General features: G+C 73.6%; 51 protein-coding genes and 1 riboswitch (2 of these 52 cut by a window edge). Of the genes, 17 read left to right on the forward strand and 34 right to left on the reverse strand.

Annotated features, from left to right (window positions below; all coding sequences use genetic code 11):
* From AB0424_RS02260 to AB0424_RS02275, 4 genes are all read right to left on the reverse strand, one after another.
* Window positions 1-812: the 5' portion of a LacI family DNA-binding transcriptional regulator gene (locus AB0424_RS02260; RefSeq protein WP_366301498.1), read on the reverse strand. Its footprint begins 229 nt before the window's first position; only the first 812 of its 1041 coding nucleotides appear in the window; the start codon lies at window positions 810-812; the stop codon falls past the left edge of the window.
* A 219-nt stretch (window positions 813-1031) separates the two neighbouring features.
* Window positions 1032-3500 (reverse strand): glycoside hydrolase family 3 C-terminal domain-containing protein, encoded by a 2469-nt coding sequence (locus tag AB0424_RS02265; protein ID WP_366301499.1) that lies wholly within the window; start codon window positions 3498-3500, stop codon window positions 1032-1034.
* A gap of 94 nt (window positions 3501-3594) precedes the next feature.
* Window positions 3595-4677, reverse strand: coding sequence for a DUF1996 domain-containing protein (locus tag AB0424_RS02270; protein ID WP_366301501.1), 1083 nt, complete (start codon window positions 4675-4677; stop codon window positions 3595-3597).
* Window positions 4678-4846: 169 nt separating this feature from the next.
* Window positions 4847-6937, reverse strand: a complete 2091-nt coding sequence (locus tag AB0424_RS02275; RefSeq protein ID WP_366301860.1) for a discoidin domain-containing protein — start codon at window positions 6935-6937, stop codon at window positions 4847-4849.
* Between the two features lie 287 nt (window positions 6938-7224).
* On the opposite strand from AB0424_RS02275, the gene AB0424_RS02280 reads away from it, so the two are divergent.
* Complete coding sequence (locus AB0424_RS02280) at window positions 7225-8136, forward strand: substrate-binding domain-containing protein (protein ID WP_366301503.1); 912 nt, start codon at window positions 7225-7227, stop codon at window positions 8134-8136.
* 90 nt (window positions 8137-8226) lie between these two features.
* Here the strand turns inward: AB0424_RS02280 and AB0424_RS02285 are convergent, their stop codons facing one another.
* The 8 genes from AB0424_RS02285 to AB0424_RS02320 form a co-directional block, all read right to left on the reverse strand.
* Window positions 8227-9624 (reverse strand): extracellular solute-binding protein, encoded by a 1398-nt coding sequence (locus tag AB0424_RS02285; RefSeq protein ID WP_366301504.1) that lies wholly within the window; start codon window positions 9622-9624, stop codon window positions 8227-8229.
* A gap of 248 nt (window positions 9625-9872) precedes the next feature.
* Window positions 9873-10871, reverse strand: coding sequence for a type I glyceraldehyde-3-phosphate dehydrogenase (gene gap / locus AB0424_RS02290; RefSeq protein ID WP_366301506.1), 999 nt, complete (start codon window positions 10869-10871; stop codon window positions 9873-9875).
* A gap of 129 nt (window positions 10872-11000) precedes the next feature.
* Window positions 11001-11957, reverse strand: coding sequence for a helix-turn-helix domain-containing protein (locus AB0424_RS02295; RefSeq protein ID WP_366301508.1), 957 nt, complete (start codon window positions 11955-11957; stop codon window positions 11001-11003).
* Between the two features lie 114 nt (window positions 11958-12071).
* The gene (locus AB0424_RS02300) at window positions 12072-12446 is read right to left on the reverse strand and encodes a VOC family protein (protein WP_366301509.1); all 375 of its coding nucleotides are present in this window, start codon (window positions 12444-12446) and stop codon (window positions 12072-12074) included.
* A gap of 247 nt (window positions 12447-12693) precedes the next feature.
* Window positions 12694-15765: a tetratricopeptide repeat protein gene (locus tag AB0424_RS02305; RefSeq protein ID WP_366301510.1), complete on the reverse strand. Its 3072-nt coding sequence runs from the start codon at window positions 15763-15765 to the stop codon at window positions 12694-12696.
* Window positions 15762-17627, reverse strand: a complete 1866-nt coding sequence (locus AB0424_RS02310; RefSeq protein ID WP_366301512.1) for an HSP90 family protein — start codon at window positions 17625-17627, stop codon at window positions 15762-15764. Before AB0424_RS02310 ends, AB0424_RS02305 begins: the two co-directional genes overlap by 4 nt.
* 127 nt (window positions 17628-17754) lie before the next feature.
* On the reverse strand, window positions 17755-18819 hold the full coding sequence (locus AB0424_RS02315; RefSeq protein WP_366301514.1) for an AI-2E family transporter: 1065 nt from the start codon (window positions 18817-18819) through the stop codon (window positions 17755-17757).
* Window positions 18820-18947: 128 nt separating this feature from the next.
* A complete protein-coding gene (locus AB0424_RS02320; protein WP_366301516.1) occupies window positions 18948-19817 on the reverse strand; it encodes an acetylxylan esterase in 870 nt (289 codons plus the stop codon).
* Between the two features lie 291 nt (window positions 19818-20108).
* Here AB0424_RS02320 and AB0424_RS02325 point away from each other — a divergent pair, with 291 nt between their 5' ends.
* Window positions 20109-21380 (forward strand): serine hydrolase domain-containing protein, encoded by a 1272-nt coding sequence (locus tag AB0424_RS02325; RefSeq protein ID WP_366301518.1) that lies wholly within the window; start codon window positions 20109-20111, stop codon window positions 21378-21380.
* Window positions 21381-21437: 57 nt separating this feature from the next.
* Here AB0424_RS02325 and AB0424_RS02330 read toward each other — a convergent pair whose 3' ends face one another.
* The 3 genes from AB0424_RS02330 to AB0424_RS02340 all read right to left on the reverse strand — a co-directional run bounded on the left by AB0424_RS02330 (window position 21438) and on the right by AB0424_RS02340 (window position 23324).
* Entirely contained in the window at window positions 21438-21971 is a 534-nt protein-coding gene (locus AB0424_RS02330) for a GNAT family N-acetyltransferase (protein ID WP_366301519.1), read from the reverse strand.
* Between the two features lie 64 nt (window positions 21972-22035).
* Complete coding sequence (locus AB0424_RS02335) at window positions 22036-22464, reverse strand: nucleoside deaminase (RefSeq protein ID WP_366301520.1); 429 nt, start codon at window positions 22462-22464, stop codon at window positions 22036-22038.
* Window positions 22461-23324, reverse strand: coding sequence for an LLM class flavin-dependent oxidoreductase (locus AB0424_RS02340; RefSeq protein WP_366301521.1), 864 nt, complete (start codon window positions 23322-23324; stop codon window positions 22461-22463). Before AB0424_RS02340 ends, AB0424_RS02335 begins: the two co-directional genes overlap by 4 nt.
* Window positions 23325-23419: 95 nt before the next feature.
* Between AB0424_RS02340 and AB0424_RS02345 the strand changes: the two genes are divergently transcribed.
* Window positions 23420-23890: an Lrp/AsnC family transcriptional regulator gene (locus AB0424_RS02345; RefSeq protein WP_366301522.1), complete on the forward strand. Its 471-nt coding sequence runs from the start codon at window positions 23420-23422 to the stop codon at window positions 23888-23890.
* Between the two features lie 127 nt (window positions 23891-24017).
* On the opposite strand, the gene AB0424_RS02350 is transcribed toward AB0424_RS02345, so the two are convergent.
* Together AB0424_RS02350 and AB0424_RS02355 are read right to left on the reverse strand one after the other, a co-directional pair.
* Window positions 24018-24989, reverse strand: coding sequence for a threonine/serine dehydratase (locus AB0424_RS02350; protein ID WP_366301524.1), 972 nt, complete (start codon window positions 24987-24989; stop codon window positions 24018-24020).
* A 47-nt stretch (window positions 24990-25036) separates the two neighbouring features.
* Window positions 25037-25843 (reverse strand): alpha/beta hydrolase, encoded by an 807-nt coding sequence (locus AB0424_RS02355; protein ID WP_366301525.1) that lies wholly within the window; start codon window positions 25841-25843, stop codon window positions 25037-25039.
* 210 nt (window positions 25844-26053) lie between these two features.
* Here AB0424_RS02355 and AB0424_RS02360 point away from each other — a divergent pair, with 210 nt between their 5' ends.
* Window positions 26054-26491, forward strand: coding sequence for a nitroreductase family deazaflavin-dependent oxidoreductase (locus AB0424_RS02360; RefSeq protein ID WP_366301526.1), 438 nt, complete (start codon window positions 26054-26056; stop codon window positions 26489-26491).
* 82 nt (window positions 26492-26573) lie between these two features.
* Here the strand turns inward: AB0424_RS02360 and AB0424_RS02365 are convergent, their stop codons facing one another.
* On the reverse strand, window positions 26574-27494 hold the full coding sequence (locus AB0424_RS02365) for a DMT family transporter (protein WP_366301527.1): 921 nt from the start codon (window positions 27492-27494) through the stop codon (window positions 26574-26576).
* 71 nt (window positions 27495-27565) lie between these two features.
* Between AB0424_RS02365 and AB0424_RS02370 the strand changes: the two genes are divergently transcribed.
* Window positions 27566-28447 (forward strand): LysR substrate-binding domain-containing protein, encoded by an 882-nt coding sequence (locus AB0424_RS02370; RefSeq protein ID WP_366301529.1) that lies wholly within the window; start codon window positions 27566-27568, stop codon window positions 28445-28447.
* Window positions 28448-28526: 79 nt separating this feature from the next.
* Here AB0424_RS02370 and AB0424_RS02375 read toward each other — a convergent pair whose 3' ends face one another.
* Together AB0424_RS02375 and AB0424_RS02380 are read right to left on the reverse strand one after the other, a co-directional pair.
* A complete protein-coding gene (locus AB0424_RS02375; protein WP_366301530.1) occupies window positions 28527-29363 on the reverse strand; it encodes a class II fructose-bisphosphate aldolase in 837 nt (278 codons plus the stop codon).
* A gap of 39 nt (window positions 29364-29402) precedes the next feature.
* A complete protein-coding gene (locus AB0424_RS02380) occupies window positions 29403-30326 on the reverse strand; it encodes a sugar isomerase (protein ID WP_366301531.1) in 924 nt (307 codons plus the stop codon).
* Window positions 30327-30718: 392 nt separating this feature from the next.
* On the opposite strand from AB0424_RS02380, the gene AB0424_RS02385 reads away from it, so the two are divergent.
* Complete coding sequence (locus tag AB0424_RS02385; RefSeq protein WP_366301532.1) at window positions 30719-32743, forward strand: phosphocholine-specific phospholipase C; 2025 nt, start codon at window positions 30719-30721, stop codon at window positions 32741-32743.
* 49 nt (window positions 32744-32792) lie between these two features.
* Here AB0424_RS02385 and AB0424_RS02390 read toward each other — a convergent pair whose 3' ends face one another.
* Window positions 32793-33422 (reverse strand): hypothetical protein, encoded by a 630-nt coding sequence (locus AB0424_RS02390; protein WP_366301534.1) that lies wholly within the window; start codon window positions 33420-33422, stop codon window positions 32793-32795.
* A gap of 340 nt (window positions 33423-33762) precedes the next feature.
* Window positions 33763-33947: riboswitch (cyclic di-AMP (ydaO/yuaA leader) on the forward strand.
* 5 nt (window positions 33948-33952) lie between these two features.
* Between AB0424_RS02390 and AB0424_RS02395 the strand changes: the two genes are divergently transcribed.
* On the forward strand, window positions 33953-34822 hold the full coding sequence (locus AB0424_RS02395) for a LysM peptidoglycan-binding domain-containing protein (protein WP_366301536.1): 870 nt from the start codon (window positions 33953-33955) through the stop codon (window positions 34820-34822).
* On the opposite strand, the gene AB0424_RS02400 is transcribed toward AB0424_RS02395, so the two are convergent.
* The 3 genes from AB0424_RS02400 to AB0424_RS02410 form a co-directional block, all read right to left on the reverse strand.
* Window positions 34816-36105 carry a phosphoribosyltransferase family protein gene (locus tag AB0424_RS02400; protein ID WP_366301537.1) on the reverse strand — a complete coding sequence of 430 codons (1290 nt, stop codon included), beginning with the start codon at window positions 36103-36105 and terminating at the stop codon, window positions 34816-34818. The genes AB0424_RS02395 and AB0424_RS02400 overlap by 7 nt on opposite strands.
* A 120-nt stretch (window positions 36106-36225) precedes the next feature.
* A complete protein-coding gene (locus AB0424_RS02405; RefSeq protein WP_366301538.1) occupies window positions 36226-36822 on the reverse strand; it encodes a hypothetical protein in 597 nt (198 codons plus the stop codon).
* A 208-nt stretch (window positions 36823-37030) separates the two neighbouring features.
* A complete protein-coding gene (locus AB0424_RS02410; protein WP_366301539.1) occupies window positions 37031-37795 on the reverse strand; it encodes an alpha/beta hydrolase in 765 nt (254 codons plus the stop codon).
* A gap of 158 nt (window positions 37796-37953) precedes the next feature.
* Between AB0424_RS02410 and AB0424_RS02415 the strand changes: the two genes are divergently transcribed.
* The 3 genes from AB0424_RS02415 to AB0424_RS02425 all read left to right on the forward strand — a co-directional run bounded on the left by AB0424_RS02415 (window position 37954) and on the right by AB0424_RS02425 (window position 41895).
* Window positions 37954-40563 (forward strand): SpoIIE family protein phosphatase, encoded by a 2610-nt coding sequence (locus AB0424_RS02415; RefSeq protein WP_366301540.1) that lies wholly within the window; start codon window positions 37954-37956, stop codon window positions 40561-40563.
* A 129-nt stretch (window positions 40564-40692) separates the two neighbouring features.
* Window positions 40693-40941 carry a type B 50S ribosomal protein L31 gene (locus AB0424_RS02420; protein ID WP_366301541.1) on the forward strand — a complete coding sequence of 83 codons (249 nt, stop codon included), beginning with the start codon at window positions 40693-40695 and terminating at the stop codon, window positions 40939-40941.
* Between the two features lie 117 nt (window positions 40942-41058).
* Window positions 41059-41895, forward strand: a complete 837-nt coding sequence (locus AB0424_RS02425) for an NAD(P)H-binding protein (RefSeq protein ID WP_366301861.1) — start codon at window positions 41059-41061, stop codon at window positions 41893-41895.
* 164 nt (window positions 41896-42059) lie between these two features.
* Here the strand turns inward: AB0424_RS02425 and AB0424_RS02430 are convergent, their stop codons facing one another.
* The 3 genes from AB0424_RS02430 to AB0424_RS02440 form a co-directional block, all read right to left on the reverse strand.
* Window positions 42060-42557 carry a peptidylprolyl isomerase gene (locus AB0424_RS02430; protein ID WP_366301542.1) on the reverse strand — a complete coding sequence of 166 codons (498 nt, stop codon included), beginning with the start codon at window positions 42555-42557 and terminating at the stop codon, window positions 42060-42062.
* Between the two features lie 136 nt (window positions 42558-42693).
* Window positions 42694-42906, reverse strand: a complete 213-nt coding sequence (locus tag AB0424_RS02435; protein WP_366301544.1) for a hypothetical protein — start codon at window positions 42904-42906, stop codon at window positions 42694-42696.
* Window positions 42903-43550 carry a DUF6629 family protein gene (locus AB0424_RS02440; protein ID WP_366301545.1) on the reverse strand — a complete coding sequence of 216 codons (648 nt, stop codon included), beginning with the start codon at window positions 43548-43550 and terminating at the stop codon, window positions 42903-42905. Before AB0424_RS02440 ends, AB0424_RS02435 begins: the two co-directional genes overlap by 4 nt.
* 99 nt (window positions 43551-43649) lie before the next feature.
* Between AB0424_RS02440 and AB0424_RS02445 the strand changes: the two genes are divergently transcribed.
* Complete coding sequence (locus AB0424_RS02445; protein WP_366301546.1) at window positions 43650-44171, forward strand: hypothetical protein; 522 nt, start codon at window positions 43650-43652, stop codon at window positions 44169-44171.
* A gap of 65 nt (window positions 44172-44236) precedes the next feature.
* On the opposite strand, the gene AB0424_RS02450 is transcribed toward AB0424_RS02445, so the two are convergent.
* On the reverse strand, window positions 44237-44914 hold the full coding sequence (locus AB0424_RS02450; RefSeq protein ID WP_366301547.1) for a response regulator transcription factor: 678 nt from the start codon (window positions 44912-44914) through the stop codon (window positions 44237-44239).
* The gene (locus AB0424_RS02455) at window positions 44911-46179 is read right to left on the reverse strand and encodes a sensor histidine kinase (protein ID WP_366301550.1); all 1269 of its coding nucleotides are present in this window, start codon (window positions 46177-46179) and stop codon (window positions 44911-44913) included. Before AB0424_RS02455 ends, AB0424_RS02450 begins: the two co-directional genes overlap by 4 nt.
* A 133-nt stretch (window positions 46180-46312) precedes the next feature.
* Between AB0424_RS02455 and AB0424_RS02460 the strand changes: the two genes are divergently transcribed.
* Window positions 46313-47221, forward strand: coding sequence for an ATP-binding cassette domain-containing protein (locus tag AB0424_RS02460; protein WP_366301551.1), 909 nt, complete (start codon window positions 46313-46315; stop codon window positions 47219-47221).
* On the forward strand, window positions 47218-48060 hold the full coding sequence (locus tag AB0424_RS02465; RefSeq protein WP_366301553.1) for an ABC transporter permease: 843 nt from the start codon (window positions 47218-47220) through the stop codon (window positions 48058-48060). Before AB0424_RS02460 ends, AB0424_RS02465 begins: the two co-directional genes overlap by 4 nt.
* 3 nt (window positions 48061-48063) lie before the next feature.
* Here AB0424_RS02465 and AB0424_RS02470 read toward each other — a convergent pair whose 3' ends face one another.
* Both AB0424_RS02470 and AB0424_RS02475 read right to left on the reverse strand, forming a co-directional pair.
* Window positions 48064-48921: a YhjD/YihY/BrkB family envelope integrity protein gene (locus tag AB0424_RS02470; protein ID WP_366301554.1), complete on the reverse strand. Its 858-nt coding sequence runs from the start codon at window positions 48919-48921 to the stop codon at window positions 48064-48066.
* A gap of 118 nt (window positions 48922-49039) precedes the next feature.
* A complete protein-coding gene (locus tag AB0424_RS02475; protein WP_366301555.1) occupies window positions 49040-49513 on the reverse strand; it encodes a helix-turn-helix domain-containing protein in 474 nt (157 codons plus the stop codon).
* A 101-nt stretch (window positions 49514-49614) separates the two neighbouring features.
* Between AB0424_RS02475 and AB0424_RS02480 the strand changes: the two genes are divergently transcribed.
* Window positions 49615-50127: a PaaI family thioesterase gene (locus AB0424_RS02480; RefSeq protein ID WP_366301557.1), complete on the forward strand. Its 513-nt coding sequence runs from the start codon at window positions 49615-49617 to the stop codon at window positions 50125-50127.
* Window positions 50128-50233: 106 nt separating this feature from the next.
* On the opposite strand, the gene AB0424_RS02485 is transcribed toward AB0424_RS02480, so the two are convergent.
* Both AB0424_RS02485 and AB0424_RS02490 read right to left on the reverse strand, forming a co-directional pair.
* Complete coding sequence (locus AB0424_RS02485) at window positions 50234-50599, reverse strand: luciferase family protein (RefSeq protein WP_366301558.1); 366 nt, start codon at window positions 50597-50599, stop codon at window positions 50234-50236.
* 136 nt (window positions 50600-50735) lie between these two features.
* On the reverse strand, window positions 50736-51971 hold the full coding sequence (locus AB0424_RS02490) for a SpoIIE family protein phosphatase (RefSeq protein WP_366301560.1): 1236 nt from the start codon (window positions 51969-51971) through the stop codon (window positions 50736-50738).
* Window positions 51972-52153: 182 nt separating this feature from the next.
* Here AB0424_RS02490 and AB0424_RS02495 point away from each other — a divergent pair, with 182 nt between their 5' ends.
* The 3 genes from AB0424_RS02495 to AB0424_RS02505 all read left to right on the forward strand — a co-directional run bounded on the left by AB0424_RS02495 (window position 52154) and on the right by AB0424_RS02505 (window position 55159).
* Window positions 52154-53035 (forward strand): MoxR family ATPase, encoded by an 882-nt coding sequence (locus AB0424_RS02495; RefSeq protein WP_366301561.1) that lies wholly within the window; start codon window positions 52154-52156, stop codon window positions 53033-53035.
* Window positions 53032-54417, forward strand: a complete 1386-nt coding sequence (locus AB0424_RS02500; protein ID WP_366301563.1) for a VWA domain-containing protein — start codon at window positions 53032-53034, stop codon at window positions 54415-54417. The genes AB0424_RS02495 and AB0424_RS02500 overlap by 4 nt, the downstream gene beginning before the upstream one ends.
* Before the next feature lie 157 nt (window positions 54418-54574).
* Window positions 54575-55159: a nucleosidase gene (locus tag AB0424_RS02505; protein WP_366301564.1), complete on the forward strand. Its 585-nt coding sequence runs from the start codon at window positions 54575-54577 to the stop codon at window positions 55157-55159.
* A 36-nt stretch (window positions 55160-55195) separates the two neighbouring features.
* Here AB0424_RS02505 and AB0424_RS02510 read toward each other — a convergent pair whose 3' ends face one another.
* Window positions 55196-55788, reverse strand: partial view of an alpha/beta hydrolase gene (locus AB0424_RS02510; RefSeq protein WP_366301565.1) — the 3' portion only. Its footprint extends 604 nt past the window's final position; the window shows 593 of its 1197 coding nt (coding positions 605-1197); its start codon lies beyond the right edge, outside the window — the gene reads right to left on this strand; its stop codon occupies window positions 55196-55198.

Consider the following 55788-nt stretch of genomic DNA (forward strand, 5'->3'; position numbering starts at 1 on the left):
TCGCACGCCCCCTGGGCCATCAGGTCGTTCGCGGCGAAGACGCCGTCCACCCGCGGGTGCTCGTCGAGGATCCGGCGCATCGCCGCCGCCCCGCTGTCGACCGTGAAGCCGCCCTCCACCACCGGCGGTGCGGCCCGTCCGGCGCGCTCCAGGGCGTCGCGGAACCCGGCGAGACGGGCCTCTCCGGCCGGCAGGTCCCGGGGGGCGCGGATCGTCGCCGGGCGACGGCACCCCCTGGCCAGCAGGTGCTCGGCGGCGAGCCGGCCGCCCTCGTGGTGGTCCACGTCGACGTAGCCGAGCGCCGTCCCCTCCGGGGGCCGCGCGAACAGCACGAGGGGGACCCCGGCGGCGGAGAGCATCAGCGGCAGGGGGTCGTCGGGCTGGATGGACACGACGAGGGCGCCGTCCGCGTTGCCCCGGCGCAGGTGGTCGACCACCTGGCTCCGGGCCGCCTCGGACTCGGCGAACATCAGCACGGGATGCGCCCCGCGCCCCCGCAGATACGTGACGGCCCCGCTGACGACCCGCCCGAAGAAGGGGTCGGCGAACACCTTCGCGGCGAACTCGTCCCCCGCGCCGCAGATGACGAGCGCCACCGTCTCGGCGCGCGGGTCGGGGTTCGGGACCCGTCCGGTGACCAGCGTCCTGGCGGCGCTGTTCGGGGTGTATCCGGTGCGCTCGATGGCCTGCCGCACCACGTCCTGGATCGCCGGGTCGACGTTGCGCACCCCGTTGACGACACGCGAGACCGTCGCCCTGGAGACACCCGCCTCCCGCGCCACGTCCTCCAGCGTCGGTCCCCTCCTGATCACTCCCGTACTCTAACGTGCCGCTTTCCCTCCCCCGGAGGGCGGTCCACGGGAAGCAGGGCGCGCCGGTCCGGACCCGGGCCCGTTATTCACCGGAGGGCTTTCCTCCTTCCCTCCGGTGAATTCCTTTCGCTCGGGAAGGCGTAATTCTTCGGACCGACGCGGCCCGGGATCGGGATATTCCCTCGGGTCGCCCGGAATGCGGATCCCCTTGTCCGTTCCTCACGCGTTCCCCTCCCCCGGTTCGGTCCCCACGGCGACGGCCGCCTCGTGTTCCACCGCGCCCGCCGAGCGGCCCACCAGCAGCCGGTAGGTCCCCGGCTCGACCCTCCAGCCGCCGTCCTGCGGCGACCAGTGGCGCAGCGCCCTCGGCGCCACGAGGACCTCGGCGACCGCCTCCTCGCCCGGCTCGGCGTGGACCGCGGCATGTCCGGCGTACCAGCGGACGGGGCGCTCCACCGCGGAGTCGGGCCGTGCGAGGTAGACCTGGACCACCTCTCGTCCGGCGCGCGTTCCGGTGTTGCGCACCGCCACCCGCACGGTGAAGGCGGCGTCGGCCCCGACATGGTCGGGCGCGTCCACCCCCTCGTACCGCCAGGTCGTGTAGCCGAGGCCGTGACCGAACCAGAAGGCCGGCTCCGTCCCCGCGCGGAGCCAGGCCCGGTGGCCGATGTGCAGGCCCTCCTCGTAGTCGAGGCGGCCGTCCACGGGTCGGGTGCGGGTGACGGGCGCGTCGGCGAGGGCCGCGGCCCAGGTCGTGGGCAGCCGTCCGCCCGGTTCGCTGCGGCCGAAGAGCACGTCGGCGAGGCCGGCCCCGGCCTCCTGCCCGGGGAACCAGGCGAGCAGGACCGCCGCCGCCTCGTCGCGCCAGGGCAGTTCGACGGGTCCGCCGCTGTTGACGACGGCGACGGTACGGGGGTTGGCGGCGGCGACGGCGCGGACCAGGTCGTTCTGCGCGTCGCCGAGGGACAGGTGCGTGCGGTCGTGGCCCTCCGTCTCGTCGTGCTCGGTGGTGCCGACGACGACGATCACCGCGTCGGCCTCGCGGGCCGCCGCCACGGCCTCGGCGAGCGCCTTGTCCCGGTCGGGCCGCGGGGGCGCGGCGGCGACGATCGTCGCCCGGCCGGAGCCGGGCACCAGCTCGCGCCGGGCGACGAGGTGGGCGTGGCGGCCGCGTTCGACGTGGGCGCGCGCGGTGTGGACGGGCGGCGTGACGTGCACGATCGCCGGATCGTCGGTCTCGCAGGGGTGGTCGCCGTCCAGGATCACCTCTCCGTCGACCTCGATCGTCAGCCGGCCGAAGCCGCCGACGCCGAACGTCCACGAGCCGGTCGTCTCCGGGCGCAGCAGGGCCCGGACCTCCACGGTGCGGGTGCCGGGTGCGAGGTCCGGTTCGAGCAGGCGTCCCGACAGGCGTCGTTCGGCGCTGAGTTCGTTCCCCTCGGCGTCGAGGCAGCGGAGCAGGACTCCCGGTTCGCCGGAACGCGGGTCGGTGCACCGGCCGGTGTCGAGCGGCTCCGGCGGGCCGTCCGGTGACGGACCGGCGGTGTAGGTGACGCGTCCTCGGCCGCGCAGGCACGCGCGGACGCCGGCGAGCGGGGTGACGACCGCGGACGGGAAGACGCCGGCGCTGCCGCCGCCCTGGACGCGGGGCGAGGCGGCGTGCGCGCCGATCACGGCGAGCGTGCCCAGGTGGGTGGGGTCGAGAGGCAGGACGCCGTCGTTGCGGAGCAGGACCGATCCGGCCGCGACGGCTCGGCGCAGCAGGCGGCGCGCGCCCTCGCCTGGGAGCGGGGGCCGGTGACGGGGGGCGTCGCCGAGGGCGCCGACCCGGGCGGCGAGCCGGAGCAGCCGCCGGACCTTCTCGTCGACGGCGCTCTCCGGGACACGTCCGTCGCGTACCGCCTGGGCCAGGTCCGCCGCCCAGGGGCTCGCCGGGCCGGGCATCGCGAGGTCGAGCGCCGCGCGCGCCGGTTCGTCGGTGGTGCGTACGGCGGCCCAGTCGGAGACGGCGAGGCCGTCGAAGCCCCACTCCCCCTTCAGGGGTTCGGCCAGGAGCGGGTGTGCGGTCATCGTCGTGCCGTCGACGCCGTTGTAGCCGGCCATGACCGCCCACACTCCGGCCTCGACGGCGGCTTCGAAGGGGGCCAGGTACACCTCGCGGAGCGCCCGTTCGGAGAGCCGGACGTCGACGCGGAGGCGGTCGGTCTCGGAGTCGTTGGCGACGAAGTGCTTGGCGGTGGCGGCCACTCCGTGTTCCTGGAGTCCGCGGATCAGTGCCGCGCCGGTGCGTGCGGTGAGTTCGGGGTCCTCGGAGAAGCACTCGAAGTGGCGGCCTCCGAGGGGCGTGCGGTGCAGGTTGAGGGTCGGCGCCAGGACGACGTCGACGCCCTTGCGGAGCGCCTCGGCGGCGAGGAGGCCGCCGAGCTGCCGCAGCAGCCGGTCGTCCCAGGTCGCGCCGAGTGCCGAGGCCGACGGGAGCAGGCAGGAAGTGCGGCGTTCGTCCCAGGTCTCTCCGCGTATCCCGGCGGGTCCGTCGGAGCAGACGATCTCGCGCAGCCCGATCGTCGCGTCGGCGGCAGTGCGCCAGGTCGTGGCGCCGGTCAGGAGCCGGACCTTGCGCTCCAGGTCGAGCTTGTCGACCAGTTTGTCGAGCATGTCGTCGGGCACGGTGCCCCGTTCGTCGCTCATCTCTCCCTTGTCGGTTCTCTCGTCGGCCGCCCGGGGGGCACCGGACGCCCCGGGGTGAGCGGGGGGTCCGGTGCCGTCACGGGGTGCGGGTCGGTCAGGGCAGGCGGTACTCCGCGTTCAGGGCCGCGCCGCGCTCGGGGTGGGTCTGGTCGTAGCCCCGGGCGTCGCACTGGAGGCCGCCCACGATGCAGTGGTCGACCATGGCCTTGAGGGTGCGCTCCTCCCACGCGTTGAAGAAGTCGTAGTGGAAGGAGTAGCCGCGGCCGCTGGCCAGGCGCACCTGGCTCATGTCGCCGTTGACCGGGAAGGCCATCTTGAACTCGATCATCGGCAGGGCGACCGGGTGGGAGGCCGGACACATGTTGTCGTTGGTGCCGGGCTTCACGACCGGGTACGCCATGTGGCTCTGGTGGTCGGGCGTGTCCAGGTACAGGCCGTTCCAGCAACTGGGCGCCTGCATCCGCAGGTTGAGCTGGACGTCGGGCCGGTTCGGGCAGCTCGCGGGGAAGTCGACGTTGAAGAAGCTGTCACCGCACTCCCAGCCCTCGACGAACCCCTTGTGCTCACGGAACTGCTGGGCGGTCTGCATGGGGTTGCCGACGACGAACCGGAGGCCCTTCGGGAAGGGCCGCACGCTCGTGTAGTCGGTGACGCCGGTCTTGTAGTAGATGACCTGGGGGCCGACGGGAAGTACCTTCCGGTCGCCGTCGAACAGGGTCGGCATCCAGTAGGCGGAGGCGTCGGCGGGTGCCTTGCAGGCGGTGGCCCCGCCGTAAAGGGTGCCGGTGACGCTGTTGGCGTTCGTGGACCGGTTGCCCATGAACGTGTGGTCGTGCGAGCGGCCCGGCTGGCCGGGGTAGACGATGGGGTCGTCGGGTGCGGTGTGGGTGACGCCGCAGTTGGCCTGGAACTCGTGGAAGTACCGGGGCGCCGGGGTCGCGGTCGACGGCGTCACGCCGGTGACCTGCGGGACGGCGGGGATGTAGCCGTCGCCGTCCGGGTCGTCGCCCGACGCCTGGAGCGACGCGGCCATCAGGTGTCCGGCGTGCGCGGCGGCCGGCGGAGGGGTGTCGGCCGTGGGGTCGGAGGCGGAGGCGAAGGTGCCGACGCCGAGGAGGGTGGCGACGAGCGCGGTGCCGAGGAGCAGTGCGGGGAGCCTCTTGGGACTCGCTCTCATGGGGATCTCCTGCCCGTGGGGGGGTCGGTGGTGCGTTTCGGGGTCGGTGGAGCGTTCCGGGTCGGTGGCGCGTGACTCGGGGTCGGTGGTGCGCTTCCGGGTCCGTGGTGCGTGACTCGGGGTCGGTGGTGCGCTTCGGTGACGGGTGGTGCGCTCCGGTGGGGGGAGGTCAGCTGTAGACGCCGAACTCGTGGAGCGAGTAGCCCCACCCGGTGCCTCGGGCCGTCAGCTGGAGCCGTACGTGCCGGCCGGTGGTGGCGAGGGCGATCGTGTCGACGTCGCCGTCACCGGTGGTCGTGGTGTGGACCGTGCGCCAGGTGGTCCCGTCGTCGGAGACCTGGACCTCGTAGGACCTGGCGTACGCGGGGTCCCAGACCAGCTGCACGGTGCGGATGCTCTTGGCGGTCCCGAGGTCGACCTGGATCCACTGGGGGTCGCTCCAGTCGCTGGCCCAGCGGGTGTCGGCGCGGCCGTCGGTGGCACGGGCCGGCGGGCACGGGCAGTCGCCGTAGCCGGTCTGGTAGGAGGACGCGGTGGTGGGGCGGTCGAGGGCGAGGTTCGTGCCGGCGACCGGCGGGGCGACGACGCGGACGGACTTGGTCTCGATGCCGGCGTTGCCGTGGCCGTCCTCCGCCTGGACGTACACCTTCCAGACGCCGAGCTTCTCGGGGGCGGTGACCGCGAAGGAGCCGTCGCCGTTGGCACGCCACCGCGCCTCGACGAGCCGCTTGTCGCCGTTGGCGTAGTTGCCGCTCAGGAAGATCCTGGGGGTGATCGGGTCGCCGTCGGGGTCGCGGATGTCGGCGCGCACGGTGAACTCCCGTCCGGCCGGCGCGGCGGTGGCCGGGGAGACGGTCATGCCGCTGATCACCGGCGGTGTGTTGTCGCCGGCGACGGAGCCGGCGTACGCCTTCTTCACGGCGTAGTACGAGAGCCGCTTGAGGCCGTCGGGCACCAGGTTGAACCAGACTCCGCCGAAGTCGTGTTCGGTGCCGTAGTGGAACATCGTGGCGCCGAGGGCGACGCCGCGGTGCCCGGTGACGCAGTTCCAGACGGCGGTGTAGCCGGCGGCCTTCTGCTGGTCGGTCGGCTCGTCGGGCACGCCGTTGACGTCGTTCGGGACCTCCCATTCGCCGGCCGGGCCCGTCTCGGTGATGAGGTAGGGCTTGGTGTAGCCGCCGTCGATCCAGTCCTGGCGCACCTTGCAGAGGTTGTCGTACGAGTTCATCGAGTAGAGGTCGAGGTCCGGGGCGTTGCGCTTGTAGTAGGGCCAGGCGCCGGTCCAGGCGTCGGTCGAGGTCACCGGGTGATCGGGGTCGATCGTGTGGATCCTCCTGGCGACGTCGTTGACGAAGCCGGTGTAGGCGTTGCGCTGGTTCTCGAGCGCGGTCCCGCTGTAGCAGTTCTGGAGTCCGAGGACGGACTCGTTGCCGACGTTCCACATGAGGGTCGCGGGGTGGCTCTTGTACGCCTCCACCCACTTGGCGAACTCGTCGAGCATCGTGGACTTGTACGCGGTGTCGGTGACGTAGTCGACGCAGCCGCCGGAACCGGGGCCGCCGCCGGGCTGGAGCCAGAAGCCGTTGACGACCTTGAGGCCCTGGGCCGCAGCGGTGTCGAGGAGCGGCTTGGTGGAGCCGTCGGTGCCCCAGGTGCGGATGGTGTTGACGCCCATGGACTTGACGTCGGGCAGGTACTTGGGGGCGTCCGCGACGGAGGGGCCCCATGTCAGCCCCTTGACGGTGTAGGGCTGGCCGCCCACCGTCAGCTGCCAGGCGCCCTGGGTCCCGGTGACGCGGACGGCGCCGGTGGGCGGCGGGGTGGTGCCGCCGGGCTCCCCGTACACCTGGAACTCCCAGAGCGAGTAGCCGTATCCGGTCGCGCGGGTGACGCCGTGCATCCGCACGTAGCGGGCGGTACCGGAGACGGCGAGGGTCTCGGTGCCGCCGGCGCCGTTGGCCGTGGTGTACGCGGTGGTCCAGGTGGTGCCGTCGGTGGACACCTCGATCCGGTACGCCTTGGCGTACGCGGACTCCCAGCGGAGCACGACCTGGCTGAGCGCGGCGGGGGCGCCGAGGTCCACCTGGAGCCACTGGTCGTCGGAGGCCACGCTCGACCAGCGCGTTCCGGTGTTCCCGTCGACGGCGTCGGCGGCGGGGGTGCCGTAGTGCTCCTGGCTGGAGGCGGTGACCGTCTTGCCCTGGGAGAGCAGTGCGGGTGCGGCCTGGGCCTGTGAGGCCGGCAGGAAGGCCAGCACCATCGAGGCCACCACGGTGGCCGTGGCCACGGGTATGCCGACTGAGGGCATGGGGGAATCTCCTTGTGGCGGGGCAGAGTTCGGGAGAGCGCTCTCCCGCACCTTGCCCGCGCTCTCCGAGTGCCGTCAATAACCGCACACGACTTTTCTTTTGGCTTGACTTAAGAGCTTGAGTTCATGGCCCGGAAACCTGGGAGCCGACGACCGCGCTCGCCACTCCGCAACTGAAGGACTCATTCACGTCGTACGGCTATCAGCATGACGCAATTTCTGTACTAGCCTGAGGACTCATGCCCCCGCCCTCCTCACGGCTCCGACCGCTGCGTGCGAGCACGCTCACCCGTTCCCGGCCGACGGGCCCCCGCCTCATAGGGCTCGTCACCCCGGATCTGCAGAACGCCATCTTTCCCGCGATCACCGAGGCCGTCGGCTCCGAGCTGACCCGGCGCGGCTTCACACCCGTCCTGTGCAGCCAGTCACGGGGCGGCGGCTCCGAACCCGCCTTCGTCGAGTTCCTGCTGCGCCGGCGCTTCGCCGGGATCGTCTTCACCGGCGGGCACTACGCCTTCACGGACGCCCCGCACGCCCACTATGGCCAACTGGCCCGCCTGAGCGTGCCGGTGACGCTCTTCAACGCGGGCGTGGCGCATCTCCCGTTCCCCCGCGTGGTCTGCGACGACGCGGCGGCGACCGACCTGGGCTGGCGGCACCTGGCCTCCCTGGGCCACGAGCGCATCGGCCTCGTCCTCGGCCCGTACAGTCATCTGCCGTCGGAGCGGAAGGCGGCCCGGGCCCGCGAACTCGGCGTGGACCCCGCCCTCGTCGTCCGGACCTCCTTCTCCCTGGAGGCCGGCCAGGCCGTGGCAGGCGACCTCTTCTCGGCCGGGGCCACGGGCCTGCTCTGCGCGAGCGACCCGCTGGCGTTGGGCGTCATCAGGGCCGCGCGACGGCGCGGGCTCGACGTGCCCGGCGACGTGTCGGTCGTGGGCTACGACGACTCCGCCCTCATGCGGTGCACCAGCCCTCCGCTCACGACCGTGCGGCAGCCGGTCGAGGCGATGGCCGCGGTCGCGGTGGACCTGCTCTGCGCCCAGATGGACGCCCCGTCGGCGTCGGCGCACGAGACGCCGCTCGAACCGGAGCTCATCGTGCGGGAATCGACCGGAAGACCCCGACCCCACGGGGCGGCGGCGCCCCGCTGACGGCGCGCACCACCGCGCGCCGCGGAAGCGCCCGCCCCGACACGTCCCGGAGGGACGGCCGGGCGCCGACCCGCCTCCCGCGGGCGGGGCTCACCCGTCGGCCAGCACCCGGTCGACCTGCGCAGCGGCGGTGGAGAGGAGCTCGTCGATGTCGGCGTCCTCGTCGGTCAGGATGCCCGACATGACGCCGTCCAGGACCTTGTAGACCTCCTGGGCCTTCGGCGGCTCGGCCTTGCCGGCGACCGGGTGGTCCATGAACGCCTTGAAGTGGGTGACCGGCATGGTGGCCTGGGCGAGGCGCGCGGCGTCGTCCTGCGCCTTCGACTGGTTCAGCCAGAAGTTGGGCTGGGGGACGCCGACGGGGAGGCCGTCGGACTTGGTGCGCGCCCAGTCGAACTGCCCCTTGCCGACCGTGAGGTTCCTGAAGTTGAGCCAGGCGACCGCCGCCTTCACCTTGTCGCCGGAGAGACCCTTCCTGACCATGTAGTTGTTGCCGCCGGCCAGGGTGTTCCTGCCGCCGGGGATCGGGCCCATGCCGAAGTTCTCGTACCGCGCGCCGAGTTGCTGGACCATGTACGCGATGTCGTCGGGGGCGGCGAGGAACATGCCGAGCTTGTCGGCGGCCATCTGCTTCTGCAGGTCGCCCCACCGGAGGTGCTGGGTCCTGCCCATGCTGTCGTCCTCCCAGCGCATCGCGTGGAGGTTCTTCGCGACCCGCCTTCCCAGGTCGTTGTCGAACGCGGCCTTCTCGCCCGCGTCGACGACGTCGCCTCCCAGGCTGTACATCTGCGCGGTGAAGTGCCAGCCGCCCGTGTTGCCCGCGCTGTACTCGCCGAAGCCCGCGATCCCCTTGCCGAGGCCCGCGATCCTCTTCGCGGCCGCCCGGACCTCCTCCCAGGTGCGCGGCGGGGCGTCGGGATCCAGGCCGGCCTCCTCGAAGAGCCTGCGGTTGATCAGCAGGCCCATCGTGTAGTTGCTCGTGGGCAGGCCGTACAGGTTGTTGCGGTGCCTGAGCGAGTCCAGGACGTTCGGGTCGATGTCCTTCAGGAGCGGGACCGACCTCGGGGTGACGTAGTCGCTGATGTCCTCGGCGCCGTCCTCGGACAGGACCTGCGGCAGGTCCGTGAAGTAGGTGTAGAAGACGTCCGGCTGCGACTTGGCCTTGAGCATCGCGGTGAAGCGCGGCGGCTCCAGACACTGCCCGGGAGTGGAGCGGCCCTCGATCGTGACGTTCGGGTACGTCTCGTTGAACTCGGCCACGTCCTCCTTCCACTCCCTCAGCTCGGCCGCCTTCGCCGGCGGAGGCATGCAGTCGATCGTGAGGGTGACCTTGGCGTTCGGGTCCAGTGGAATCGTCGGGTCGGAGGAGCCTCCCCCCTCGGAGTCACCGCCGTCGCCGCCACAGGCGGCGAGGGTCGTCAGGCAGACCGCGGAGACGAGAACGGCCGCGCCGGCACGGCGGGTTCGACGGAGGCGGGCACTTCTCATGGGCGGTCCCCTCAGGGCAGGCACGTCAAGTCGACCCCGCCGCCGATGCGTTGCGGGGCGCGGCACACTCAACCACCCTCAACAAGTGGCCGCAAGATGTCGCGTTCATTTCGCAATTGCGCGACAATCGTGAGCAGATCCCGAGAATACGAAAGCGCTCCGTTCGGCCGGGGGAGGGCCGAACGGAGCGCTCGGGGAGTGCGCCGCCGGGGGTCTGCGGCGGGCACTCGGGGTTGTGGCCTCTCGGCTCAGCCGGCGGCGAGCAGCTGCAGCGAGTCGATGACGCGGTTGGAGAAGCCCCACTCGTTGTCGTACCAGGCGACGACCTTGATGTGGCGGCCCTCGACGCGGGTGAGCGCGGAGTCGAAGATCGACGAGTGCGGGTTGCCCGTGATGTCGGCGGAGACCAGGGCGTCCTCCGAGTACTCCAGGACGCCGGCGAGGGGGCCCTCGGCGGCGGCGCGGTACGCCTCCAGCACCTCGTCACGGGTCACGTCACGGGCGACGGTGGTGTTGAGCTCGACGATCGAGCCGACCGGCACGGGGACGCGGATCGAGTCGCCCGACAGCTTGCCGTCGAGGTTCGGGAGCACGAGGCCGATGGCCTTGGCGGCGCCCGTCGTGGTCGGCACGATGTTCACGGCGGCGGCGCGGGCGCGGCGCGCGTCGCGGTGCGGGCCGTCCAGCAGGTTCTGCTCCTGCGTGTAGGCGTGCACGGTCGTCATGAAGCCGTGCTCGATGCCGGCGAGGTCGTCGAGGACCGAGGCCAGCGGCGCCAGCGCGTTGGTCGTGCACGAGGCGTTCGACACGATGGTGTGGACCGCCGGGTCGTACGCGTCGGTGTTGACACCGTAGGCGAGGGTGACGTCGGCACCGTCGGCGGGCGCGCTGACGAGCACACGCTTGGCGCCCGCCTCGATGTGCGCGCCGGCGGCCTTGGAGGAGGTGAAGCGGCCGGTCGCCTCCAGGACGATCTCGACACCGAGCTCGGCCCAGGGCAGGTCGGCGGGCTCGCGCTCGGCCAGCACCTTGATGCGGCGTCCGTCGACGACCAGGGTGTCACCGTCGACGCTCACCGGACGACCCAGGCGGCCCGAGGTCGTGTCGAAGGCGAGGAGGCGCGCGAGGGCCGCGGGCTCGGTCAGGTCGTTCACGGCGACGACCTCGAGGTCGCTCTCGCGCTCGAGCAGTGCGCGCAGCACGTTGCGTCCGATGCGGCCGAATCCGTTGATGGCGATGCGAGTCATGACAGTGTCCCTTCGGTCCCTTCGCGTTCGCCACCATGTTCGTCCGGTACGGACGCCTCTGACAGCGGCGGGATCGCCACGGTCCGCAAGTATCGCGCCAAGGTCCGAGGAGGCGCCCCGACTCCCCCGCTACTCGCCGCGGGCGAACGTCCTCCGGTACTCGGTCGGGGTGGTGCCGAGGATCCGCTGGAAGTGGAGCCGCAGGTTGGCCCCGGTGCCGAGCCCCGTGTCGGCGGCGATCTGCTCGACACTGCGCTCGGAGCGTTCGAGCAGCTCACGGGCCATGTCGATCCGGGCTCGCATCACCCACTGCATCGGGGTGTAGCCGGTGTCCTCGGCGAACCGCCGGGAGAAGGTGCGTGCCGACACGGCCGCGTGGCGGGCCAGGATCTCCAGTGTCAGCGGCTCGCCGAGCCGGTGCAGCGCCCACTCCCGGGTCGCGGCGAACCGCTCGCCGAGCGGCTCGGGGACGCTCCGCGGCACGTACTGCGCCTGGCCGCCACTGCGGTAGGGGGCGGCGACGAGCCGGCGGGCCGCGTGGTTCGACGCGGCGACGCCGAACTCGGCCCGCAGGATGTGGAGGCACAGGTCGATGCCCGAGGCGGCGCCGGCCGAGGTGAGGACGCTGCCCTCGTCGACGAAGAGGACGTTCTCGTCGACCCGGACGAGCGGACGTTTCGCCGCGAGCGCCCGTGTGTAGTGCCAGTGGGTCGTGGCCCGTTTGCCGTCGAGGAGACCGGTGGCGGCCAGCGCGAACGCGCCCGTCGAGATCGCGGCGAGCCGCGCTCCGCGCGCGTGGGCGGCGATCAGCGCCTCGACGACGGCCGCCGGCGGGTCCTCCCGGTCCGGGAACCGGTATCCCGGGACGAAGACGATGTCGGCCCAGGCGAGTGCGTCCAGTCCGTGGGCGACCTGGTACGCCAGGCCGTCGCCCCCGGCCACCACACCGGGTTCCGCGCCGCACACCCGCACCTCGCACGGCATGCTGGCGCGCGTCGTGAAGACCTGCGCGGGGATGCCCACGTCGAGCGGCTTCGCGCCCTCCAGGACGAGAACGGCGACACGGAGCAGACGAGAGGCAGACACGGACACGAGACTACGCACCCGGCACCCGGGCATGGCCCGGCCGGGACGCCGCGGTGGTCACGGCGCCCCGCCGACCTGCCGGGCCACGACGGTGGCCCGGGCCGTCCCTCCCGCCTACAGGTAGGGGCGGGTGATCAGCTCGAAGGCGTGGCCGGCCGGATCCTTGAAGTACACGCCCCGGCCGCCGTGCTCGGTGTTGGTCTCGCCCGGCCGCTTCATCTGCGGGTCGGCCCAGTGCTCGACGTCGGCGTCGCAGAGGCGCTGGTACGCCCGCTCGAAGAGCTCGTCGTCGACCATGAACGCGTAGTGCTGCATCTGGATGTCCACCGGGGGCTCGGCGAACTGGATCAGGACGCCGTCCGGGAGCTGGACGTTGACGAACGGTCCCCACGACGGTGCTTCGGGGAGTTCCAGGAGCTCGCGGAAGAACCGCGCCGACTCGTGACGGTCCTTGGCGGCGATGATGGTGTGGTTGAACGTGACGGTCATACAGGTGGCCTCGATGTGTTCGACACGGAAGTGGACGCTCAGTGCGGGAGCACTGGGGGTCCGCGTGCCGAACCGAGGGGGTGCCTGGTGCGCACCCCGGGGCAGATCAGCCCTCCACCGGATAGCCCGTCCGTGAATGGCGAGTCGCCGGTCCGGTGTTCATACCGGTGACGCTACTTGATCGTCTCGGGGTCCGGCAAGGGCGGCAGGCGGATGGCCCGCCGCCCCTGTCACCTTCCCCGGTACGTCACTTCAGCGCGTCGAGCACGCTCCGCGCCCGGGTCAGGAACTCGGCCGCCTCCGGCTCCTCACGGGCGTCGAGTTCGGTGACGAACGCGGTCATGCGGGCGACGCCGTCCTCGACGCGGTCCAGTGCCTGCTCCGTCCACGCCGCGTAGGCGAGACACTGGAACCGCTCGCCGAGCGCGTCCGCCCCGAACCCCGCGTAGAGCGCGGCCGCCCGGTCCAGCAGGGTGACCATCTCCTCGCGGACGGCCCGTGCACGGGCACGGGTCGTCCCGGATGGCTCCCCCGCGGTTCCGCCCTCCTCCGTGCCGGCGTCGTTCCCGTCCTCGTCCTCGTCCTCGTCCTCGTCCTCGTCCTCGTCCAAGTCGTCGAGGTCGTCCTGGAGGAGTCGGGCGAGCTGCTGGCAGGTCTGTGCCTGCTCGTACCGGAAGGCGGGCTCGTCGGAGCCGGCGACGACGGACGCCGCCTGGTCCATCAGGGCCCGCGCGCGGGTCGCGTCGCCCTCGTCCGCCTTCTCCTCCGCGGCGAGCCAGGCCAGCGAGCGCAGCAGCCGCGCCTCGGCCGGCGGGTTGCCGCCGGCCTGACGCCACAGCTCCAGCGCGCGCTCGTAGGCGGCCTCGGCCTCGCTCGTCAGGCCGCCGGCCGCGAGGGCCTCACCCGCGGAGTGCGCGAGTCCGGCCTCGTAGGCGGGCTCGTCCCAGCCCTTGGCGGTCTCGGCGGCCAGCAGGTACTGCTCGGCCGCGGCCCGCGGGTCGTGCAGGTCCCGCAGTATCCCGCCGAGCAGTTCGCGGGCCCGAACGCCCTCCCCCTCGCCGTGTTCCAGAAGGTCGGGCAGCGCCGACTGGAGCACCTCCGCGGCCTCCGCCGTCCGCTCGGCCACCGCGTACGCCCGGGCGAGGAGGAGCCGGGCCCTGGCACCGGCCGTGGCGGCGTGGCCGGCCTGGTCGAGCCAGTGCGTCGCGTCCAGTGCGTGCAGGGCGGCCTCCTGGGCACCGTCGCCGCCCCGGCGCAGGAGGATGTCCGCGAGGGTCAGCCGTACGCCCGCCTGCTCGGAGGCGTCGGTGAGTTCCGCGGCGTGGTCGAGCGCCGCGCGGGCGACCGACTCGGCCTCGTCGCGTTCGCCGCGCGCGGCCAGGACGCTCGCCCGCAGGGCCAGCGGTTCGACCGCGTCCCAGGGCTGTCCGGCGGCCGTGAGACGCCGGGCCGCCGATTCCAGCAGAGCCGCCGCCGTGTCGAGGTCGTTCTCCCCGAGGAGGATCCTCGCCAGGGTCACCTCGCTGTCGGCGACGAGGTCGGCGAAGCTGCCCTGTCCGCCGGTGTGGGCCGCGGGCTCGTCGCCGTGCCGTCCGACGATCCCCGAGAGTCCTTCGGCCAGGAGCGCGCCGGCCCGGGACGGTGTGGACTCGTCCGCCGAGAGTTCGCTCAGGTGCGCCTCCATGCGGAGGATGTTGACTTCGGCCCCGAGGACGCGCCGGACGCGCTCGGGGTCGGTCTCGTCCAGTGCGTGCGCCGAGCGGGCCGCGACGGCCAGCAGGGCGCGTACCTCCTCGGGGTCGGCGCCGGCCTGGAGCGCGGATCCGGCGACGCCCAGCTCGGCGTGGGCGGCGCGGCCGGGACGGCCGGCGGCGCGGTACGACGCGGCGGCCTCCGCGTACAGGGACCTCGCGGTCGACGCGCCGGCCCGTGCGGCGGTCGCGGCCCGGTGGGCGAGCAGGTCCGCGGTGAGCAGGGGGTCGGTGAGCTCGGCCTCGGTCGCGTCGGCGGCGCCGCCCTCGACCAGGTCGGCGACCTTGTCCCAGAGTGCGTCGGCGGAGGGGTGCGCGCCTTGCCGGGCCGCGCGGGCCCGGTCGAGGAGCGCGGTGAAGCCGAGTGCGGCGTCCGGCCCGGTTCCGTCGGGGGCGTCGGCGGGGGCGTTCGTGTCCTGCCCGGTGCGCTGGGCCGGGACGGCCGCGGGCGGCAGTTCCGCGCTGCGGACACCCAGGGGAAGGGACGCGGCCACGGGCTGCCGGGCGATCCGGTCGACCAGCCGCTGCGAGACGAGTCCGGTTCCGTTGCGGGCGTCGAAACGGGCGGCGATCTCCGTGGCTTCGGCGTACAGCAGCTCGTACAGCTCCTTCACCGTGCGCTGCGTGCCCCCGTACACGACGGAGGGGCGGTCGCCGTGGCCCAGGTCGGTGAGCCGGCGCAGGAGGACGAGGACGCCGCCGGAGAACTCCATCTGCGACTCGACGTCGGCGAGCGGGGCGAGGTGGGCGGCGTGCTCGGCGAGGATCTCCAGGCCGCGCGACTCGTTGCCGGTGAGGGCGCAGAACTCGATGTGCTCGCCCACCGAGCGGAGCAGGCTCTCCTTGCCGCGGACCATGCGGTAGCCGCGGAGGTGGTAGGAGCGGGCCTCGTCGGTGCGGCCGAGGCGGACCAGCGGGAGCAGGGCGTGGGCGAGAACCCGGTGGGGCTCCTCCATACAGGACAGTCCGCCGGAGAGCACCGGCTCCCAGACCTCGACGGCCCGGGCGTCCGCGCCCTTGCGGGACCAGTACCAGCCCTGGGTGTTGATCTCGCAGGCGTGACAGTCGCTCATGGCGTCGCGGTCGGCGGCCGCCCAGCCGGTGATGGCACGCTCCGTCCTGGTGGCGTCGCCGATGGCGTCGGCGAGGTGGAACTCGGCCTGGCGCACGGCGCGTTCGCTGTAGCCGGCGATCCGGTAGCGGCGCTCCATGTCGGTGAGCCAGCCGTCCACGGCGGTGAGCGGGATCTCGGGGGACTCGACGATCCGGCCGGCCACCCACTTGAAGCGCCAGAAGAGGCGGTGGACCTCGTGGGGCGCGAAGGAGCCCGGGTCGCGGTCGTACTCCTGGAGCAGCCGGGCGAAGGGGACGACCATCTTGGTGCGCTCGGCGCTGTACTCGTACGCCTCGATCTGGCAGACGAGCGCGGCCCGGAAGAGCTCCCGGTCGCCGGTGGCCTCCGCCGCGGCGGCGAGCGTCTCGGCGTGGACGTTGCGCGCGGCGCCGTGCGGCGCGCGGGAGTTCTCGCCGAGGCCGCGGCGGATGTCCTCGGGGGTCATGGCGGTCATGCGCGGTTCTCCTCGGCGTCCGTGGCGGAGGTGGGGTGGGTCGCCCATTCCAGGAGCCCGAGGAAGGCCCTGTTGAGCAGGGTGGAGTCGGCGGGCCGGAGGGGCCGCTGGGACATCAGCAGCGCCTGGCCGTACAGCGACTCGACGGCGGTGCCGGTCAGTTCGGCGTCGGGCAGCGCGCCGATCCGGCGGACCAGCGGGTTGTTGTGGTTCAGGACGAGCCGGGCCCGCGGCGCGGAGCCGCGCAGGGAGCCGAGGATGTCGCTCCACAGCGAGTCGGCGTTCTCCTGGGCGGTGGCCCGGTCCCGCTCCTGGCGCGCCTGGCGGTCGTCGAGGAACAGCGCGGGCACGCCGACCGGCTGGAAGGCGCGCAGCACCACGTCGCAGCTGTGCGGGTCGAGGCGGGTGCGGGCGGTGGCGAGGAAGGAGGCGAGGGCCAGTTCGGCCGTGGTCGGCACGGGGTCGAGCCGGTCGGTGACGGCGCCGGCGTCGAGTTCGGTGACCGTCACGCCGGGCCGGACGGCGGGCAGCAGGGCCAGCAGCTCGGCGTCGTAGGTGTAGCCGGCGTTGACGACGCCGAGGCCGTGGGCGGCGGCGATCGGGGCGATCTGCCGGAACTCCTCGACCGTCCGGGTGAAGTGGATCTCGGAGTGGGCGGCGGCGAACTCCTCCAGGCCGACGTGGCCGTCGCTGGTCTCGAAGGGCAGCCACGGCAGCATCAGGGCGAAGAGTTCCGCGTCGTGGCGGGCGAGGGACTTCACGCCGAGGTGGTGGACGTCCAGGAAGGCGGCGAGGCGCTGGGGGTCGCCCGCGGCGAGTTCGGCGAGCCACTGCCGGATGCGGGCGCCGAGCGCGTCCCGGACGGCGGCGAGGGTCTCGTCGTCGTAGAGGTTCTCGCGGGAGGCGGTGGGCCGCAGGGTGTCCGTGTCGACGACGGCCCGCACGAAGAAGGCCCATTCCGGCAGCAGGTTGCTCGCGTGGTCGGTGAGCAGCATGCCCTTGAGGTACGTGCGGTGGCCGGCGCGGTGCGCGGGACTGGTCGGCTCCGGGAGCACGTACGCCACGCCGCGCACTCCGGCGACGGGAAGGTCGAGGTCGATGCTGTCGAGCGGGGTGAACCCGAAGACCCGGGCGCAGTGGCCGGCGAGCGCCACCCGCCGGGAGGCCGGGGTGGGGTGGGTGCGGTCCCAGACGGCCGGGCGGTCGGTGATCGGCCGTGCGACGCCGTCCGGTCCGGCGAAGGTGATGTCGTACGGGAGCAGGGAGCCGAAGTCGCGGGCGAGTTCCTCGACGCGTGCGGGCTCCAGCCATTCCCCGACGCCGGGGCGGGCCTCCAGGTACACGGTGGTGCCGGGCTCGCGGCGGGCCTCGTCCGGCAGGGTCCGGACGGTGTAGGAGCCGTCGTCGGAGGCGAGCCACTCGACGGGCGCGGCCCAGGGGGTGCGGGCGGAGCGGGTGACCACCCTGATCCGGCGGGCGACGACGAAGCAGGCCAGCAGGCCGATGCCGAACTGGCCGAGGAACTCGCGCCGCGCGGACTCCAGACCGTGCTCGCCGCCGCGCTTGGAGCTGCGGCCGATGGTGGCGAGGAGGCTGTGGACCTCGTCGACGGTCAGGCCGATGCCGCTGTCCTCGATGGAGACGGTGCCGTCCGCCGCGCGGAGCCGGATGCGGATGGCGGCGACCGGGTCGAGAGCCTGGCGGGCGGTGACGGCGTCCACGGCGTTCTGCAGGAGCTCGCGGACGTACACCCGGGGGCTGGAGTAGAGATGGTGGGACAGCAGGTCGACGAGACCGCGGAGGTCGACCTGGAAACTGCCGGCGTCGGGTGCCTTCTCGTCGTCCGGGGTGGCGGAAGTCATGGTGCATCACCTCGTGTGCGCAGGGTGGGACAAGCGACCTCGAGGACCCCCCCTCACAGATCGCGAACGAGACACAGCCTAGGGGTGACCACCGACAACGGGCCTGGTGATATTCGCCGGCCGCCCCTCAGGCGTTCGTCGTGGTCCGGGCCTCGCGCAGGGCCGTGTGGACGGACCAGACGACGGAGACCAGGGGCACGGCCACCACGGCGCCGACGATGCCGGCCGCGACCGATCCGGCGACGACCGAGAGGGCGACGACCAGGGGGTGGAGCCGTACGGCCCAGCTCATCACGAGCGGGTGCAGGAGATGGCCCTCGATCTGGCCGATCACCACGATGAGGGCGACCACCAGAGCCGCCACCAGCGGCCCCTTCGAGGCGAGCGCCACGACGGCCGCGACGGCGAGCGCGAGGGGCGAGCCGATCAGCGGGACGAACGCGGCGACGAACTCCAGCAGGTCCAGCGGGACGGCGAGGGGGACTCCGAGGAGCCAGAGCGCGACGCCGACGAGCACCGCGTTGGTGGCGGCCACGAGCACGATGCCGTGCGTGTAGCCGGTGAAGGTGCGCCAGGCGGCGCGCCCCGCGATGCCCACCCGGCCGCGCACCGACTTCGGCAGCTGGTCCTGGAACCAGTCCCACTGCCGGTCGCCCGAGTGCACGAAGAACACGGCGCAGAACAGCGCCAGGAAGAGGGTCGTGAGGACGGCCACGACGTGGCCGGCCCCGCTCAGCGCGGTGCTGACCAGAGCGGACCGGTGGCTGGACAGGAATTCGCCGATCCGCGCCTGGAGGTCGGTGAGGGCTCCGGGGTTCAGGTGGAAGGGCGGCCGCTCCAGCCAGTCCTCGATCCGGTCGATGCCCACCCTGAACTCCCGCACCAGGGTCGTCCGCTCGCCCGCCACGGCCTCGCCGACCAGCGCGAGCACGCCGAGGACCAGCGCGATGCCGCCGAGGAGGGTGAGGGCGACCGCCGGCGCGCGGGGGATGCCCCGGGCGACGAGGTCGGCGACCGGGCGGAGCAGCGCGGTGATGACGAGGCCGAGGAAGACCGCGACGCCGATCTCGTGGAACCTGCCGAGGATCGCGAACAGGCTGTAGACGAGCAGGCCGACGACGAGCACCCGCCACGCGTAGGCGGCTGCGGTACGGAGGAAGGGGGTCACCGTCGGGGGTGTGCCTGGCTGCATGGCGTACGACGTACCACCCGCCGTCCGGCGCCCCACGCCCTCCGGTCGACATTCGCCCGACCTGGGTGCCGCATTCGCCCGACCGGGGTCCCGGCGGTCGTCGCCGCGGGCCCCGGCCGGGCGGGCCGTCAGGCCGTGGTGCCGGGGATCTGCTGCGCCTGGGTGTTGCGGTCCCAGCCCGACCACAGACCGGTGTCGGAGCAGTGGACGCAGCCGGGGCCGAAGAACATGCCGCGGGCGTTCTCGTCGCCCAGCAGCCAGAAGCGGAGCCAGGCGGTGGTCGGGGCGCGGAAGTTCCCGCCGTCGCCGATGGAGCTCAGGTGTCCCGCGCCGCAGACCTCGCCGTAGACGGAGGGGACGTGGTCGGAGTCCCGGTGGAACGCCTTCACCAGGGCGGGCCACACGGTCAGGTCGTTCTGGCCGGCCAGGTAGAAGACGGGTTCGTCCATGAGGTCGGGGTCGGCCAGCGGTCCCGGCTGGATGGGGACGGCGGTGTCGACCCGGGGGTCGACGGCGGCGTTGAGGGCGGCCGCGCCGCCCTGCGAGTGTCCGGCGGAGGCGATGTGGTCGAGGTCGACCTTCCCGAAGAAGGGGCTGGCGCCGTCGGCGTTGCGGTTCTCCAGCACGTCGATGCCGGCGCGCATGCTGAGGGCGAAGTTGGAGGTCGGGGTGTTGGCGGCGGCGACGATGAACCCCTGGCTCGCCCAGTGCCTCAGCAGACCGCTGTAGAAGCCCGGGACGGCGCCGGTGCCGTTGCCCCAGATGACGACCGGGTGCCGCTCGCCGCGCCGCCCCATGTCGCGCGGGTAGTAGAAGGTGTGGACGACCTCGATGTCGACGTTCACCTCGTACGGGCCGGGCGAACCCCAGTCGGTGCCGACGGACGGGATCGTGCCCGCCGTCCCCTCGGCGGCGCCGGCGCTGCCGGGCGCCGCGCACACGGCCGTCGCGACGGCGAGCAGCAGGCCGCCCAGCGCGCGGCCCCATTTCCCTGACATAGGAACTCCTTTACGGATCCGGCACGTTGCGCGTCCTCGCAAGCGTGACCAGCGCCATGATCGAGCTCCCCGGCAGGTGTGTCTGTCCGCAGGAGCCCAGACCTGCCGCCGGTGGCTTGTGCGTCTGCCCAAGCCACCGTCCCGGCCGGGGGGCGCTCGTGCCCCGCGTGCCCTCGTCCCGGTCCGGAACGGTGACCTCCGAAACCCGTCGCCCGTGTCAGGAACCGATCCGCCGCGTTGGCACTCATGATCCATACCGAACGAACGATTCGAAGAAGCAGAGGAATCATCGTGCCCCTGTCGTCACACCGACGTCTGGCCGTCAGCACCACCCTCGTCGCCGCGCTCGCCGCGGGCCTCGCCCCGGCGGGCACCGCCTTCGCCGCGTCGCCCGCTCCCGCGGCCCCCGTCCGCACCGCGGTCGAGGCCGTTCCCGCCCCCGACATGGAGGGTGTCGTCGCCGCGCTGAACTCGGCGATGGACAACGGCGCGCCGGGCGCGATGGCCCGCTTCGTCGGCCCGGGCGGTGCCCAGGCCCGGACCGTGGGCGTCCAGGACCGCGTCTCGGGCGCGCCCATGGACATCGACGCGCGCTTCCGGATCGGCAGCGTCAGCAAGACGTTCTCCACGGTCGTCCTCCTCCAGCTGGTGCAGGAGGGGAAGGTGGAGCTCGACGTCCCGGTCAACCGCTACCTGCCGGGTCTGCTGCCCGACGACCGCATCACGGTCCGTCATCTGCTCACCCACCGCAGCGGTCTCGCGGACTACACCAACGCGATGTTCAACGACACGGTGCCGGGCTTCGAGGCGGTCCGGAACCGGGTGTTCAGCTACCAGGAGCTGGTCGACCTGTCGCTGAGCGAGCCCCGCACCACCGAGCCGGGCGTGTCGTACAAGTACTCGAACGCCAACTTCGTGGTGGTCGGGATGATCATCGAGAAGATCACGGGGCGCCCGGTCGCGGACGCGTACAAGCAGCGCATCTTCAAGCCGCTGAAGCTGCGGAACACCTCGTACGTCCACCCCGACACCCGCATCAAGGGGCTGCACGTGCGCGGCTACCTGCACCCGGACGCGGCCGGCGACCCGCTCGTGGACTCCACCGAGCAGACGGTGTCCTGGGCGCAGTCCGCCGGGGCGGTCATCTCCAACCCGGCCGACCTGAACACCTTCACCAGCGCGCTGATGCGCGGCCGGCTGCTCTCCCCGGCCATGATGGAGGCGATGACGACGGTCACCCCGACGGACGCCACCAACACCCGCTTCTACGGTCTCGGGCTGCGCCGCTACGACCTGTCGTGCGGCACGCAGGTGTTCGGTCACACCGGTACCGTGCAGGGCTTCTACACGTACACCTTCTCGACCCGTGACGGCCGCCGCAGCCTGTCGGCCATGGCCAACACCTCGAACCACGGGGCCGCCAACACCGCGCTCGGCGGCACGCTGGAGGCCGCGTTCTGCGGCAAGAGGCCCGTCCCGGCCGCGAACGCGCGCTCCGCGGCCCCCGCCACGGCCGACCTCACCTCGCGGCCGGCCGAGCGGGACCTCCCCGAGCGTCACTGACGCGGCGCCCCGGGTACGGGGCCGGTGATCAGGCAGCCGCCGGTACGGGGCCGGTGATCACGCCTCGTACTCGGTGAGGTCGATGACGTGGACGTGCAGCGCCACGTCGAGGACCGGGTCGGTCGTCTCGCGCTCCAGGGTCATCCCCAGCTTGCCGATGACGTTCGCGGACGCGCGGTCGCCGAGCTGCGTGACGGCGACGACCCGGCCGAGCCCGCGGTCCTGGAGCGCGAACTCCAGGACCGCGTGGGCGGCCTCCGAGGCGTACCCCTGCCCCCAAAACTGCCGGCCGAGGCGCCAGATGATCGCCACCTCCGCGCTCAGCTCCGGCGGCCCGTCCGGGACGGAGAGGCCGGCGAGCCCGATCAGCTCACCGGACCCGAGCAGCTCCACGGCGAAGACCCCGAAACCCTCGTCGTCCCACTCCTCCTCGAACCGCTCGATCTCCTCGGCGGTCTCGTCCAGGTCCCGGACGGAGCCGTCACCGACCCACCGCATCACCTCGCGGTCGGCGTTGATCTCGGACAGCGGGACGAGGTCGTCGTCGCTCCAGCGCCGGAGGACGAGACGAGGGGTACGAATTTCGGTCATCCCCCCATCCTGACGCACCCGTCGCCGCTCCGACGCCACGGGCCCGCCCACCGGGTGGCGGAGGTCAGTGGTAGTAGCCCTCGACGACCGCCCGCACCTCGTCGAACAGCGCCGGGCCCTCCTGCGGCACGGGCGGCAGGTCGGTGCCGGGCCTGATGGCGAGGAGCTGCTCGTCGGAGAGCGCGAAGACCACCCGCCCCAGCCCCGCCCGCCGGATCACCGCCTCGCACATCGCGCAGGGCCGGCAGCTGGTGTACATCGTGGTGGTCGCGGCCGTGGCCGCGTCCAGCTCCCGGGCGGCCCACCTCGCCAGCTTCAGCTCCGGGTGCGCGGTGATGTCGTCGTCGGTGAGCGTCGTGTTGCGCTCCTCCGCCAGCACCGTCCCGTCAGGAGCGGCGAGGAGCGAGCCGAAGGGCGGGTCGCCGCCGTCGCGTGCCGCCGCCGCGAGCGCGATGGCGCGCCGGAGGAGGGTGTGGTCGTCGGGCCTGGTCATGTCTGCTCCGTGGGGGTGCGGGGGCGCGTGAGGTGGGCGGCGACCGTGGCGAGTGCCTGCCACGCGGCCTGGGGGTGGTACGTCTCCCGGGGGTCGCCGGCGTACGGGTCGAGGACGACGGTCTCGGCGCCCAGCCGTCGCAGCCGGTCCAGGTCGTCCATGATCTGGTCGAGGGTCCCCTCCCCCGCGACCCGCTCCGCTCCGTCGACCGGGCGCGCCGTGGGGCGCAGGGCGATCCGGGGTGCGAAGGCGGGGACGGGGAGGCCCTGAGCCTCCGCGTGCTCGCGCAGTCCGGCGGCGGCGGAGGCCAGCCACGGCATGGTGCCGCGCAGCGGGTGCCAGGCGTCCCCGAGCCGTACCGCGCGGCGCATTCCGGCGGCGCTGTTGCCGCCGACCCAGACGGGCACGGCGCGTCGTCCGGGGCCGGTCATGTCGGCCCATGCCGCGCGCACGGCGCGCAGATGGTCGTCGGTGTCGCGGCCCCGGCGTTCGTACGGGACCCCGAGGGCGGCGAACTCCTGCCGTGCCCAGCCGACCCCGACGCCGAGGACCAGCCGGCCGCCGCTCAGCCGGTCGAGGTTGAGCGCCATCCGGGCGGTGAGCAGCGGATGCCGGTAGGGGGCCACGAGCACCGTCGTCCCGAGCCCGACCCGGGTCGTGATGCCGGCCAGCCAGGACAGGGTGGTGAACGGCTCGTAGAAGGGTTCCGGATAGCGCTCCGCGACATCCGGTGTGACGGCGACGTGGTCCGAGACCATCAGCAGGTCGAAGCCGAGGCCCTCCACCGTCTGGGCCCAGCTCCGCAGGGCCCCGGGATCCGTCCCGGGGCCGAAGTTGAGGATGTTGACTCCGATCTTCACAAGCGCACAGGCTAGCCAGGCCGGGCGGTGGTGCTGAAGCGATTCCCGCCTGTTCAGGCGCGGTTCGGCCGTGAATCCGCCGGTAATATCGCCTGATGACCGAGAATCTCGACGCCACGGACTGGGCGATCCTGACGGAGCTTCAGCAGGACGGCCGGATCGCCTACACGGAGCTGGCGCGGCGGGTGAACCTGAGCGCGTCGGCGACCAAGGAGCGCGTCCGGCGCCTGGAGGAGTCCGGAGTGGTCACCGGCTACCGGGCCGACGTGGATCTGGAGCGCGTCGGGTACGCGGTGCTGGCGATGGTGCGGCTGAAGTACCCGGGGACCCGGCACGAGCCGCTGCGCCGGCTGCTGGCCGAGCGCCCGGAGATCCTGGAGTGCCTGCGCACCACCGGCGACGACTGCTACGTGCTGAAGGTGGCGGCCACGTCCATGGGACACCTGGAGGAACTCGTGGACGAGCTCGCTCCGTTCGGGAGCACCACCACGAACCTCGTGTTCAGTCGGACGCTGCCGTTCCGCGGCCCGCGCGAGCCGGGGTCGCGGATGCCGTCGGCCGGGTGAGGCGGGGACGCGGACGCCGTCGGCCGGGGGCGGGTACGCGGACGCCGTCGGCCGGGGGCGGGTACGCGGACGCCGTCGGCCCGCTGAGCCGGGTACCCGCACTCGGTCGGCCCGGCGAGGCGGCCGGTCAGGCGCCGGCCGGCGCGCCCGTGAGGTCACTCGGGTCGGTGTTGGCCCCGCAGAGGACGACGCACACCTTCTCGCCCGGGGCGGGACGGTAGGGGGCCTGTCCGTCCGGGGAGGTGACGGCGGCGAGGGCGGTGGCGGCGGCGTGTTCGACGGCGAGGCGGCGGTCGTCCCAGAGGGCCCGGCGCGTGCGGGTGATCGCGGTGTCGGTGACGAGGACCGAGCGGACGTCTCCCTCCTGGGCCGCGCGCAGGGCGGTGGCGGAGACGCGGCGGGCGCCGAGGGAGTCGGCGGCGACGGAGTCGACCGGGACGTCCACGGGGTGTCCGGCGCTGACGGCGGCGTCCAGCGCACGGCAGTTCCGGGGTTCGACCGCGACGGTGCGGACGCCGTGGTGCCGGGCGGCGGCGGCCACGCCGGCGAAGAGGCCGCCGCCGCCGACCGCGACGACGACGGTGTCGAGGTCGGGGACCGACCGGAGGATCTCGTCTAGCAGGGTGCCGGCCCCGGCGGCGATGAGCGGGTGGTCGTACGCGTGGGAGGCGAGCGCGCCGGTCTCGGTGGCGAACGCCTCGCAGGCGGCGAGGGCGTCGGCGTACTCGGTGCCGACCAGGCGCACGTCGGCCCCGTAGGAGCGGAGCCGGTCGGCCTTCACCTTCGGGGCGGTGGCCGGCAGGAACACGGTGGCGGGCACGCCCTGCCGGGCGGCGGCCCACGCGCAGGCCAGGCCGGCGTTGCCGCCCGAGGCGATCGTGACACCGGCGGCGGGGAGGGTGCCCTCCTCCCGGTGGGCGAGGAGGAAGTTCCGTGCGCCGCGTGCCTTGAAGGAGCCCGTGTGCTGGAGGTGCTCCAGGGCGAGGTGGAGTGCGTACGGCTCGGTGCCGGAGTCGGCGGGGGCGACCGTGACGGGGCGGACCCGGCCGCGGATCCGGGCCGCGGCGGTGGTGACGTCGTCGTACGTGAGCGGGTGCACGTGCTGCTCCTGTGGGCCGGGGCGGGACGGTCGTGGCGAAGATCCTCTCAGGGCCCGTCGGGCGCGGGAAGCCCGGTGGCCGGAGGCGGGGTCCCCTCCGCGGCGAGGAAGCCGGCGAGCGCGGCGACGAACCCGTCGGGGTTGTCCAGCATCAGGTTGTGCCCGGCACGGGGGATCTCGGTGACCGGAACGCCGAGGGCCGCCATCTTCTCCGCGTCCGCGTCCGGCATGCTCAGCTCGCCGACCAGGAAGACCCGGGGTACGGCCAGGCCGGGAAGCAGGTCCCCGGGCGCGGGCACGGTTCCCTCGACGAGGGCGACGGCGCTGCGGTGGACGGCCCGCGGGTCGGCGAGCCGCAGGCGGGCCGCGTAGTCGGCGCGGCCGGCGACGGCCAGCATCCGGCCGAACCCCCGTGCCACGAAGGCGGCCTCGTCCTGGGCGGCGACCGGGGAGCTGAAGGCTCCCCCGCCCGCGAAGAGGTTGGGCTCGGCCACCACGAGCCGGGCCACCAGGTCGGGGCGGGCGGCCGCGAGGAGGATCGAGACGGCGCCGCCCATCGAGTGCCCGACGAGGTCCACGCCCGTCACGCCCAGGTGGTCGAGCACGGCCGCCACGGCGGCGGCCTGGGACTCCATCCGGTAGTCGAAGTCCGCGGGCCGGTCGCTCAGGCCGTGGCCGAGGAGGTCGACGAGGAGCGCCCGGCCGCCGCGGAGCGCCGGGTGCGCGGCGATGTGGGCGAAGTCCGAAGCCGCCGTGCAGCCGAGGCCGTGCACGAACACCCGGACCGGCCCGTCCCCGGGCAAGTCGATCCACCGGATGTACGCATTCCGGTCCGCGAGGAACAACTCCCGCATGCCGCCCACTCCCCTGTCGCCCATCGGTTCCCGCCTGCGCACCCACCCTACGAGCGGTTGCCGACATCCGGCCCGCAGGGGCGTCCCGCGGACCCGGGACGATCCGGAGGACCTGCCCCGGGCCCCGGGAGCGGGCCGGGGCCCTTCCCGTCGGATAGCGTCGGCAGGACGCAGCACCGGCGGCGCCGGTATCCCACCGAAAGGACAGTCATGCCCCTCGAAGGCGAGTACGAGCCCAGCCCCTCGACGTGGGTGCGGAACCAGGTCGAGCTGTACGAATCCTCCGGCGGGACGAAGGGCACGACCATGAGGGGCCTGCCGGTCGTCCTGGTGACGAACCTCGGGGCGAAGAGCGGCAAGCTCCGCAAGACCCCGCTCATGCGGGTGGAGCACGAGGGGGCGTACGCCCTGGTCGCGTCGAACGGCGGTGCGGTCAAGCACCCCGTCTGGTTCCACAACCTGGTCGCCTCGCCCCTCGTGGAACTGCGGGACGGCACCGAGGTCTGGGACATGAAGGCCCGGCTGGTCACCGGCGACGAGCGCCGGGCGTGGTGGGCGCGGGCCGTCGAGGCGTTCCCCGACTACGCCGACTACCAGCGCAAGACCGAGCGGGAGATCCCCCTCTTCGTGGTCGAGCGGATCGGCTAGGCACCTCCTGGGACGCGTCCGGAAGGCAGTGCCGCCTGCCAAGGGGGCAGGCGGGACCCTCCCGGACACGTCCCTGGTCTCCCTAGTTCTCCTGAGGGGCCGCGCACGTGACGGTTTCCGCGGTGTGCGGGGCGGCGGGGCGGCCGGTCGTGACACGGGTCAGGCCGACGCCGGCCAGGACGACGGCCATGCCCGTGACGACCCGCACGGTGAGGGGCTCGCCGAGGACGAGCGCGCCCAGACCCACGGAGACCACGGGCAGGAGGTAGCCGACGGTGGCGGCGCTGGTCGGGCCTTCCTCCGCGATCATGCGGTAGTTCAGGTGGAAGGTGAGGCCGGTCGCGAAGATCCCGAGCACCGCGACGGCGAGCACTCCGGTCCAGGTCACCGTCGGCGCGCCGCCCACCGTCAGGGCCGGGACGCCGAGGCCGGTGGCCGTGAGGAGCTGCGCGGCCGAGAGGGCCAGCGGAGCGGTGCCCCGGCCGGTGAGGTGGCGGGCCATGTAGGCGAAGGCCAGCGCGTACGAGGCGGCGGCGGCGAGCAGGGCGAGCGCGCCGGGACCGGTCAGACCGGATCCTGCGTTCCAGGGCGCGAAGATCAGCAGGACCCCGGCGAATCCGAGGGCGAGCCCGGCCGTCCGGGTGGCCCGCAGGGGGCGTTCGGTTCCCAGCCCGAGCCCGATGAGCAGGGACCAGAGGGGGGTGGTGGCGTTCAGCACGCCCGCCACTCCGCTGTCGACGGTCTGCTCTCCGATCGAGAAGAGCAGGAACGGCAGGGCATTGCAGAGGAGGGCGGCGACGGCGAGCCGTCCCCAGGTGCCCCGGTCACGGGGAAGCCGCTGCCGGGCTCGGTACGCGAGCCCGAGGAGCACGGCCGTGCCGAACAGGCACCGCACGAAGGTGATCCACCCCGGGGTGAGCCCCTCGTTGAGGCAGATCTTGATCCAGAGGAAGCCCGAGCCCCAGAGCAGTGCCAGTACGCACATGCGCGTCGCGGATGTCATGCCTCCACGGTCCCGGGCGGCATTCGACAGGACAAGCGAAGGTTCGTACACCCGGCGTTAAGCTCTGCTACATGATGGATGTGAGGCGCATGCAGGTGCTCCGGGCCGTCGTCACCAGCGGCTCCGTCACCGCGGCTGCCCGGCACCTCGGTTACACGCCGTCGGCCGTGAGCCAGCAGATCGCGGCCCTGGAGAAGGAGGCGGGCATCGAGCTGCTCGAACGGTTCGGCCGCGGCGTGCGGCCGACCGCCGCCGGGCGGCTGCTCACCGAACACGCGGCCCTCATCGGCCGTCAGGTCGCCGAGGCCGAGACCGCGCTCGCCGATCTGCGGGCGGGCCGCACCGGCCGCATCGCGGTCCGCTACTTCGCCACCGCCGGCGCCGATCTCGTCGCACCCGCCCTGGCCCGCTTCCGCTCCCGGCATCCCGACGTCCGCGTCGACCTGCGGATCGCCGACGGCTCACCCGACGAGGAGGCGGACCTCACCCTTGTCGTACGGGCCCGGGGCAGCGGCGAACGGGACGGCCTCCGGTTGGTCCACCTGGTCGACGACCCCTACCGCGCGGTGCTGCCCCGGGGGCATCCGCTCGCCGACCGCCGCACCGCCGTCGAGCTGGGCGGTCTGGCGACGGAGCCGTGGGTGGGCAGCGAGCGGCCGGGGCCCTGTCTGGACGCCGTCCTGGAGGCGTGCGCGGCGGCGGGGTTCACCCCGGACATCGCCGTGCAGTGCGAGGAGTACGCCGCCGCCCAGGGGTTCGTCGCGGCCGGTCTGGGCATCACGCTGATCCCGCGGCTCGGTCTGGGCAGCCGTCATCCGAACGTCGTGGTCCGCAGGATCCGCGGTCCCGAGCCGGTCCGCTCCATTCACGCGGCGGTACGGGAGTCCTCGCTGGCGCTGCCCGCCGTGCGGGGCCTCCTGGAGGCGTTCCAGGAGGTGGCGGGCGCGTCGTGACGGGGGTCCCGTGGGCATGCGGACCCTGACAAGGGGGCGGGGGCACCTCGTGACGGGGCGGCGGCCCTCCCCCGCCCCGTCAGGCCGGGGCCAGGACCGTGAGGAGATGAGCGACCTCCTCGGCGACCGCGGCCCGGGCGGGGGCGAGGTAGTGGCGGGGGTCCACCGCCGTGGGGTGGTCGGCGAGGTGGGTGCGGACGGCCCGGGTGAACGCCTTGTTGAGGTGGGTGGAGACGTTCACCTTGGTCATGCCGGCGGCGATCGCTGCGGCGAGGCCCGGGTCGGAGACGCCCGAGGAGCCGTGCAGGACGAGCGGGACGTCCACCGCGGCCCGCAGGCGGGCGATCAGGTCGAGGTCGAGGACGGCGTCGCGGGTCACCATCTGGTGGGAGCTCCCGACCGCGACGGCGAGGGCGTCGACGCCGGTGGCGGCGACGAAGGCGCGGGCCTCGTCGGGGTCCGTCCGCACGCCGGGGGCGTGGGCACCGCCCTTGCCGCCGACCTCGCCCAGCTCGCCCTCGACCCAGACGCCGTGCCGGTGGCAGTCCTCCACGACCTCGCGGGTCGCGGCGACGTTCTCCGCGTAGGGCAGCTTCGAGGCGTCGAACATGACGGAGCCCAGACCGAGTCCGACGGCCTCGCGGACGAGGTCGGGGTTCTCGGCGTGGTCGAGGTGGACGGCGACCGGCATCTTGGCCGAGCGGGCGATCGCCAGGGAGGCGAGCGCGACCGGTTCGAGGGCGCCGTGGTAGCGGACGGTGTTCTCGCTGATCTGCAGGACCACGGGCCGGTCGACGTCGGCGGCGCCGGCCACGATGGCCTGGGCGTGTTCGAGCTGGAGGACGTTGAACGCCCCCACGCCCGTGCCCGCCGCGCGGGCGCGGCGGACGATCTCGTCGGTGGGCGTCAGCGGCATGGTCCTTCTCCCGGGTCTGCGGACGGGCGGGGGCTGCGGTCAGGCATGGACGTCGGCGAGCACCACGGAGCGGGTCAGGTTGCGGGGGGTGTCCGGGTCGAGGCCCTGCGCCTCCGCGACGGCAACGGCGAGGCGCTGGGCGCGGATCAGGTCGGCGAGCGGGTCGAGGTCGCTCTCGGAGAGGGTGCCGCCGACCTTGCGCACCTCGTCCGCGAGCCCGGTCGGCAGGACGCCGAAACCCCAGGTCACCCGGCCGGGGCCGGTGATGCTGATGGGCCCGTGGCGGTACTCCATGGCCGGATACGCCTCGGTCCACGCGCCGGCCGCCTCGCGCATCTTGAGACCGGCCTCCAGGGCGAGTCCGTAGGTCCAGCCGCTGCCGAGGAAGGTGAACTGCTCGGCCGTGAGGACCTCTTCGGCGAGGGGGGACACGAGGGCCCGCTCGGCGTCGCGCGCGGCCTCCGCGACGGTGCCCACCCCGTCGGGCAGCGCGTCCTCGGCCTCCAGGTGGGCGCGGAGGAGGGCGAGGGCCGTGGTGGCGAAGCGGGTCTGGACGACGGACTCCTCGTCGGCGAAGTCGAGCACGGCGACCGCGTCCGCGAGATCCATGACCGGGGTCGCCGGATCGGCGGTCACGGCACCCGTCGGCACGGTGCCGCGCAGACGGGAGAGGACCGCGAGGACCTCGCTCGTCGTGCCGGAACGGGTGATCGCGACGACCCGGTCGTAGCGTCGACCGAAGGGGAACTCCGAGGCCGCGAAGGCGTCGGTCTCGCCGTGTCCGCCGGACTCGCGCAGCTCCGCGTAGGCCAGGGCCATGAACCAGGAGGTCCCGCAGCCGATCACCGCGACCCGCTCGCCTCGCCGGGGCAGGGCGGGGGCGTGCTGGGGCAGGGTGCGGGCCGCCTGGCGCCAGGTCGCCGGCTGGGAGGCGATCTCCAGGGAGGTGCGAGTGGTGGCCATGCGGAGCTCCTTGCAAGAAGGGTGCGCGATGATGAGTGATTCTGTTTGAAGTAATGCTCATTCAAGCAGAAACATGCAGTGCGTTTCCAGATACCACGCCCCACCCGACGACCTGGATCGGCGCACGCCGGCACCGGCGGCAAGGAGGGGCGGAGCGTGTCCGGGTCAGCCTGGCGCGCCGCCGAAGACGGCCGTCCAGCTCGCCGAGTCCGGCGTGAACATGATGGCCGTCTGGCGTCATTGGTTTCACAACGGACCAATCCAGGCCCCGATCTCCCTGGCCTCCGGCTGTTAACCCAGTAATTACGGCACAGCCGTATACCTTTAAGCTCGCCTCCCCCATCATGTGTCCGACGTGCCGCTGGGGCACACCGTGACACGAGAGGCGGGGCATGCTTCCCATCAGCCGCAGGGGATTCGTCGGGATCGGCGCGGGGCTCATGGCGGGTGCGGCGCTGCCGCCGACGCGGGCTTCGGCCGCCGCGACGGCGGCCACCGGCACCCTCACCGACGTCCGGCACGTGGTGATCCTCATGCAGGAGAACCGCAGCTTCGACCACTACTTCGGCACCCTCCGCGGCGTCCGCGGATTCGGCGACCGCGCCGCGGGCAACCTGCCCGGGGGCTGGGGCATGTTCAACCAGCCGAACTGGGGCGGTCGGCACTACCCCTGGAAGCTGAGCGACACCCCGCCGGCCGGCGGGGTCGACGGCGAGACCCTCGCGCAGTGCAACGGCGACCTGCCGCACAGCTGGACCTCGCAGCACGCGGCCTGGAACAAGGGACGCCTCGACAACTGGGTGACGGGCGTGGGGAACACCCGCTCCCTGGGCCATCTGGACCGCGGAGACATCCCCTTCCACCACGCGCTCGCCGACCACTACACGATCTGTGACGCGTACTTCTGCTCCGCCCTCAGCGCCACCGGTCCCAACCGCACGTTCCTGTGGAGCGGGAAGATCGACGGCTCCAGCAAGGACGGAGGCGACGAGTCGGGCCTGACCTGGGAGACGTACGCCGAGGCGCTCCAGCGGGCCGGAGTGAGCTGGAAGGTCTACCAGAACGCCCAGGACAACTACGGCGACAACGGTCTGGCGTACTTCAAGAAGTTCGCCGACGCGCGGCCCGGCGACCCGCTGTACGACCGCGGCATGGGCTCGGTCGCCAAGGTGACCGGTTCGACCCCGGACGACATCGCCGCCGCGATCCGCGCCGACGTCCTCGCGGGCACGCTGCCGCAGGTGTCGTGGGTGGTCGCCAGCGAGGCGTTCTCGGAACACCCCTACGCTCCACCCGGCGACGGCGCGCACTTCGTCGATCTCGTCTACCGGGCGCTGGCGGCCGACGCCGAGGTCTTCGACTCGACGGTGCTCTTCCTGAACTACGACGAGAACGACGGCTTCTTCGACCACGTGCCGCCGCCGGTCGCTCCGCCGGGGACGCCCGGCGAGTACCTCGACGGCACCCCGATCGGCCTGGGCTTCCGCGTCCCCATGATTGTCATGTCCCCGTGGACCCGTGGCGGCTGGGTGAGCTCCGAGGTCTTCGACCACACCTCCGTGCTGCGCTTCATGGAGACCTGGACGGCCGCCCTCGGCACGCCGGCCACCTGCCCCAACATCAGCGCCTGGCGCAGGAAGGTGGCGGGGGATCTGACCGGCGTGTTCGACTTCGCGAACCCGGTCTACGGCGTGCCGGCCGGACTCCCGTCCACGGCGAAGGTCATCGGTCAGGCGACGTGCGGCCCGATGCCGAACCCGGCGCCCCAGAACAACGCGCTGCCCGCGCAGGAGTCCGGCACCCGCCCGGCGCGCGCCGTGCCGTACCAGGTCAACGGCAACCTCGACCGGTTCGAGTTCGGGGCCGCGGGCAAGATCCTCGCCTGGTTCTCGATGACGAACCAGGGGACGGAGGCCCGGCGCCCGGCGCACTTCTCGATCCACCCGCACCAGTACCGCGACACGGCCGCCTGGCAGTACACCGTCGACCCGGGAGGCACGGCGTCCGACTACTTCAACATCGGGCTGGGGTCGGGTTCCGGCAAGTACGACATCTCGATGATGGGCCCCAACCGCTTCCTGCGGCGCTTCATCGGCGACGCCTCCAAGGCCGGCAAGGCGGTGGAGGTCGCGGCGCGGTACGCGACCGAGCCGGGCACGGGGAAGACGGCCCTGTGGTTCAGGATGACCAACTCCTCGGGGGGCCCGGTCACCTTCACCGTCCGTTCGAACGCCTACCGCACCGACGGGCCGTGGACGTACACCGTCCCCGCGAACTCCAGCCGTGAGGACTTCTTCAACGCGGTGGCGTACCAGGGCGGCTGGTACGACTTCACCCTCCTCGCCGACATCGACGGGACCTGGTCGCGCCGGTACACCGGCCACATCGAGACCGGGGCGCCGAGCGTCACCGGCTGACCCGGTCCCCGGTGTGCCGGGCGGGCAGCCCGGCACACCGGCGGGGCGGTCAGCGGCCGGCCCGTGCGGCTCTGTCGATGGTGGCGTCGAGCAGGGCCACGGCCTCGTCGGCCGTTCGGCCGGGGGCCCGGTTCCACGGTCCGATCAGGTCGTGCCACCCCCGCGAGCGCAGCTCGGTCATGATCCAGGCCGCCGCCTCGTTCATCGTGTCCGCGCCGCCGTGGCCGAGCCGGTGCGCGGCGAGCAGGGCGCCGCACACGCAGCGGGCCCCCCGCCTGTCCCGCAGCTTGTACGGGGCGTTCTGCCAGCCCCATTCCGTGAGCACCAGGCGTGCGTAGCCGAGGTGGACCGACGGGCGCAGTTCGGGCCTGCCGATGCGGCGCCAGACGTGGAGCCGGTCCGGCAGGGCGGCCCCGACGCGGCCGGGCAGCCGACGCTCGGCCGGGAGGGTGGGCGGGAGCGCGTCGAGCGCGTCGGACACCAGCCGCTCCACCGGCACCGTCAGGAGATCCCGCCAGCTCTCGACGGCAGGGGGCGAGCCGGCGGAGGCGAGGGGCTCGTCGGTGGCCCAGTCGGCGACGATCCGCTGCCAGGCGGCGCTGTCGTGGAGCGCGGCGCCCTCGTGGTCGACGGCGTCGGGGCTGAGCCGGGGGGTGGAGGTGGAGGTGACGGGGTACATCCAGCGGCTCCTCGGTCGGGGTGGATCCATCTTTCATGACGAATGTCGGTTTTGCGACTTTTGCCCTTGAGTGCCCGCCTGCCGGAGGGGGCTTTTCCACCCACTCCCCCATTAACAGAATTACCGTGCATATTCGGACATTGAGACCCTGGTGACGCGACTCACTCCCCGACCGGGATCACGGCGGCCGGAATCCGTGCGAGCCATGGGGCATAAGGAAGTTAGCCGCACCGGAGAGCCGGTCGATCTTGAATTCCGTGAATTCGGTGATCCTTTTACTGCGGAGGACGACCCGGTCCTCTTGTTATCCGTCGCATTACTGGCCTACGGTCACCTCCATTCGAGCGGATCGCCTAATCCTGCCACTGCTCGAAATACCTCCCTTTTCACCCGACGGCAGGAGCGGGGGACCCACGAATACGCCGGCCCGGATTCCGGAACGGCTCGGGGTGCAGCCGCGTGCGCGCGGCCGGACAGCTCCCGTCCGAACCCGACAGCTCACCCCGCAGGCGCCGGAGAGGAATCCCGTCATGCCTGCTCACGGTAAGCACCGCCGCCCCCGTCGCCGTCCCGTCTCCCAGAGCCTCGCTCTGGTCGGCACGGGTGGCGTCGCCCTCGCCCTCCCGCTGATCACCCCGGCCGTCGCCGGCGCCGCGCCCGTCTCGGGCGCCCCGGAATTCGCCGCCCGGACGGTTTCCGCCCCCGCGGCCGCGCCCGCCGCCGCCAAGGCCCCGGCAGCCCCCGCGGCAGCCCGCACCTACACGGTCGTCAGCGGTGACTCGCTTTCCCTGATCGCCCAGAAGAAGGGAATTCAGGGCGGCTGGAAGGGCCTTTACAAGACCAACCGCACCGCCGTGGGTGACAATCCGTCACTTATTCACCCCGGGCTCGAACTGACGCTTCGTCGGGATTCCGCCGAGGCCGCCGCGCCCAAGGCGAAGAAGGCCGCCACGACCGAGCGGGCGAGCCGCTCCGAGCGCCGTGCGGCGGCCCCGGCCTCCACCGGTACGGGTGCCTCCGCCGCCGCTCCGGCCGCCGCCGCGCCGGCCAAGGCCGCGCCCGTCGCCGCCACCAACTACGCCGACAACCTGGACGGCTGGATCCGCGAGTCGCTGGCCATCATGGGCCAGCACGGCATCCCCGGCTCGTACGACGGCATCCTCCGCAACGTGATGCGCGAGTCCTCCGGCAACCCCCAGGCCATCAACCTGTGGGACTCCAACGCTGTGGCCGGCACGCCCTCCAAGGGCCTCCTCCAGGTCATCGAGCCGACCTTCCTCGCCTACCACGTGCCCGGCACGTCCATGGACCTCTTCGACCCGGTCGCCAACATCACCGCCGCCTGCAACTACGCGGCCGACCGCTACGGCTCCATCGACAACGTCAACGGCGCCTACTGACCCCCGAAGTGCGCGGTGAACCAGGAGGCGGCCAGCCCGGCCACCTCCTCCAGGGCGCCCCTCTCCTCGAAGAGGTGGGTGGCGCCCTCCACCACGGCCAGCCGGTTCTCGCACCGCAGCCGTGAGAGGGCACGCCGATTGAGGTCCAGCACCGACGCGTCCTCGCCACCCACCACCAGCAGGGTCGGTGCCCGCACCGAGGCCAGCCGGTCACCGGCGAGATCGGGTCGGCCGCCGCGCGAGACGACGGCACTCACCGGGCTCTCCGGAGCGGCCGCCGCCCACAGGGCGGCGGCCGCTCCCGTGCTCGCACCGAAGTAGCCCAGCGGAAGACCCGCGCCCACCGGCTCCCCGGCCAGCCATTCCGTGGCCCCCGCCAGCCGGCCGGCCAGCAGCGGCGCGTCGAAGACCAGCTCCCGATCGCCCGCCTCCGCCTCCGTGAGCAGGTCGAACAGCAGGGTCCCGAGACCCGCCCGGTGGAGCTCCCGCGCCACCGCCCGGTTCCGCGGGCTGCGCCGGCTGCTGCCGCTGCCGTGCGCGAACAGGACGATGCCGACGGCTCCGTCGGGCACGGCGAGCAGCCCCGCGGCCGGCATGGCGCCGGCGACCGGGATCCGCACCTCCGCGTCCCGGACCGCGGGCTGCCGCGCGGCGCGGTTGCGGTCGAGGCAGGCGATCACCTCGGCGTCGGCGGTCTGGGTGAAGTCCCGGTAGAACGGTCCGATCGCGTAGAAGACCTCCGGCTCGTGGACGCTGACGGTCTCGTCCGCCTCTCCCCCGAGCCGAGCCGTCCAGCCACGCGGTGCCACCGGGACCGCCAGCACGATCCGGGCCGCGCCCCTGGCGCGTACCACCCGGCAGGCCGCGAGCGCGGTCGCCCCCGTGGCGAGCCCGTCGTCGACCACGACGACCGTCCTGCCCCGCAGGGACAGCGACCCCCGGCTGCCCCGATAGCGGCGGGCACGCTCGTCGAGCAGCGCGTGCTCCTCCTCCTCGACGGCGGCCAGACCCCGGTCGTCCACCCCGGCATCGCGCAGCACCCGCTCGTTGAGCACCCGCACGCCGCCCTCACCCAGGGCTCCCATCGCCAGTTCCGGCTGCCGGGGGACGCCCAGCTTGCGTACGAGACAGATGTCGAGCGGGGCGCCGAGGGCCTCCGCGACCTGCGCGGCGACCGGGACGCCGCCTCTGGGCAGACCGAGGACCACGACGTCCTGGCCCTTGAGGTGGTCGAGACGGCCGGCGAGCTGCCGACCGGCGTCGGTGCGATCGCTGAAGAACATGATCCGCCGCCCTTCCGCCCGCGCGGCCCGGGCCCGGGCTCGGGGAGGAGCGGCGTGCCCCGCCCCCTGCCCCTCCTCCCAGGGTAGACGCGTCGGCGGTGCGGGGTCGGCGGCCGCGGGTCAGCGGGACTGCAGGGCGTCGAGAGCGACGGCCTGGGCTATCGCGAGCCGCCGGTCGAGCTCGGGGTCCGCTATCTCCAGGACGTACCGGTCGCGCAGACCGAAGCGCTTGTCGACGGACATGACGGACCGTCCGGCCCGGGCGAAGTCGAAGTGGTACGGCACGACGAAGGGAATGAGGTCCGTGAAGGGCAGCAACTCCCAGACCCGCCGAAGCAGCGCCACGCCCTGATGCCGCTCGCACCCCGTGGTCTCCGCCGTCGCGCCCTCCTGCGCGAGGTGCCAGGTGCTGCGGAGCAGGGAGGCGGCGAAGTCCTTCCGGAAGCCGCCCAGCCGGGTGCCGGAGGCGCCGTGCACGTCGTAGGTCGCACCGACGTCGAGGACCTGGCGGGCCTTGAAGGTGAAGAGGACCTGGCGGCGGGACTCGTCCGTGTAGAAGGTGACGTGCTCCTTGAGCGCCATTCTCTTCTGGTGGGCGAACGCGACGAGTTCCGCCTCCTCGCCGTCGGGGCCCACGGTGTGCACCAGGTAGCGGTTGGCCATCGGCGTGACCTTCTGCCGGACGAGGAAGCGGTGCTGCGACTGCGCGAGGCCCATCGGGTGGCTCCTGCCGATCGTGGACGGTCCGCCGCGGGCCGTCCCGTGGCGTCGTGGCCACGATGATCACGTGAAGCGTCACCCCATCGCTGTCCTCGAAAGTCGTCCGTCCGGTCGACCTTCGGATGACTTTCGGGACCGCGCCGCCCCCGCGGAGCGGACCTTCGTCGGCGCGCCGGCTCGGCACCGCGGGAGCGGCGGGCTCCCGTCAGGCGGCGAGGAACGCCTCGATGGCCTCCGCGAGCGCCTCCGGGGTCTCCTCGGGCGCGTAGTGGCCGGCGTCCTTCAGCACTTCGAGGCGCGCGTTGGGGTACCAGCGCAGCCAGGTGGCCTCCATGGCGTCGCTGCCGAGCGCCGGGTCGTGGGCGCCGACGACGAGGAGGACGGGCGTCGGGTTGTCGCGGACGCGCTCGTGGAAGTCGGTGCGGGACCAGGAGTCCAGATAGGCGCGGAAGGCGCGGGCGTTCGAGCGCCCCACGGAGCGGTCGACGAGCGTTCCCAGCCACGCGTCGTCGTACCGGCCGCCGGTGGTGTTGTCGATGATCGCCCGCCGGTTGGCCGGCGCCTCGGCCGCACCGGCGAAGAGCTCCCACGTCTCGCCGTCGAGCGGGAACCCCGCCGCCGAGACCGGCGAGATGCCGACGATCGAGCGGACGCGGTCGGGGGCGTCGAGCAGCATCAGCTGGGCCGCCTTGCCGCCCATGGAGTGGCCGATGACGGAGAAGTCGTCCCAGCCCAGGTCGTCGGCGACGGCGAGGGCGTCGGCGGCCACCTCCTCCATCGTGTACGCGCCCGGGTGGTCGAGGGCCTCGCCGTATCCGCGGCAGTCCACGAAGGCGTAGCTGCCGGCGGCACCGTCCAGGTGGGCGCGCAGCGGGTCGAAGCTGGTGCGGTCGCCGAACCAGTTGTGCAGGACGACGGCCCGGGCGGGCCCCCCGCCGTGAACGTCGTACGGAAGAAGCCGGTCCGTCATCGTGCCCCCTGCTCCGAGGTACTGGGATCCGCGCGCCGGCGGCGGCGGTCGACGACCGAGTGTGACGGTACGGACGCGTGTGGTCAACATCGCCGGGCCGGGAGCGGGCGGCCGGGCCCGGGATGCGGAGCCTTTCGCGTCGGGGGCATCCTGGCTGTGTGACCTCGCACGGCACGTCCGGCTCCGGCCCGACGGGCGGCACCGGGCATCCGGCCGGGAACGGAGCTGCCGACGGGCCGGCTTCGTCCGCCCTGACCTGGACGCTCGCCGAGTCGGCGCTGAGGGCCGTCGAGGAGGTGGGCGGTTACGCGGGCGGGGTCTATCTGCGCTCCGGAACGCCGGGCCTGCTCAGGATGGCGGTGCTCGTGGGGCTGCCGGGGCCGCTGTTCCGCCCCTGGTTTCGCATGCACTCGAACCGGCCCTTCCCCGTGGCGGAGGCGTTCCGCTCGGGGCAGTCCGTCCACCTCTCCGACGTCGAGGAGGCCATGCGGCGGTTCCCCCAGTTGGTGGCGAGCCTCCCCTTCCCCTTCGCCTCGCTGTACGCGCCGGTCTTCGCGGGCCGTGAGCGGTTCGGCGTGCTCGTGGTCCTGCGGGCGCCGACACCGGGGGTGCCGGTGGACGCGCGCGACAGGGACCGGATGACCCGGGGCGCCCTCCGTCTCGGCGAGGCGCTGGCCGGTCTGGTCCGCGGGGGCACCGTGGTCGAGTGGCCCGGCGACCCGGTGTGCGTACAGCTCCCCACCGGGTCCGGTCCGCCGGTCCGGTTCGGCTCCTTCGACTGGGACCTGGACACGGGAGAGGTCGTCCTCGACGACGGACTGCTCGGGATCCTCGGGACGGACGTCACCTCGCCCTGCCGGATCGAGGTGCTCACCTCCCTGCTCGACCCGGAGGACGGCTACGCCCTGTGGGCCGCGGCGCGCCAGGCCACCGGGGCGGACGGCCGGCCCGCCGTGCGCAGACTCCGGCTGAAGGGCCCGGACGGCGGGCTGCACCTGCTGGAGGTCTCCGCTCGGACCCGCAGGAGTACGAGGCCGGGACCGCTCCGGCCACCCGGCTTCGCCGACCTGGCCGGCGCCCCCGCGCCCACGGCCGCCACCGCGAACAGCGACGGCAGCGGCGGCGGTACCGGCGGTCATCTGGCCGGCACGCTCGTCGACCTCGGGACGGGGCTCGTCGGCTCGGACGCGACGGACCGGCTGCCGCGGGCGATCCTGGCGATCGACCGGCTCGGCCGCATCACGTACGTCAACGAACGCACGGAGCGGCTGCTCGGCAAGCCGCGCGGGGCCCTGGCCGGCCGGCCGCTGTGGGAGGCGCTGCCCTGGTTCGGCCATCCCTTCCACGAGGAGCAGCTGCGGGAGGCGCTGCTCTCCGGCGAGCCGGTGCGCTTCCTGGCCCGTCCGGAGCGAGGGCGCTGGATCTCGGTCTCCCTGCATCCCGGGCGGGACGGGGTGACGATGCTGCTGGTCCCCGAGGAGGATCCGGCCTCGGCCGGGCTCCGGGCGGGCGGCCGCCGGAAGGCGGACGACGGTCTCTCCTCGCCCGGCGACCGGGCCGCGGCCCTGTACCGGCCGGTGGCGCTGGCGATCGCGCTCACCGAGGCGGTGACGGCGCGCCAGGTGTCGGCGGTGGTGACGGAGGAGCTGCTGCCGGCGTTCGGCGGACGGCAGCTGGCGATCTACCTCCTGAGCGACCGGCGGCTCTATCTGGCCTGGGAGACGGGCTTCCCGCCGGGGTTCCTCGAACCGTTCGACGGAGTGGCCCTGGACAACCGGATGCCGGGGGTGGAGACGCTGACGACGGGCCGGCCGCTGTTCTTCGAGTCGATGGAGCAGCTGAGCCGGGCCTATCCCGATCTGCCGATGGACGCGCACTCGGGCGCCCGCGCCTTCCTGCCGCTGATCGCCTCGGGGCGTCCGGTGGGCTCCTGCATCCTCGGCTTCGACCGGCCGCGCGGGTTCAGTCCGGAGGAGCGGACCGTCCTCACGGCGCTGGCGGGCCTGATCGCGCAGGCCCTGGAGCGGGCGCAGCGGTACGACACGGAGTCGGCGGTCGCCCGCGGGCTCCAGGACGCGCTGCTGCCGCACCGGCTGCCGGTGCGGCACGGGGTGGACACGGTGGGCCGCTATCTGCCGGGCACGCAGGGCATGGACGTGGGCGGCGACTGGTACGACGTGATCGAGACGGACCGCGGACGGCTCGCCCTGGTCATCGGCGACGTCCAGGGGCACGGCGTGGCGGCGGCGGCGACCATGGGCCAACTGCGCAGCGCGGTGCGGGCGTTCGCGCTCGGCGGCCACCGTCCGCAGGACGTGATGCGCGGCACCAACCGGTTGTTGATCGACCTGGATCCCGGACAGTTCGCGAGCTGCTGCTACGTGCTCCTGGACCCGGAGACCGGTGAGGCGCGGGCGGTGCGGGCCGGGCATCCCCAGCCGCTGCTGATGCGGCCGGACGGGACGACGGAGCAGGTGGAGCTGGCGGGCGGGGTGGTCCTCGGGGTCGACGACCGCGCCTCGTACCCGGTGACACGCCTGGAGCTGGAGCCCGGCGCGGTGCTCGCGCTGTTCACGGACGGGCTGGTGGAGCGGCCGGGCCGGGACATCGACGAGGGGATCGAGCGGCTGCGCCAGGCGCTGGCGGCGACCGGTTCGCTACTGCTGGCGGAGGCGGCCGACCGGCTGATCCGAGAGGCACGGCAGGCCACGGCGCGGCCCGACGACATCGCCCTGCTGCTCGCGGCCCGCTGGCCGGACAGCGGCTGAGCAGGGGCGCGCCGCGGATCACCCGGTCGGCCCCGTGGCGCTGGTCGCCGGTCGTGGGCGCGGGGAGTCTTGAGGGGTGCCGTGCCATGGGGGCCGGACACGTCTGGACGGCAAGCCCGAGGAGGAGACGTGCAGCAGGACAAGCAGCCCGAGTACGGCCCGGTGGTCTTCCGCGACCGCTCGGCGGGATACGCCTTTCTGACCCGGTCCACCGCGCGGAGCGACCGGACGATCGAGTGGGACGACGGCGAGACGTATCCGGTGATCGACGTCGAGATCTCCTCGGAGAGCCACCCGTTCTACACGGGTACGGCGCGGACCGTGGACTCCGAGGGACGGATCGCCAAGTTCGAGCGCCGGTTCGGCGAGGAGAGCTGAGCCTCCCGGGATCCGTCCGGTGAAACTGGCCGGAAGGTGGCCGGTTCGCCTTCCAGGATGAGGTCACGAAGACGGCGGAGCACCCGCTCCGCCGCCGACTCCCTGGAGGGGACTGCCGTGATCCTGGTGACCGGAGCGACGGGCAACGTGGGACGACCGCTGGTGGAGCTGCTGGCCGCGGCCGGCGAGAAGGTCACGGCGGTGAGCCGCCGACCGGCCGGGGAGCTGCCCGCCGGAGTGGCGCACCGGCGGGGCGATCTGGCCGACGCCGGCCGTCTGAAGGAGCTGTTCGAGGGCGCCGACGCCGTCCACCTGCTCGTCGCGGGCCTCGGGGACGAGCTGAGTCCGCGGGAGATCGTCGCGGCGGCGGTGGCCTGCGGGGTGCGGCGGATCGTGCTGCAGTCCTCGCAGCTGGTGGGGACCCGGCCCGACTCGGCGTCGCACGCCGTCCTGCGGGCTTTCGAGACGGCGGTACGGGGGTCGGGGCTCGACTGGACCGTCCTGCGCCCCGGGGGCTTCGCCTCCAACGCGTACCTCTGGGCCGATCAGGTGCGTGCCGCCCGCACGGTCGCGGCCCCGTTCGCCGACGTGGCGTTGCCCGTGGTGGACCCGCTGGACATCGCCGAGGTGGCGGCCGCAGCCCTGCGTGACCCGGCACACGCCGGTCGTACGTATGTGCTGACCGGTCCGGCCGCGGTGACGCCGCGCGAACAGGCGGCGGCCCTCGCGGAGGCACTGGGCGCTCCGGTGACGTTCGTGGGTCTCACCGCGGAGGAGGCCAGGGCCGGGCTGGTGCGGTTCCTGCCGGTGGAGGCCGTCGACGGGATGCTGTCGGTGATGGGCGCGCCCGGTCCCGAGGAGCGGCGGGTGAGCGCCGACGTGGAGCGGGTCCTCGGCAGGGCTCCGCGGTCCTTCTCGGCGTGGGCGGAGCGGAACGCGCCCGCCTTCGCCTGAGGCGCCGGGGCCATCGGCCGTGCCGGAGGGACGGCGCCGCCCTCCGGGCGGCGGGAAGTCACGGCGGGGGCGGGGACGCGCGTCCGTCGGACGCCGCTCCCCGCCCTCCGGCCGGGTGGACGAGCGAGGGCGCGCGGCGCCCTCGGCTCGGACCGGGAAGGCGATCAGCCCTTCACGATGCCGGACTCGGCGACCTTGATGGAGGCGCTGGTGGCACCGGAGCGGGAGCCGAGGCCCTCGATCTTCTTGACCAGGTCCTGGCCCTCGACGACCTCGCCGAAGACGACGTGCTTGCCGTCGAGCCAGTCGGTGACGATCGTGGTGATGAAGAACTGCGAGCCGTTGGTGTTGCGGCCGGCGTTCGCCATGGAGAGCAGGTACGGGCGGTCGTGCTTCAGCTTGAAGTTCTCGTCCTCGAACTTCTCGCCGTAGATGCTCTTGCCACCGGTGCCGTTGCCGTTGGTGAAGTCACCGCCCTGGAGCATGAACTGGGGGATGACGCGGTGGAACGGGGAGCCGGCGTAGCCGAAGCCGTGCACGCCGGTGGCGAGCTCGCGGAAGTTCGTCGCCGTCTTCGGGACGACGTCGTCGTACAGCTTGAAGACGATCCGGCCGGCGGGCTCGTCGTTGATGGTGATGTCGAAGTAAACGTTGTCGCTCATGGGGACATCCTGTCATTAGTCGCGCACTGCGCGCGCACGGGCCGCCCCCTGCCGGGTCACGGCGCGCCGGTGCCCCGCGTCCGGCGGGGGCGCGGGGCACGTGTCGCGACGGGGCGACCCCGGGGCGGCGGCGGGGTCAGAGAAGGCTGCCCGGGGCCTGGTCCTGGAGGGCGCCTTGGGCGCCCTCGACGGTCTCGTGGAGGACGGGGGCGACCTGGTCGTCCTGGAGGAGACCGGTGGCGCCGCCGAGCGGGCTCTCGACGGCGCTCGCCTGCGGCGGCGGGGTGACGAGAGCGGTGACGACGCCTGCGGCGAGGGAGGCGATGGCGAGCATGCTGCGCTTCTTCATGCTCGGGTCAACTGCTCAGAGGCCGAGGGGTTACGGCCGGGACGTCCCCGGATCCAGACGAGGAGCAGGAGCGAGGCCACGGCGGCGAGGGCGCACCAGGTCGAGACGAACGCGGTGCGCCACAGGACCGCGCAGACGATCGCCCCCGCTCCGGTGACGAGCCCGAGCAGCCGGAGCGTCCGGTCACGGGCGAGGAGCAGGGCTCCGACGGTCGCGACGAGGTAGCCGGCGAGGAGCAGGGGCCCGTACGGCAGGTCGACGGCGTAGCCGAGGGTGTGGCCGCGGACCTCGGCCTCGACGGGGCGGGTGGCGAGACGGGACGCGAGGAGGGCCGCGGTCACGACGCCGACGGCGAGCGGCGCGCGCAGCCTCGGCCGGTCGGCGGGGCGGGCGGCCGCCATGACGCCGGACGGCACCCAGAGCGCCAGGAGGGGCAGCGCGATCACGGCCCAGGCGAGCGTGGCGGGTCCGGTGCCGCCACCGGCGTGCCAGACGGCGGCCTCGACCACCTGGTGGGCGCCCAGGAGCAGGGGCAGGGCGGCGAGCGGGGCGTCGGCGGGGCGGCGCACGGAGGCGAGGCAGGCCACGCCCACGGCGCCGATCCCGAGGCCCGCCCAGAGGTCGACCGTCGCACTCCAGCACATAGCGCACTTTTACCCCATAAAGGGTGGAACCGTACGCTGGTGTCGGATGTCTCTCCCAGTGACACCACTGTCCCCGAACAGCAGAAACAGGGGGACGTCATGCAGCACCGTCACCCCCTCGCGGCCGTCGCCGCGGGAATCCTCCTGACCGCCGGAATCGGTGCCACGATCCCGGCAGGCGCGTCGAGCGCCCCGGCCCGCACCTCCGCGGCGCCGACGACGGCCCTGGTCGTCAACGCCCGCTGGGGCGGCCACGCCACCTTCGACCGGCTCGTGATCGACGTACGGGGTGCCATGCCCTCCGTCACGGTGCGCCAGGTCTCCGCACTCCACTACGACGGGTCGGGGGCCGGGGTCCCGCTCCCGGGGAAGTACTTCCTGGCGATCACGCTCTCCCCCGCCGCCGCGCACGACGACGCCGGGCGCCCCGTGTACCAGGGGCCCCGGCTGACGAAGATCGGCCTTCCCGCCCTCAAGGGGGTGGCTCTGACCGGCGACTTCGAGGGCGTGGTCTCCCTCGGGGCCGCCTTCGACACCAAACCCGCCTACAAGACGTTCACGCTCCACTCCCCCGAGCGGTTCGTGATCGACATCGCCCATCCGGTCGGCTGCCGGGCCTGAGAGGACGGCGGGGCGGGACCGCCCTCGGGGGCGGTCCCGCTCCGGCGCGAGCGGGCAGCGGCCGTTCAGCCGGTGGAGACCAGGCCCGCCTCGTACGCGATGATCACCAGCTGCACGCGGTCGCGCGCGTCCAGCTTGGCGAGCAGGCGGGTGACGTAGGTCTTCGCGGTGGCGACGCTGATGTGGAGCTCCGCGGCGACCTCGGTGTTGGACAGGCCGCGCCCGACGAGGGTGAGGACCTCGCGCTCGCGGTCGGTGACCCCCTCGACGCCGCGGCGCGGCGCGGGGGCGGACCGGGGGCGGCCGGTGAACTCCTTGATCAGGCGCCCGGTGACGCTGGGCGCGATGAGGGCGTCGCCGGAGGCCACGACACGGACGGCGGCGAGGATGTCGTCGAGGGCCATGTCCTTGACGAGGAACCCGGACGCGCCCGCGTGCAGGGCTCCGTAGACGTGGTCGTCGTCGTCGAAGGTGGTGAGGACGACGACCCTGGCGCCCGTCGCCCCGGCGGTGATGAGCCGGGTGGCCTCGATGCCGTCCGTGCCGGGCATGCGCAGGTCCATGACGACGACGTCGGCTCCGGTCTCCTCCACGAGCCGGACGGCCTCGGCTCCGTCGGCGGCCTCTCCGGCGACGACGAGGTCGGGGGTGTCGGTGATGACCATCCGGAGCGCGGTGCGCACCAGCGGCTGATCGTCGGCGAGGACGACCCGGACGGGTCGCTCGACGGTGGTCTCGCTCATGAGGTGAAGGCTCCTGGGGCGACGGCGGGAAGGGGAAGCCGGGCGGTGACGCGAAAGCCGCCGCCGGGGCGGGGGCCTGCCGAGAACTCGCCGTTCAACAGGCCGACGCGCTCCCGCATGCCGGCGAGGCCGTACCCCGATCCGGCACCGGGGCCCTCCCGGTCCGGGCCCGCGGCCCGCGTGCCGCGGCGGGTCGCACCGGGGTCCTGGACGGTCACCACGACGGCGTCGGGGTCGCTCCGGTCGACGGTCACCTCGCAGGCGTCGGCGGCCGAGTGGCGGACCACGTTGGTGACGGACTCCTGGACGATGCGGAAGGCGGAGAGGTCGATCTCCTGCGGCAGCGGGCGCGGCGGCCCGAGGCGGCGCACGGCGACGCGGACGCCGACGGCTCCGGTGGTCTCGGCGAGCCGGTCGAGCGCGGCGAGGCCGGGCATGTCGGGGAGGCCCGGGTCCTCGGGGGCCGTGGCCGCGCCGGTGCGGTTCTCGGCCGTGCGCAGGGCGCCGAGCATCCGGCGCAGTCCGGCGAGCGTCTCGCGGCCCGCCGCCTCGATCTCGGTGAGCGCCTGCCGGGCCTGCTCGGGCTGGGTCTCGATGACCCGGCGGGCGGCCCCGGCCTGGAGGGCGACGATCCCGATGCTGTGGGCGACGGTGTCGTGCATCTCGCGGGCGATCCGCAGCCGTTCTGCGGTGGCGGCCTGCTCGGCGACGCGGGCGCGGGTCTGTTCGGCGTGGGTCCGGTTCTGCCGCTCGGAGCGGCCCAGGAGCCAGGCGACGACGGCGGCCAGGGCCACGGCCAGTTCCACCGTGGTGCCGACCGTCCAGCCCTTGAGCAGTCGGATCGCGAGGTAGCCGCCGAGCACCCCGAGGGAGAGCGCGAGGGCGCGGGCCGCCTCGCGGGGCGGGCCGGTGGCGGCGACGACGTAGAGGGCCACGTCCACGGAGAGGTACTGCGCGAAGGGGATCGCCGTGACGCCGAGCGGGGTGCAGCAGACGACGGCGGCGGCGAGCAGGTGGACGAGCGCGGCCGTCGGACGGCGTGTCAGGAGCAGGCTGCCGCGCACCGCGAGCGCGGTGGAGACGACCAGCAGGGTGATGCCGTCCCAGCGGAGGATGACCACCCCTGGCATGACCTCGGCGCTCTCCTGGCCGGGGAGCCGCATGCGCAGCAGCGCGGTGAAGAGCAGGCCGGCGAGCCAGGCGAGCGCCGTCCACCCGCCGGGGGTGATCCTTCTGAGGAACGGTGCTGACGCGGTGGCGGACATGCGGTGATCGTAGGCGGCGGCCCCGTGCCGTGGCGTCGGACCACGGGTGTACGACCAGGGGTGACAGGCCGGCCGCCGATTGTCCCTGCTGGTCCGATGCCCCGCGGGGCCTGGGGACGGCACGGTGGTGTCCATGATCGAAGCCAGGGAACTCACCAAGCGCTACGGCGCCACGACCGCCGTCGACGCCCTCACGTTCACCGTCCGGCCGGGGCGCGTCACCGGATTCCTGGGTCCCAACGGCTCGGGCAAGAGCACCACCCTGCGGATGATCCTGGGGCTGCACACGCCGACGAGCGGTTCGGTGACGGTGGACGGACGGCCGTTCGCGGACCGGCCGCGCGGTCTGCGGCACGTCGGCGCGCTGCTCGACGCCGGGGACGTCCACGGCGGGCGGACCGCCCGGGCCCATCTGGCGGCCTTGGCGCGCGGCAACCGGATCCCGCTCGCCCGGGTCGACGAGGTCCTGGAGGAGGTCGGTCTCGCGGCGGCCGCCCGACGCCGGATCGGCGGCTACTCGCTGGGGATGCGCCAGCGGCTCGGCATCGCCGGCGCGCTCCTGGGCGACCCGCCGGTGCTGCTGTTCGACGAGCCGCTGAACGGCCTCGACCCGGAGGGCGTCAGGTGGGTGCGCGGACTGTTCCGGCGGCTGGCGGCGGAGGGCCGGACGGTCTTCGTGTCGAGCCATCTGATGACCGAGATGGAGCACACGGCGGACGAGCTGGTCGTCATCGGGCGGGGCGTGCTGATCGCGGCGGAGAGCCTGCGGGAGTTCGCCGCGCGGGGCAGGGGCCCGAGCGTGACCGTCGGCGCCCCCGACCCGGCGCGGCTGACGGTGCCGCTGCTCGCGGAGGGTGCCGAGGTCGTGGAGGAGGCCGGGGTGCTCACGGTGACCGGGCTCCCCGCGGCCCGGATCGGTGCGCTGGCCCTGGAGCACGGGGTGCCGCTCGACCAGCTCACCACCCGTACGGCCTCCCTGGAGGAGGCGTTCATGGAACTGACCGCCGACAGTGTCGAGTACCTGGCTGGAGACGTCCGATGACCACCCTCGATCTTCCCGCGCCCGCCCGTCCGGAGCCCCGTGCCCGATTCCGCGACCTGGTGGCATCGGAGTGGCTCAAGCTGTGGTCCCTGCGCTCCACGGGCTGGTCCCTGCTGCTCGGCGCGGTCGCGGTGGTCGGCTTCAACTTCGGGACTGCGTGGGACCACTACCGCTACTGGCTGCAGTACGACGCGGGCAGCCGGGCCGAGTTCGTGGCGAACGGCATGGCCCTGTGGGACGCGTTCACGTACAACGCGGCGATGGTCCTGGTCCTCTGCTCGGGCGCGATCGGCGCGATGGCGGTGGTCGGCGAGTACGGCAGCGGACTGATCCGCACGACGTTCACGGCGGTGCCGGCGCGGAGCTCGCTCATGGCGGCGAAGGTGCTGGTCGTGACCGTGTCGCAGACCGTGTTCGGGGCGGTGGTCGCGGGCGCGTCGTTCTGGTCGACGCAGGCGATGCTGTCGGCCCGGGACATCGGGCTGCCGATCACCCATCCGGGAGCGGCGCGCATCGTGGTGGCCTCGGCCCTCCTCGCCCCGGTGTGCGCGGTGACCGGGATGGCGGTCGGCACGCTGCTGCGCAGGAGCGCGCCGACGATCGTGGCCTCGGTGCTGCTGCTCCTGCTGCTGCCCGCGGTGCTCTCGGACCGCCGGCACCTGACCGCGGTGCTCGCGCACGCCACGCCGCTCCACGCCTGGCGGCGGCTCGCGGACGCGGGCCCGCCCGTCGGGGAGCCGTTCCCGTGGTCGCCGGGCGGCGCGTGGCTGGTGTACGCGCTGTGGGCGCTGGGCGCGGCCGCGGTGGCGGTGCTGGCGGTGCGGCACCGGGACCAGTAGGGGTCAGCGGGGGCGCTTCAGGCGGCGGCCGACGAGGTGTTCGTGGACGAGGCGTCCGGCGAGGGCGCCTCCGTAGACGACGAAGCCGACGCCGACCAGCCAGGACTGGAGGACGAGGACGGTGCCGAACTGGCCGTAGGTCACGGCGTTCGAGGCGATGAGGGGGGAGAAGACGAGCTGGGAGAAGATCCGCAGTCCGAGCAGGCCGACCGCGGTGAGGACGGCGCCGGGGGCGAGGGCGCGCCAGCGGATGCGGCCGCAGAGCAGGAAGCGCTGGGACCACCAGAAGAAGAGGAAGGTGCCGAGTGTGTCGCCGACGGCGACCGCGACGTTGACGTCGGCGGGTGAGTCCCCGGGCGCGGGGAAGGCGACGAAGAGCAGCAGGGACGCGATGAGGACGGCGAGCCAGACGACGTGCCGCCACATGGTGTGCCAGCGGGCCGTGGGGAGGTCCCACACCCGCTCGTACCCGGTCTGCACGGCGGATCCGAAGGTGACGCCGAAGGCCGCGAGGGCGGCGAGGCCGAAGGCGGTGGTGCGCTGGAGGGCCTGGCCCGGCTGGCCGAAGAGCCGTTCCACCTCCTCCTGCGAGACCTCGGTGACGCCGAGACCCTGGACGATCCAGCGGGCGAAGCCCTGCCCGCTGGCGAGGTCGGCCGCGGCGACGACGATGAGGAGCGGGACGAGCGTGAGCAGGCTGAGGGCCGCGAAGCCCATGGCGCGGTGCATGAGTTCCATGGCACGACCGCGGTTCCAGGCGAGCCCGACGGGCGAGGCGAGGACGCGGGCGTGGAGCCGCTGGAACCAGTGGCCGTTCTCGGTGGGGGCGCCGTCGTGCGGCGGACCGGGAGGAGAGGGCATGCCACGTGAGGTACCCGCGTCGGGCGCCGGCCATCGCAGGGGTGCGGCCGAACGGGTGGTGGGGCGCCGCCGGCCGGGCGGGCTCCCGGGTGGCGGCGTCCTGTCGGCCGGGGCGGGTTCACGGGTGGAGCGGGCGGGCTCCCGGGCCGGGGCGGGCGGTGACGTCGCGGGCCGTGAGGGTGGCGTGCTCCTCGGCCTCGCACTGGACGACGACGCGGACCGGGGCGCCGCAGCCGGTGTGGGAGATGTCGAGGACCGGGCCCTCGGGCTCCGGGGCGTGGCTGTCGCCCCACTGCTTCAGGGCGAGGAGGACGGGCCAGAGGTCGACGCCCTTACGGGTGAGCCGGTACTCGTCACGGGTGCGGGAGCCGGGTTCGCGGTAGGGCTCGGCGCGCAGGACCCCGGCCGCGACGAGCTTGCGGAGGCGGTCGGCGAGGACGGCCTCCGACAGACCGAGGTGCCGGCGGAACTCGTCGTACCGCCGGACGCCGTTGAAGGCGTCCCGCAGGATGAGCAGGGTCCACTTCTCGCCGACCACGTCCAGGGTGCGGCGTACCGGACAGTTCTCCGAGTCCGTCTCCAGCCATTTCATCGTCACACTCTAGCCACCTGACTGCTTCGTTGACAGTCAGCTGACGCGACGGCTAGCTTCGCCGTACAGAGTCAGCTGGACGCACAGGGTGGAGAGTGGTCATGGGTCGGTCGCGCACGGTGGAGTGGGAGGACCCGGCGGCCTCCGCGCGGGCGGCGGGGGCGATGGCGGGCCTCGACTTCCTGAGGGAGATGATCGCGGGGCGGCTGCCCGGGCCTCCGATCGCCGCGCTCCTCGGCTTCACCCTGGAGGAGGTCGAGGACGGCCGGGCGGTCTTCGCCTTCGAGGCGGGCGAGGAGCACTACAACCCGATCGGCAGCGTGCACGGCGGGGTGTACGCGACCCTGCTCGACTCGGCGGCTGGCTGCGCGGTGCACTCGACGCTGCCGCAGGGCACCGCGTACACCTCGCTCGACCTGTCGACCCGCTTCCTGCGGCCGCTCACGGCGGGCACCGGCAAGGTCCGGGCGATCGGCACGGTGCTGTCACGGGGCCGCCGCACGGCGCTCGCGGAGGCGGGGCTGTACGACTCCGGGGACCGGCTGCTCGCCCACGCGACGAGCACGTGCATGATCTTCCCCGTTCCGGACGGAAGCGGGGTCACGCGCGCGTAGAGGGGGATCGCCTCGTCGCCCCTGCCGGGCTCGCCTCGTCGACCCTGCGGGACGTGCCTCGTCGACCCTGCAGGACTCCCCTGACCGGCGAGTCACCGCCTGGCGGTCAGCGCGCTCCGGGGACCGGAAGGGTGCGGGTGCAGCCGTCCGGGGCGACGTCGGGAACGCCGTTGGCCTGGAGCGCCGCGCTCACGAGGGTGGCGAGCAGGTCGATGTCCGATCCCATGTCCAGACGGACCGTCACCCACCCGGACCCGGCGCGCAGGCGGACCGCGCTCGACCCGAGGAGGGCGTGACGCAGTTTGGCGACCATGGCCCGGGTGAGGTGGACGTCGGCCTCGTGTTCGCCGTGGAAGTGGACGATCTCCTGCGTCGCGGTGCCCAGTCCGAGCTCGGCGCCGCAATGGGCGCGGCCGGGGGTCAGCGAGGGCCAGCTCATCAGACGTTCACTGGCATGCCTGGCCGTGTTCATACGAGGAGCGTGCCGGGCGCCGGGGCCGTGCACAAGCGTCCTGCGGAAACAATCCGGCCCAGGCGCGAAACAGGTGGCCGAGAACCGTGGTGTGACCGTGCGTCACCGCGTTTCGTGGGGAGGAAGTGACTTTGTGTCACGATGTCGGGCGCGCGCGGACACGCGCCGCGAGGACGGCGACGTCGTCCTCGGCCGCGTGCGCGTCGAGCCGCCGGAGCACTTCGTCGACGACCTCCCGGGGACCGGACGCCGCGGGGAGGCGCAGCGCGGCGAGACGGGCGAGCGAGACGTCGATGTCCTCGCCCCGCCGCTCGACGAGGCCGTCGGTGAAGACCAGCAGGGTCTCGGCCGGGGTCAACGCACGCGTGGCGGGCTCGTAGCCGCCGACGCCGGTGCCGAGCGGCGGCCCCACCGGCAGGTCGACCGGCTCCGCGGAACCGTCCTCTGCGAAGACCACGGGCGGCAGGTGTCCCGCGCTGGCGAAGGTCGCCGTGCCGCGCGCCGGGTCGACCCGGACCAGGAGGCAGGTCGCCGGGCGGCGGGCGTCGTCCTCGGCGACCACGGAGTCGAGGTGCCGCAGCACGCGGTGCGGCGGCAGATCGGTGGCGGCGACCTCGCGCAGTGCCGTGCGGTAGGCGTTCATGTCGACCGCCGCGGCCAGGCCGTGCCCCATCACGTCGCCGACGACGAGAAGGCTGCGGCCGAAGTGGAGGCGCACGGTCTCGAACCAGTCGCCGCCCACCAGGGTGCGGTGACCGGCGGGCAGATAGCCGCCCGCCACCTCCAGGTTCGGATGGGGCCGGCCCGGTTCGGCCACGAGGGCGCGCTGGAGGTGGAGCGCGGTCTCCTCGGTGGCGGCGAGCCGCCGTGCGTGCCGCAGATGCCGGGCCGCGAGCCGCACGGCGTGCCGGAGCACCGCCGCCTCGCCCTCGGAGAAGGGCCTGCCGACGCTCCGGGTGACGGTGACCGTGCCCAGGGGCTCCTCGTCTCCGACGGCGAGGGGAACCGAGAGTGCGCCGGGCGGCGCCGGCGAGGCGAGGCCGGCGTCGTGCCGCGGCTCGGGGCCGCCGACGGTCGACGGTGCGCCGGGCGCGGATCGTCCCGCGGCGGCCGGTGGATCCGCGCCGACCTGGGGTCCCGCGTCGCCCTGTGGACCTGTGCCGGCCTGGGGTCCGGCGGCGGCCGCCCGGCGTGGCGGGCCGCCGCCCTCGGCGAAGAGGTCGACGGCCGCGGAGACGCCGTCGAGGTGGCGGGCGAGGAAGGCCGCGAGTTCCCGGCAGGTGGTCGCGGCGTCGAGCGTCGTGCCGATGTCGCCGATCGCGCGCTCCAGCGCCCGCACCCTGGCGAGCAGCGGCTCGTCCCGTTCCGCCACGACACCTCCACCGGCCGCGCGGTCCTCCGGGTGGCGTACCCGGTCTCCCCATTGCACCAGCGGGCGGCGTCCCGCGCACGGCGCGGACCTCGTGCGGGACGGTTGTGCGGCGGGGCCCGATCTGATCGAGTACGCCTGATGCTACTGGCCAGTAAGAAATTCCGCTCCCCGGGGGGACAGCCATGACCACCGCCACGACGACCGGATTCTTCTCCTCCGTCGACGATGTCGCCGAACGGCTCGCCACGACCGGCTACCTGGCGTCACCGGCCGTCGCCACCACCGTCTTCCTCGCGGACCGGCTGGGCAAACCGCTGCTCGTCGAAGGCCCGGCGGGGGTCGGCAAGACCGAGCTCGCCAAGGCCGTCTCGGAGGTGACGGGTGCACGGCTGGTGCGGCTGCAGTGCTACGAGGGCGTCGACGAGTCCCGGGCCCTGTACGAGTGGAACCACGCCAAACAGCTGCTGCGGATCACGGCCGGACGCGGCGAGTCCTGGGACGAGGCGCGCACGGACATCTTCGGCGAGGAGTTCCTGCTTCCCCGGCCGCTGCTGACCGCGATCCGGTGCGAGGAGCCGGCGGTGCTCCTGATCGACGAGACCGACAAGGCCGACGTCGAGGTGGAGGGCCTGCTCCTGGAGGTGCTCGGCGACTTCCAGGTGACCGTCCCCGAACTGGGCACGATCACGGCGACGCGGCGGCCGTTCACCGTGCTGACCTCGAACGCGAGCCGGGAGCTGTCCGAGGCCCTCCGCAGGCGCTGCCTCTTCCTGCACATCGGTTTCCCCGAGGAGGAGCTGGAACGCCGGATCGTCGCCCTGAAGGTACCCGGGCTCGACGCCGCGCTCGCCGCGTCCGTGGTGCGGCTCGTCGGGGCCCTGCGGGCGATGGACCTGCGGAAGGTGCCGTCCGTCTCGGAGACGATCGACTGGGCCCGGACCCTCCTCGCGCTCGGCGCCGACCGGCTGGACGAGAAGGTCGTACGGGAGACCCTGGGCGTCCTCCTGAAGCACCAGGACGACATCGTCAGGGCGGCGGCCCAGCTCGACCTGGACGCGGTGTGAGCACGGCGGCCCCCGGGGGCGGCGCGGCGGAGCGTCTGACGGGTCTCGTGGCGGCGCTGCGCGCACACGGGTTCGGCATCGGCACGGGCGAGACGGTCGACGCGGGAAAGGCCCTGGAGGCGGTCGGGTTCACGGACCGTGAGCGGGTCCGTGAGGCGCTGGCCGCGACGCTGCTCCACGGCGTGGCGCAGCGCGGCGTCTTCGACCGGGTCTTCGATCTGTACTTCCCGCTCGGCGGCGCCCCCGGGAAGGCGGAGGCGCCCGGCGGCCCGGCGGAGCTCGCCGCGCTGCGGGAGCGGATCGCCGAGGCCCTGGCCGCCGGTGACACCGCGGTCCTCGACGCACTTGCCGCCGAGGCGGTGGGGGGCTTCGGCGGCTTCGGTTCGGGCCCGGAGTCGGACGGCTGGTCCTCCTACCAGACCCTCTCCCGGGTCCGTCCGGAGACGCTGCTCGCCCGGGTCCGTGACCGGCGCCGGGCGGAGGCCGGGGCGGCGGAGCCGGAGTTCGCCGACCGGCTGCTCGACGACGAGATCCGGCGCCTGATCGAGTCGTTCCGGGAGCGGGTGCGGACCGAGGCACGACGGCGGGTCGCCGAGCGGCAGGGCCGGGACCGGGTCGCCCGGCGGGCGGTCGCGGGGACGGCGGACCGGGTGGACTTCCTGCTGGCCGGGCGGGCGCAACTGGACGAGCTGCGGCGCACGGTCCGGCCGCTGGCACGGAAGCTGGCCACCCGGCTCGCAGCCCGGCGACGACGGGCGGCACGCGGACGGATCGACCTGCGGCGCACGTTGCGCGGCTCGCTGTCGACCGGCGGCGTGCCGGTGCGCCCGGTGCTGCGCCGACGACCTCCCCGGCGCCCCGAGCTGGTCCTGTTGTGCGACGTGTCGGGGTCGGTGGCGGGCTTCGCCCAGTTCACGATGCTGCTGATGAGGGCGCTGCACGACCAGTTCAGCCGGGTGCGGGTCTTCGGCTTCGTCAACCGGGTGGACGAGGTGACGGACCTGATCGCCCGGGGCCCGGAGGACCCCGCCGCGCTGGGCGACCTGATCCTCTCGGAGGCGCGGCTGACCGGCTGGCACGGCCAGAGCGACTACGGCACGTCGCTCGGCGAGTTCGCCGAGCGGTACGCGGACTCCGTCGGCCCGCGCACGGTGGTCTTCGTCCTCGGCGACGCCCGCACCAACGGCGCCGATCCCCACCTCGCGGCGCTGCGGCTGATCGCCGGCCGAGCCCGTCGGGTCCACTGGCTCAACCCCGAGCAGCCGTCCCTCTGGGGCACGGGCGACTCGGTGGCCCCGGCGTACGCCGAGATCGTCGAGATGCGCCCCTGCCGCAACGCCCACCAGCTCGGCGCCCTGATCGGCCGCCTGCTGCCGGTCTGACCGGGAGGAACGCGGCCCGGCGACCTGGGCCTGTCCGGAAGGAAGCGGCCGTCCGCCCGTCGGGCGGGCCCCCCGGCCCGCCCCGGGGGCGTCTTGCCGAGCACGCCGGGCCCGCCCGGTTGTACGGATTCCGGACCGGCGAACTAGCGTGGCCTCCATGGAACTCTTGGGAGAGATCACCGCCGGCCGTCCCCTGCTCGTCGTCGCGGTCAAGGAGGAGGCGCAGTTCCTCGACACGGATCTGCCCGTGCTGCTGACCGGCATGGGCAAGGTCAACGCGGCGACCGCCCTCGCGACCGTACTGGCCCGGGGGCCGCGGCCCTCCGGGATCGTGAACCTGGGCACCGCGGGCGCGCTGCGCCACGGCTGGACCGGGACCCACGTCGTCGGCACGGTGGTCCAGCACGACCTGGACGGGGAACTGCTCGCCACCCTCACCGGCGAGACGTACGGCGCGCCGCTCACCCTGCCCGACGGCGGTGAGGTGGTGCTGGCCACCGGCGACGCGTTCATCTCGGACGAGGCCGCCCGCGCCCGGCTCGCCGAGCGGGCGGCGCTGGTCGACATGGAGGGGTACGCGCTGGCCACGGCCGCCGGGATCGCCGGCGTCCCGCTGCGCATCGTGAAGCACGTCAGCGACGAGGCCGGCGACGGAGCCGCCCGCAGCTGGCGCGAGTCCGTCGCCGAGTGCGCGCGGGCGCTGGCGGACTGGGCCGAGGCGAACACCCCGTACCGCTCCTGAGTCCGGGCACGACCCCGCGCGCTCCTCGCCCCCGCATCAGGGGTGCTGGAAGTGGACCTCCGGGTTCTCCGGTGACGGAGCGTCGAGGAGCGGGCGCGGGAGCCCGAGCAGGTGCCGGTCGAAGAAGGCGGCCACGTACGTCCGGGTGACGGCGACGGCCCGCTCGGTGGGCAGCTCGGGCTGGGGCAGGCCGAAGTGACGGGCGATCACGGGGCCGTCGGAGAAGGTGAAGTGCTCGGATCCGGCGACCGTGATCCAGCGCTTCCACCCGTCGAGCGCGCTCCAGGTGCGGTCCCACGTGGTGTCGGTCCCGCCCGGCAGGTGCATCTCGTCGTGGGTGCCCAGCATCATGAACGGGCGGCCCCGCAGGCCCTCCGCCGGGAGCTCCTCCCAGAACGCGCCGTCCATGTCGATCCCGGCGTCGATGCGCCGATCGGCCGCCATCGCGGTGGCCGCGCTGGCCCCGCCGATGGAGTGCCCCGCCATGCCGATCCGGCTCCGGTCGATCACGTCGGCGTACTTCCACGCGGGCCGCGCGCCGGTGAGCCGGTCCAGGACGTACCGCATGTCGGCGGCGCGGGTCGACGTGACGACGCTGCCGTGCACACCGCCCTCGTCCAGGGCCGTGC

It is taken from the genome of Streptomyces sp. NPDC051180 (assembly GCF_040689545.1).
In the GTDB taxonomy this organism is placed as follows: Bacteria; Actinomycetota; Actinomycetes; order Streptomycetales; family Streptomycetaceae; genus Streptomyces.

Bases quoted from the DNA above. Each gene is read 5' to 3' on its own strand.
- AB0424_RS02335 (WP_366301520.1), bottom strand. From the start codon at position 22,464: ATGACCAGGCCCGACGACCACACCCTCCTCCGGCGCGCCATCGCGCTC.
- AB0424_RS02310 (WP_366301512.1), bottom strand. From the start codon at position 17,627: ATGACTTCCGCCACCCCGGACGACGAGAAGGCACCCGACGCCGGCAGT.
- AB0424_RS02300 (WP_366301509.1), bottom strand. From the start codon at position 12,446: ATGACCGTCACGTTCAACCACACCATCATCGCCGCCAAGGACCGTCAC.
- AB0424_RS02345 (WP_366301522.1), top strand. From the start codon at position 23,420: ATGACCGAGAATCTCGACGCCACGGACTGGGCGATCCTGACGGAGCTT.
- AB0424_RS02470 (WP_366301554.1), bottom strand. From the start codon at position 48,921: ATGCCCTCTCCTCCCGGTCCGCCGCACGACGGCGCCCCCACCGAGAAC.
- AB0424_RS02400 (WP_366301537.1), bottom strand. From the start codon at position 36,105: ATGTTCTTCAGCGATCGCACCGACGCCGGTCGGCAGCTCGCCGGCCGT.
- AB0424_RS02330 (WP_366301519.1), bottom strand. From the start codon at position 21,971: ATGACCGAAATTCGTACCCCTCGTCTCGTCCTCCGGCGCTGGAGCGAC.
- AB0424_RS02475 (WP_366301555.1), bottom strand. From the start codon at position 49,513: ATGAAATGGCTGGAGACGGACTCGGAGAACTGTCCGGTACGCCGCACC.
- AB0424_RS02455 (WP_366301550.1), bottom strand. From the start codon at position 46,179: ATGTCCGCCACCGCGTCAGCACCGTTCCTCAGAAGGATCACCCCCGGC.
- AB0424_RS02405 (WP_366301538.1), bottom strand. From the start codon at position 36,822: ATGGGCCTCGCGCAGTCGCAGCACCGCTTCCTCGTCCGGCAGAAGGTC.
- AB0424_RS02270 (WP_366301501.1), bottom strand. From the start codon at position 4,677: ATGAGAGCGAGTCCCAAGAGGCTCCCCGCACTGCTCCTCGGCACCGCG.
- AB0424_RS02465 (WP_366301553.1), top strand. From the start codon at position 47,218: ATGACCACCCTCGATCTTCCCGCGCCCGCCCGTCCGGAGCCCCGTGCC.
- AB0424_RS02265 (WP_366301499.1), bottom strand. From the start codon at position 3,500: ATGAGCGACGAACGGGGCACCGTGCCCGACGACATGCTCGACAAACTG.
- AB0424_RS02390 (WP_366301534.1), bottom strand. From the start codon at position 33,422: ATGTACCCCGTCACCTCCACCTCCACCCCCCGGCTCAGCCCCGACGCC.
- AB0424_RS02480 (WP_366301557.1), top strand. From the start codon at position 49,615: ATGGGTCGGTCGCGCACGGTGGAGTGGGAGGACCCGGCGGCCTCCGCG.
- AB0424_RS02320 (WP_366301516.1), bottom strand. From the start codon at position 19,817: ATGTCAGGGAAATGGGGCCGCGCGCTGGGCGGCCTGCTGCTCGCCGTC.
- AB0424_RS02430 (WP_366301542.1), bottom strand. From the start codon at position 42,557: ATGAGCGACAACGTTTACTTCGACATCACCATCAACGACGAGCCCGCC.
- AB0424_RS02315 (WP_366301514.1), bottom strand. From the start codon at position 18,819: ATGCAGCCAGGCACACCCCCGACGGTGACCCCCTTCCTCCGTACCGCA.
- AB0424_RS02305 (WP_366301510.1), bottom strand. From the start codon at position 15,765: ATGACCGCCATGACCCCCGAGGACATCCGCCGCGGCCTCGGCGAGAAC.
- AB0424_RS02355 (WP_366301525.1), bottom strand. From the start codon at position 25,843: ATGCGGGAGTTGTTCCTCGCGGACCGGAATGCGTACATCCGGTGGATC.
- AB0424_RS02460 (WP_366301551.1), top strand. From the start codon at position 46,313: ATGATCGAAGCCAGGGAACTCACCAAGCGCTACGGCGCCACGACCGCC.
- AB0424_RS02445 (WP_366301546.1), top strand. From the start codon at position 43,650: ATGCAGCACCGTCACCCCCTCGCGGCCGTCGCCGCGGGAATCCTCCTG.
- AB0424_RS02280 (WP_366301503.1), top strand. From the start codon at position 7,225: ATGCCCCCGCCCTCCTCACGGCTCCGACCGCTGCGTGCGAGCACGCTC.
- AB0424_RS02410 (WP_366301539.1), bottom strand. From the start codon at position 37,795: ATGACGGACCGGCTTCTTCCGTACGACGTTCACGGCGGGGGGCCCGCC.
- AB0424_RS02375 (WP_366301530.1), bottom strand. From the start codon at position 29,363: ATGCCGCTGACGCCCACCGACGAGATCGTCCGCCGCGCCCGCGCGGCG.
- AB0424_RS02485 (WP_366301558.1), bottom strand. From the start codon at position 50,599: ATGAACACGGCCAGGCATGCCAGTGAACGTCTGATGAGCTGGCCCTCG.
- gap (WP_366301506.1), bottom strand. From the start codon at position 10,871: ATGACTCGCATCGCCATCAACGGATTCGGCCGCATCGGACGCAACGTG.
- AB0424_RS02285 (WP_366301504.1), bottom strand. From the start codon at position 9,624: ATGAGAAGTGCCCGCCTCCGTCGAACCCGCCGTGCCGGCGCGGCCGTT.
- AB0424_RS02385 (WP_366301532.1), top strand. From the start codon at position 30,719: ATGCTTCCCATCAGCCGCAGGGGATTCGTCGGGATCGGCGCGGGGCTC.
- AB0424_RS02275 (WP_366301860.1), bottom strand. From the start codon at position 6,937: ATGGTGCTGGCCTTCCTGCCGGCCTCACAGGCCCAGGCCGCACCCGCA.
- AB0424_RS02450 (WP_366301547.1), bottom strand. From the start codon at position 44,914: ATGAGCGAGACCACCGTCGAGCGACCCGTCCGGGTCGTCCTCGCCGAC.
- AB0424_RS02435 (WP_366301544.1), bottom strand. From the start codon at position 42,906: ATGAAGAAGCGCAGCATGCTCGCCATCGCCTCCCTCGCCGCAGGCGTC.
- AB0424_RS02360 (WP_366301526.1), top strand. From the start codon at position 26,054: ATGCCCCTCGAAGGCGAGTACGAGCCCAGCCCCTCGACGTGGGTGCGG.
- AB0424_RS02380 (WP_366301531.1), bottom strand. From the start codon at position 30,326: ATGGCCACCACTCGCACCTCCCTGGAGATCGCCTCCCAGCCGGCGACC.
- AB0424_RS02495 (WP_366301561.1), top strand. From the start codon at position 52,154: ATGACCACCGCCACGACGACCGGATTCTTCTCCTCCGTCGACGATGTC.
- AB0424_RS02370 (WP_366301529.1), top strand. From the start codon at position 27,566: ATGATGGATGTGAGGCGCATGCAGGTGCTCCGGGCCGTCGTCACCAGC.
- AB0424_RS02505 (WP_366301564.1), top strand. From the start codon at position 54,575: ATGGAACTCTTGGGAGAGATCACCGCCGGCCGTCCCCTGCTCGTCGTC.
- AB0424_RS02440 (WP_366301545.1), bottom strand. From the start codon at position 43,550: ATGTGCTGGAGTGCGACGGTCGACCTCTGGGCGGGCCTCGGGATCGGC.
- AB0424_RS02365 (WP_366301527.1), bottom strand. From the start codon at position 27,494: ATGACATCCGCGACGCGCATGTGCGTACTGGCACTGCTCTGGGGCTCG.
- AB0424_RS02395 (WP_366301536.1), top strand. From the start codon at position 33,953: ATGCCTGCTCACGGTAAGCACCGCCGCCCCCGTCGCCGTCCCGTCTCC.